The 55,083-nt window shown below is 61.9% G+C and carries 55 protein-coding genes and 2 tRNA genes (1 of these 57 only partly in view); 25 read left to right on the top strand and 32 right to left on the bottom strand.

Features of this window, described 5'->3' with window-relative positions; translation table 11 throughout:
* Together AC0SZ7_RS15105 and AC0SZ7_RS15100 are read left to right on the top strand one after the other, a co-directional pair.
* Positions 1-955, top strand: partial view of a 3-hydroxyacyl-CoA dehydrogenase gene (locus AC0SZ7_RS15105; protein ID WP_475505144.1) — the 3' portion only. Its footprint begins 281 nt before the window's first position; the window shows 955 of its 1,236 coding nt (coding positions 282-1,236); its start codon lies off the left edge, out of view; its stop codon occupies positions 953-955.
* Complete coding sequence (locus AC0SZ7_RS15100; RefSeq protein WP_475505143.1) at positions 952-1,380, top strand: acyl-CoA thioesterase; 429 nt, start codon at positions 952-954, stop codon at positions 1,378-1,380. The genes AC0SZ7_RS15105 and AC0SZ7_RS15100 overlap by 4 nt, the downstream gene beginning before the upstream one ends.
* A gap of 92 nt (positions 1,381-1,472) precedes the next feature.
* On the opposite strand, the gene AC0SZ7_RS15095 is transcribed toward AC0SZ7_RS15100, so the two are convergent.
* From AC0SZ7_RS15095 to yrfG, 3 genes are all read right to left on the bottom strand, one after another.
* The gene (locus tag AC0SZ7_RS15095) at positions 1,473-1,940 is read right to left on the bottom strand and encodes a glycine zipper domain-containing protein (protein ID WP_475505142.1); all 468 of its coding nucleotides are present in this window, start codon (positions 1,938-1,940) and stop codon (positions 1,473-1,475) included.
* 231 nt (positions 1,941-2,171) lie between these two features.
* Complete coding sequence (fdhD, locus tag AC0SZ7_RS15090; RefSeq protein ID WP_475505141.1) at positions 2,172-2,963, bottom strand: formate dehydrogenase accessory sulfurtransferase FdhD; 792 nt, start codon at positions 2,961-2,963, stop codon at positions 2,172-2,174.
* Positions 2,964-3,063: 100 nt separating this feature from the next.
* The gene (gene yrfG, locus AC0SZ7_RS15085; RefSeq protein ID WP_475505140.1) at positions 3,064-3,726 is read right to left on the bottom strand and encodes a GMP/IMP nucleotidase; all 663 of its coding nucleotides are present in this window, start codon (positions 3,724-3,726) and stop codon (positions 3,064-3,066) included.
* 91 nt (positions 3,727-3,817) lie between these two features.
* Here yrfG and nudE point away from each other — a divergent pair, with 91 nt between their 5' ends.
* Both nudE and cysQ read left to right on the top strand, forming a co-directional pair.
* Positions 3,818-4,384: an ADP compounds hydrolase NudE gene (gene nudE / locus AC0SZ7_RS15080; RefSeq protein ID WP_475505139.1), complete on the top strand. Its 567-nt coding sequence runs from the start codon at positions 3,818-3,820 to the stop codon at positions 4,382-4,384.
* On the top strand, positions 4,381-5,211 hold the full coding sequence (gene cysQ / locus AC0SZ7_RS15075) for a 3'(2'),5'-bisphosphate nucleotidase CysQ (RefSeq protein WP_475505138.1): 831 nt from the start codon (positions 4,381-4,383) through the stop codon (positions 5,209-5,211). The genes nudE and cysQ overlap by 4 nt, the downstream gene beginning before the upstream one ends.
* Positions 5,212-5,313: 102 nt before the next feature.
* On the opposite strand, the gene AC0SZ7_RS15070 is transcribed toward cysQ, so the two are convergent.
* Genes AC0SZ7_RS15070 through rfbB form a run of 7 tightly spaced genes read right to left on the bottom strand, consistent with a single transcriptional unit; the run spans position 5,314 to position 12,379 of the window.
* Positions 5,314-5,769 carry a YiiD C-terminal domain-containing protein gene (locus AC0SZ7_RS15070; protein WP_475505297.1) on the bottom strand — a complete coding sequence of 152 codons (456 nt, stop codon included), beginning with the start codon at positions 5,767-5,769 and terminating at the stop codon, positions 5,314-5,316.
* Positions 5,770-5,771: 2 nt separating this feature from the next.
* The gene (locus AC0SZ7_RS15065) at positions 5,772-7,160 is read right to left on the bottom strand and encodes a sigma-54-dependent transcriptional regulator (RefSeq protein ID WP_475505137.1); all 1,389 of its coding nucleotides are present in this window, start codon (positions 7,158-7,160) and stop codon (positions 5,772-5,774) included.
* Entirely contained in the window at positions 7,157-8,965 is a 1,809-nt protein-coding gene (locus AC0SZ7_RS15060; RefSeq protein ID WP_475505136.1) for a sensor histidine kinase, read from the bottom strand. Before AC0SZ7_RS15060 ends, AC0SZ7_RS15065 begins: the two co-directional genes overlap by 4 nt.
* Positions 8,966-9,007: 42 nt before the next feature.
* Positions 9,008-9,883: a dTDP-4-dehydrorhamnose reductase gene (gene rfbD / locus AC0SZ7_RS15055; protein ID WP_475505135.1), complete on the bottom strand. Its 876-nt coding sequence runs from the start codon at positions 9,881-9,883 to the stop codon at positions 9,008-9,010.
* On the bottom strand, positions 9,880-10,428 hold the full coding sequence (rfbC, locus tag AC0SZ7_RS15050; RefSeq protein WP_475505134.1) for a dTDP-4-dehydrorhamnose 3,5-epimerase: 549 nt from the start codon (positions 10,426-10,428) through the stop codon (positions 9,880-9,882). Before rfbC ends, rfbD begins: the two co-directional genes overlap by 4 nt.
* On the bottom strand, positions 10,425-11,300 hold the full coding sequence (gene rfbA / locus AC0SZ7_RS15045) for a glucose-1-phosphate thymidylyltransferase RfbA (protein WP_475505133.1): 876 nt from the start codon (positions 11,298-11,300) through the stop codon (positions 10,425-10,427). Before rfbA ends, rfbC begins: the two co-directional genes overlap by 4 nt.
* A complete protein-coding gene (gene rfbB / locus AC0SZ7_RS15040; RefSeq protein WP_475505132.1) occupies positions 11,297-12,379 on the bottom strand; it encodes a dTDP-glucose 4,6-dehydratase in 1,083 nt (360 codons plus the stop codon). Before rfbB ends, rfbA begins: the two co-directional genes overlap by 4 nt.
* A gap of 197 nt (positions 12,380-12,576) precedes the next feature.
* On the opposite strand from rfbB, the gene AC0SZ7_RS15035 reads away from it, so the two are divergent.
* From AC0SZ7_RS15035 to AC0SZ7_RS15020, 4 genes are all read left to right on the top strand, one after another.
* Positions 12,577-15,474, top strand: coding sequence for an aminotransferase (locus tag AC0SZ7_RS15035; RefSeq protein ID WP_475505131.1), 2,898 nt, complete (start codon positions 12,577-12,579; stop codon positions 15,472-15,474).
* A 130-nt stretch (positions 15,475-15,604) separates the two neighbouring features.
* On the top strand, positions 15,605-16,711 hold the full coding sequence (aguA, locus tag AC0SZ7_RS15030) for an agmatine deiminase (RefSeq protein ID WP_475505130.1): 1,107 nt from the start codon (positions 15,605-15,607) through the stop codon (positions 16,709-16,711).
* A 182-nt stretch (positions 16,712-16,893) separates the two neighbouring features.
* Complete coding sequence (locus tag AC0SZ7_RS15025; RefSeq protein ID WP_475505129.1) at positions 16,894-17,094, top strand: hypothetical protein; 201 nt, start codon at positions 16,894-16,896, stop codon at positions 17,092-17,094.
* 262 nt (positions 17,095-17,356) lie between these two features.
* Positions 17,357-18,631, top strand: a complete 1,275-nt coding sequence (locus AC0SZ7_RS15020; protein ID WP_475505128.1) for an OprD family porin — start codon at positions 17,357-17,359, stop codon at positions 18,629-18,631.
* A 32-nt stretch (positions 18,632-18,663) separates the two neighbouring features.
* Here the strand turns inward: AC0SZ7_RS15020 and AC0SZ7_RS15015 are convergent, their stop codons facing one another.
* Both AC0SZ7_RS15015 and AC0SZ7_RS15010 read right to left on the bottom strand, forming a co-directional pair.
* On the bottom strand, positions 18,664-19,305 hold the full coding sequence (locus AC0SZ7_RS15015) for a CatB-related O-acetyltransferase (RefSeq protein ID WP_475505127.1): 642 nt from the start codon (positions 19,303-19,305) through the stop codon (positions 18,664-18,666).
* Between the two features lie 29 nt (positions 19,306-19,334).
* Positions 19,335-20,237 (bottom strand): glycosyltransferase family 2 protein, encoded by a 903-nt coding sequence (locus AC0SZ7_RS15010; protein ID WP_475505126.1) that lies wholly within the window; start codon positions 20,235-20,237, stop codon positions 19,335-19,337.
* A gap of 256 nt (positions 20,238-20,493) precedes the next feature.
* On the opposite strand from AC0SZ7_RS15010, the gene AC0SZ7_RS15005 reads away from it, so the two are divergent.
* Positions 20,494-20,988 (top strand): hypothetical protein, encoded by a 495-nt coding sequence (locus AC0SZ7_RS15005; RefSeq protein WP_475505125.1) that lies wholly within the window; start codon positions 20,494-20,496, stop codon positions 20,986-20,988.
* Between the two features lie 76 nt (positions 20,989-21,064).
* Here AC0SZ7_RS15005 and AC0SZ7_RS15000 read toward each other — a convergent pair whose 3' ends face one another.
* Together AC0SZ7_RS15000 and AC0SZ7_RS14995 are read right to left on the bottom strand one after the other, a co-directional pair.
* Positions 21,065-21,511, bottom strand: a complete 447-nt coding sequence (locus AC0SZ7_RS15000; RefSeq protein WP_475505124.1) for a DUF3828 domain-containing protein — start codon at positions 21,509-21,511, stop codon at positions 21,065-21,067.
* Between the two features lie 110 nt (positions 21,512-21,621).
* Entirely contained in the window at positions 21,622-22,041 is a 420-nt protein-coding gene (locus tag AC0SZ7_RS14995) for a PH domain-containing protein (RefSeq protein WP_475505123.1), read from the bottom strand.
* Positions 22,042-22,178: 137 nt separating this feature from the next.
* Between AC0SZ7_RS14995 and AC0SZ7_RS14990 the strand changes: the two genes are divergently transcribed.
* The 3 genes from AC0SZ7_RS14990 to AC0SZ7_RS14980 all read left to right on the top strand — a co-directional run bounded on the left by AC0SZ7_RS14990 (position 22,179) and on the right by AC0SZ7_RS14980 (position 24,516).
* On the top strand, positions 22,179-23,390 hold the full coding sequence (locus tag AC0SZ7_RS14990) for a GGDEF domain-containing protein (RefSeq protein ID WP_475505122.1): 1,212 nt from the start codon (positions 22,179-22,181) through the stop codon (positions 23,388-23,390).
* A gap of 158 nt (positions 23,391-23,548) precedes the next feature.
* Positions 23,549-24,124, top strand: a complete 576-nt coding sequence (locus AC0SZ7_RS14985; protein ID WP_475505121.1) for a hypothetical protein — start codon at positions 23,549-23,551, stop codon at positions 24,122-24,124.
* Positions 24,121-24,516 (top strand): hypothetical protein, encoded by a 396-nt coding sequence (locus tag AC0SZ7_RS14980; protein WP_475505120.1) that lies wholly within the window; start codon positions 24,121-24,123, stop codon positions 24,514-24,516. Before AC0SZ7_RS14985 ends, AC0SZ7_RS14980 begins: the two co-directional genes overlap by 4 nt.
* Positions 24,517-24,774: 258 nt before the next feature.
* Here the strand turns inward: AC0SZ7_RS14980 and AC0SZ7_RS14975 are convergent, their stop codons facing one another.
* Positions 24,775-25,083, bottom strand: a complete 309-nt coding sequence (locus tag AC0SZ7_RS14975) for a hypothetical protein (RefSeq protein ID WP_475505119.1) — start codon at positions 25,081-25,083, stop codon at positions 24,775-24,777.
* A gap of 197 nt (positions 25,084-25,280) precedes the next feature.
* On the opposite strand from AC0SZ7_RS14975, the gene AC0SZ7_RS14970 reads away from it, so the two are divergent.
* The 3 genes from AC0SZ7_RS14970 (at position 25,281) to AC0SZ7_RS14960 (ending at position 27,560) form a co-directional block, all read left to right on the top strand.
* Positions 25,281-25,583: a helix-turn-helix domain-containing protein gene (locus AC0SZ7_RS14970; protein ID WP_475505118.1), complete on the top strand. Its 303-nt coding sequence runs from the start codon at positions 25,281-25,283 to the stop codon at positions 25,581-25,583.
* A gap of 149 nt (positions 25,584-25,732) precedes the next feature.
* Entirely contained in the window at positions 25,733-25,966 is a 234-nt protein-coding gene (locus tag AC0SZ7_RS14965) for a hypothetical protein (RefSeq protein WP_475505117.1), read from the top strand.
* Positions 25,967-26,564: 598 nt separating this feature from the next.
* Positions 26,565-27,560, top strand: coding sequence for a potassium channel family protein (locus tag AC0SZ7_RS14960; RefSeq protein WP_475505116.1), 996 nt, complete (start codon positions 26,565-26,567; stop codon positions 27,558-27,560).
* 190 nt (positions 27,561-27,750) lie between these two features.
* On the opposite strand, the gene AC0SZ7_RS14955 is transcribed toward AC0SZ7_RS14960, so the two are convergent.
* From AC0SZ7_RS14955 to AC0SZ7_RS14940, 4 genes are all read right to left on the bottom strand, one after another.
* Positions 27,751-28,137 carry a hypothetical protein gene (locus AC0SZ7_RS14955; RefSeq protein WP_475505115.1) on the bottom strand — a complete coding sequence of 129 codons (387 nt, stop codon included), beginning with the start codon at positions 28,135-28,137 and terminating at the stop codon, positions 27,751-27,753.
* A gap of 184 nt (positions 28,138-28,321) precedes the next feature.
* Positions 28,322-29,035, bottom strand: coding sequence for a hypothetical protein (locus tag AC0SZ7_RS14950; protein ID WP_475505114.1), 714 nt, complete (start codon positions 29,033-29,035; stop codon positions 28,322-28,324).
* A 114-nt stretch (positions 29,036-29,149) separates the two neighbouring features.
* Entirely contained in the window at positions 29,150-32,455 is a 3,306-nt protein-coding gene (locus tag AC0SZ7_RS14945; RefSeq protein WP_475505113.1) for a UvrD-helicase domain-containing protein, read from the bottom strand.
* 2 nt (positions 32,456-32,457) lie between these two features.
* A complete protein-coding gene (locus AC0SZ7_RS14940) occupies positions 32,458-33,420 on the bottom strand; it encodes a hypothetical protein (protein WP_475505112.1) in 963 nt (320 codons plus the stop codon).
* Between the two features lie 75 nt (positions 33,421-33,495).
* Here AC0SZ7_RS14940 and AC0SZ7_RS14935 point away from each other — a divergent pair, with 75 nt between their 5' ends.
* Positions 33,496-34,656 carry a TauD/TfdA family dioxygenase gene (locus AC0SZ7_RS14935; protein WP_475505111.1) on the top strand — a complete coding sequence of 387 codons (1,161 nt, stop codon included), beginning with the start codon at positions 33,496-33,498 and terminating at the stop codon, positions 34,654-34,656.
* Positions 34,657-35,208: 552 nt separating this feature from the next.
* On the opposite strand, the gene AC0SZ7_RS14930 is transcribed toward AC0SZ7_RS14935, so the two are convergent.
* The 6 genes from AC0SZ7_RS14930 to AC0SZ7_RS14905 all read right to left on the bottom strand — a co-directional run bounded on the left by AC0SZ7_RS14930 (position 35,209) and on the right by AC0SZ7_RS14905 (position 39,849).
* Positions 35,209-35,284 (bottom strand) — tRNA-Thr (locus AC0SZ7_RS14930).
* Between the two features lie 302 nt (positions 35,285-35,586).
* Positions 35,587-36,771, bottom strand: a complete 1,185-nt coding sequence (locus AC0SZ7_RS14925) for a methyltransferase (protein WP_475505110.1) — start codon at positions 36,769-36,771, stop codon at positions 35,587-35,589.
* Between the two features lie 104 nt (positions 36,772-36,875).
* A complete protein-coding gene (locus AC0SZ7_RS14920) occupies positions 36,876-37,565 on the bottom strand; it encodes an ABC transporter permease (RefSeq protein WP_416421972.1) in 690 nt (229 codons plus the stop codon).
* Positions 37,562-38,257 (bottom strand): ABC transporter permease, encoded by a 696-nt coding sequence (locus AC0SZ7_RS14915; protein WP_475505109.1) that lies wholly within the window; start codon positions 38,255-38,257, stop codon positions 37,562-37,564. Before AC0SZ7_RS14915 ends, AC0SZ7_RS14920 begins: the two co-directional genes overlap by 4 nt.
* A gap of 58 nt (positions 38,258-38,315) precedes the next feature.
* A complete protein-coding gene (locus tag AC0SZ7_RS14910) occupies positions 38,316-39,062 on the bottom strand; it encodes an ABC transporter substrate-binding protein (RefSeq protein ID WP_475505108.1) in 747 nt (248 codons plus the stop codon).
* 13 nt (positions 39,063-39,075) lie between these two features.
* A complete protein-coding gene (locus tag AC0SZ7_RS14905; protein WP_475505107.1) occupies positions 39,076-39,849 on the bottom strand; it encodes an ABC transporter ATP-binding protein in 774 nt (257 codons plus the stop codon).
* A gap of 594 nt (positions 39,850-40,443) precedes the next feature.
* Between AC0SZ7_RS14905 and gabP the strand changes: the two genes are divergently transcribed.
* Both gabP and AC0SZ7_RS14895 read left to right on the top strand, forming a co-directional pair.
* Positions 40,444-41,838, top strand: coding sequence for a GABA permease (gene gabP / locus AC0SZ7_RS14900; RefSeq protein WP_475505106.1), 1,395 nt, complete (start codon positions 40,444-40,446; stop codon positions 41,836-41,838).
* 186 nt (positions 41,839-42,024) lie between these two features.
* Entirely contained in the window at positions 42,025-42,501 is a 477-nt protein-coding gene (locus tag AC0SZ7_RS14895; RefSeq protein WP_475505105.1) for a WbuC family cupin fold metalloprotein, read from the top strand.
* A 27-nt stretch (positions 42,502-42,528) separates the two neighbouring features.
* Here AC0SZ7_RS14895 and AC0SZ7_RS14890 read toward each other — a convergent pair whose 3' ends face one another.
* The 7 genes from AC0SZ7_RS14890 to AC0SZ7_RS14860 all read right to left on the bottom strand — a co-directional run bounded on the left by AC0SZ7_RS14890 (position 42,529) and on the right by AC0SZ7_RS14860 (position 48,781).
* On the bottom strand, positions 42,529-43,248 hold the full coding sequence (locus tag AC0SZ7_RS14890) for a CatB-related O-acetyltransferase (protein ID WP_475505104.1): 720 nt from the start codon (positions 43,246-43,248) through the stop codon (positions 42,529-42,531).
* 177 nt (positions 43,249-43,425) lie between these two features.
* The gene (locus AC0SZ7_RS14885) at positions 43,426-43,854 is read right to left on the bottom strand and encodes a hypothetical protein (protein WP_475505103.1); all 429 of its coding nucleotides are present in this window, start codon (positions 43,852-43,854) and stop codon (positions 43,426-43,428) included.
* 85 nt (positions 43,855-43,939) lie between these two features.
* Positions 43,940-44,761 (bottom strand): acyltransferase, encoded by an 822-nt coding sequence (locus AC0SZ7_RS14880; protein ID WP_475505102.1) that lies wholly within the window; start codon positions 44,759-44,761, stop codon positions 43,940-43,942.
* A 285-nt stretch (positions 44,762-45,046) separates the two neighbouring features.
* Positions 45,047-45,122: transfer RNA gene (locus AC0SZ7_RS14875), tRNA-Phe, on the bottom strand.
* Between the two features lie 91 nt (positions 45,123-45,213).
* On the bottom strand, positions 45,214-45,486 hold the full coding sequence (locus AC0SZ7_RS14870) for an oxidative damage protection protein (RefSeq protein ID WP_008367870.1): 273 nt from the start codon (positions 45,484-45,486) through the stop codon (positions 45,214-45,216).
* The gene (gene mutY, locus AC0SZ7_RS14865; RefSeq protein ID WP_475505101.1) at positions 45,483-46,550 is read right to left on the bottom strand and encodes an A/G-specific adenine glycosylase; all 1,068 of its coding nucleotides are present in this window, start codon (positions 46,548-46,550) and stop codon (positions 45,483-45,485) included. Before mutY ends, AC0SZ7_RS14870 begins: the two co-directional genes overlap by 4 nt.
* Positions 46,547-48,781 carry an AsmA family protein gene (locus AC0SZ7_RS14860; RefSeq protein WP_475505100.1) on the bottom strand — a complete coding sequence of 745 codons (2,235 nt, stop codon included), beginning with the start codon at positions 48,779-48,781 and terminating at the stop codon, positions 46,547-46,549. Before AC0SZ7_RS14860 ends, mutY begins: the two co-directional genes overlap by 4 nt.
* A gap of 356 nt (positions 48,782-49,137) precedes the next feature.
* Here AC0SZ7_RS14860 and AC0SZ7_RS14855 point away from each other — a divergent pair, with 356 nt between their 5' ends.
* From AC0SZ7_RS14855 to AC0SZ7_RS14825, 7 genes are all read left to right on the top strand, one after another.
* The gene (locus AC0SZ7_RS14855) at positions 49,138-50,802 is read left to right on the top strand and encodes an OFA family MFS transporter (RefSeq protein WP_475505099.1); all 1,665 of its coding nucleotides are present in this window, start codon (positions 49,138-49,140) and stop codon (positions 50,800-50,802) included.
* Between the two features lie 199 nt (positions 50,803-51,001).
* Complete coding sequence (gene hisB / locus AC0SZ7_RS14850; RefSeq protein WP_008367877.1) at positions 51,002-51,595, top strand: imidazoleglycerol-phosphate dehydratase HisB; 594 nt, start codon at positions 51,002-51,004, stop codon at positions 51,593-51,595.
* Positions 51,595-52,233: an imidazole glycerol phosphate synthase subunit HisH gene (hisH, locus tag AC0SZ7_RS14845; RefSeq protein WP_416421984.1), complete on the top strand. Its 639-nt coding sequence runs from the start codon at positions 51,595-51,597 to the stop codon at positions 52,231-52,233. The genes hisB and hisH overlap by 1 nt, the downstream gene beginning before the upstream one ends.
* On the top strand, positions 52,233-52,487 hold the full coding sequence (locus AC0SZ7_RS14840) for a DUF2164 domain-containing protein (RefSeq protein ID WP_027979891.1): 255 nt from the start codon (positions 52,233-52,235) through the stop codon (positions 52,485-52,487). The genes hisH and AC0SZ7_RS14840 overlap by 1 nt, the downstream gene beginning before the upstream one ends.
* A gap of 40 nt (positions 52,488-52,527) precedes the next feature.
* On the top strand, positions 52,528-53,265 hold the full coding sequence (gene hisA / locus AC0SZ7_RS14835; protein WP_475505098.1) for a 1-(5-phosphoribosyl)-5-[(5-phosphoribosylamino)methylideneamino]imidazole-4-carboxamide isomerase: 738 nt from the start codon (positions 52,528-52,530) through the stop codon (positions 53,263-53,265).
* Between the two features lie 10 nt (positions 53,266-53,275).
* Positions 53,276-54,046: an imidazole glycerol phosphate synthase subunit HisF gene (hisF, locus tag AC0SZ7_RS14830; RefSeq protein ID WP_416421987.1), complete on the top strand. Its 771-nt coding sequence runs from the start codon at positions 53,276-53,278 to the stop codon at positions 54,044-54,046.
* Between the two features lie 152 nt (positions 54,047-54,198).
* A complete protein-coding gene (locus AC0SZ7_RS14825) occupies positions 54,199-54,954 on the top strand; it encodes a substrate-binding periplasmic protein (RefSeq protein ID WP_475505097.1) in 756 nt (251 codons plus the stop codon).
* The last annotated feature ends 129 nt before the right edge of the window (positions 54,955-55,083 follow it).

Here is a 55,083-nt window from a genome sequence, read left to right as displayed (position 1 = left end):
GGTTTACGAAAACCTTGAACTCAAGCAGCAGATCTTCCGCGAACTGGACCGCGTGCTGAAGCCCGGCGCTATTCTGGCCAGCAACACCTCGGCGCTGGACATCGACGCCATTGCCTCCGCCACCAGCCGCCCCGCGCAGGTTCTGGGCCTGCACTTCTTCAGCCCCGCGCACATCATGAAACTGCTGGAAGTGGTGCGCGGCGCCAAGACCGCGCCCGAGGTACTGCAGGCCGGCCTGGCCCTGGGCGACCGCATGGGCAAGGTCAGCGTGGTGTCGGGCAACTGCCACGGCTTCATTGGCAACCGCATGTTGCACCCCTATGCCAAAGAGGCGCGGATGATGCTGCTCGAAGGCTCGCTGCCGTTCGAGGTGGACACCGCGCTGCAGGGCTTCGGCTTCGCCATGGGGCCGTTCCGCATGTACGACGTGGTGGGCATTGACCTGGAGTGGCGGGCACGCCAGCTATCTGGCCAGGGCATGAATGAGCCCGAGGTGCAGGTGGACAACCGCCTGTGCGAGATGGGCCGTTTTGGCCAGAAAAGCGGCGACGGCTATTACCATTACGAGCAGGACAGCCGCCAGGCCGAGCATGATGACGAAGTTGACGCCCTGGTCATCGGCGTCAGCCACGGCATGGGCTATGACCGCCGCGCCATCGGTGCCGAAGAGATCGTCGACCGGTGCGTGCTGGCCCTGGTCAACGAAGGCGCGAAAATCCTGCAGGAGGGCATCGCCCAGTCTGCCCACGATATCGACCTTGTGTACCTCAACGGCTACGGCTTCCCCAAGGAAGGTGGCGGCCCCATGGCCTGGGCCGACAAGCAGGGCCTGGCCGAGATAGAACGGCGTCTGCTGGAGTTCAAGGGGCGTTTCGGCGAGCATTGGCAACCGGCTGAACTGATCAGCCGGCTGGCCCGCGAGGGCGGTACTTTTGCACAGGCGACCCACGCATGAATGAAGCAATGCCCCAGCGCGAGGATTACCGGCACTTCCAGCCGATCACCACGCGGTGGCACGACAACGATGTGTATGGGCACGTCAACAACGTCACCTACTACAGCTTTTTCGACACGGCAGTGAACACCTACCTGATCGAACAGGGCGGCCTGGATATTCACGACGGCGGGGTGGTGGGTTTTGTGGTGAGCTCGTCCTGCGACTACTTCGCCTCCATTGCCTTCCCCGAGCGCATCGAGATCGGTTTGCGCGTGGGCAAGCTGGGCAACAGTTCGGTGCAGTACGAGTTGGCGGTGTTCAAGGCCGGCGAGGCGGACGCCTGCGCGGCGGGGCGTTTCGTGCATGTGTTCGTGGACCGCGCCAGCAACCAGCCGGTGCCTATACCGCCGGCGCTGCGCGACGCCCGGCACCGCCGGGCCTGACCCCTTGGGGGGAGCGGGCTTGCCAGCGAGCTGTTGACGCCCGAAAGCTCGCTGGCAAGCCAGCTCCCACAAAAAACAGCTGCTACGACCGCTTAGCGGTGGCGCCAGTGACGGCGGTCGTGGTGGTCCCAACGGCGGTCGTGGCCACGGTAGTGGCGACGGTCGTCATAACCGCGGCCACGGCTGTGGGCCTCGCGGTTGCTTTCATTGCCCATGTAGTTGCCCAGCGCGCCGCCGGCGCCACCGCCTGCCGCTGCGCCGATCAGGCCGCCGGTGCTGCCGCCTACGCTGCGGCCCAGCACGTTGCCGCCTGCCGCGCCCAGGCCACCACCGATGGCGGCTTCGCCACGGCTGTGCTTGTTGGCGCCCACGGCCGCGCCACCGGCGCCGCCCAGGCCTGCGCCAATGGCAGCACCGGTGCTGCCACCCAGTTGCTGGCCGACGGCTGCGCCCAGAACCCCACCCAATGCGCCACCAATACCTGCTTCTGCGGTGCCGCCGGCGGAGGCGAAGCCGCTGACCAGGCTCAGGGACAACAAGAGAATCGAGGTGTACTTCATAGACAAAGTCTCAGTGGGATGACGGCGCGATCCTGAGGCTCTGTAAGAAAGCTGACAACATGAAACCGACGAATAACACGACTTGTACACAATTTAACAAGTCATTGTTTTCATGATGAAACTTTATGAATTTTGCTCGGTCATATGTACTTCGGGGAGGCCTTTTCAGCAGTGAAAAGGCCTTTTTTGTTGGCTTTTGCTACATGACATACCTGAAGCATACCGCAGTGTTCAGGCCTTCGAAACGCTGTAAACCCGCGGGCCGCTTTTCTGCGGAAGGTGAATCAGGTTCAAGTTGTGCCGCCGGGCCCACTGCACTGCAAGCCCCGTGGGTGACGACAGGCTTACCAGGGTCTGGATGCCCGCGCGCAATACCTTCTGAATCAATTCCAGGCTGCAGCGGCTGGTGACAATCGCCATGCCGCCAGCGGTGGCAATGTCCTGGCGCACCAGCGCACCTATCAGCTTGTCCAGTGCGTTATGGCGGCCAATGTCCTCACGGCCCATCAACAGCTTGCCTTCGGCATTCATGAACAGTGCCGCGTGCACGGCGCCGCAGTGCTGGCCCAGGGGCTGGAACTCGCTGATGCGCTGGCGCAGGCCGTCCAGCCAGTGCGCAGGCGGCAGGGCGCCGCCGCCCAGCACTGCAAGCTCGGGCAGCGCCTGCTCCACCGCCTCCACGCCGCACAGGCCGCAACCACTGGTGCCGGCCAACTGGCGGCGCTGGTCCTTGAGGTTCCAGAAGGCCCGGCTGGAAATTTCCACCTCGGCCTGCTGCGCCGAGCCACAGCCGCTCAGCTTGAGGTCGTAGATGTCGCCCACCGAACTGATGATGCCGCTGCCGATGCTGAAGCCGACGATGAAGTCTTCAAGGTCGGTGGGGCTGACCAGCATCACTGCCTGGCTGATGCCGTTGTAGGCGATGGCCAGGGCCACTTCCTCGGCCAGCGCGGTGCTGGCTTCTTCACGCAGGTCGAGGCTGTGGTAGCTGTAGGTCAGGCTGGCCGATTGCTGGGTGTCCATGGAAGCGTACCGCTTGAGTGTGTGGGGAAAGCCTAGGCCTGGGCGTCGGTGGCGTCTAATTGTTAACGGCAATGCGGTGATCGATCAGGTCGATGGGCGGTTACAGCCCTTTCAGCAATTCGCGGTAGTCGTCCACTGCGGCAAATTCCTCGGTGTCTTTGTGGCCCTTGCGGCTGTCCGGTTCGCGTACCGCCAGCAGGTGGCCGATGCCAAAGGTGCGGGCGCTGCGCAGGATGGGCAAGGTGTCGTCGATGAACAGGCTGCGCGCTGGGTCGAAGCCGATGTCATCCTTCAGTGCGCTCCAGAAATTCTGGCTCTCCTTGGGGAAGCCGTAATCATGAGAGCTGATCAGCCGCTCGAAATACGGCGCCAGCGCCACGCGCTCAAACTTCACCGACAGCGAGTCGCGGTGCGCGTTGGTGATCAGGATCACGCGCTTGCCGGCCTGGCGCACCGCCGCCAGGAAGGTGTCGGCGTAGGGGCGCATGGCAATCAGGTGCGCGGTTTCCAGCTTCAGCTCGCGCACCGGCAGGCGCAATTCGCTGCTCCAGAAATCCAGGCAATACCAGTTCAGGGTGCCGGCGTTCTTTTCGAACAGCGGGCGCATTTCCAGCTCGGCCATGGCACGGCTCACGCCGTGGGTTTCGGCGTAGCGCTGGGGCAGGTGCTCCAGCCAGAAGTGGTTGTCGTAATGCAGGTCCAGCAAGGTGCCGTCCATGTCCAGGAGGACGGTGTCGATATCGCGCCAGGTTATGGAATGCATACGAAAGATTCTCAAGCAGTGAATGGACAAGAATGGCATTTGCCGCGCCAAGCCACGGTATAGTAACCCGTTCACGCCAAGGAGCCGCCCCATGCGCCAGAAACCCACCGTACTCGCCCGCGAAATAGTCGCCAGTAGCCGTTTGTTCCGGGTAGAGGAGGTGCAACTGCGTTTCTCCAACGGCGTGGAGCGTACCTATGAGCGGCTGGTTGGCCGCGGCAATGGCTACGGCGCCGTGATGATCGTGGCCATGGTCGACGCCGAGCACGCAGTGTTGGTGGAAGAGTATTGCGGTGGCACCGATGCCTACGAGCTGTCGCTGCCCAAGGGCCTGATCGAGCCGGGCGAAGACGTCCTGGCCGCCGCCAACCGCGAACTCAAGGAAGAGGCGGGTTTTGGCGCGCGCCACCTGGAGCACCTCACCGAGCTGTCGTTGTCGCCGGGCTACATGAGCCAGAAAATCCAGGTGGTGCTGGCCACCGATCTCTACGAGGAACAATTGGAGGGCGATGAGCCCGAGCCCATGCGCGTTGACCAGGTCAACCTGCGCGAGCTGTCCACCCTCGCCACCCACCCACAGTTTTCCGAGGGCCGCGCACTGGCTGCGCTGTACCTGGCCCGTGACCTGCTGATCCAGCGTGGAGCCCTGACCCTATGACTTTCCCCCACCCACTGTTGCCCGGCGTCATTGCCCTGGCCCACCAGGCCGGCGAGGCGATTCTGCCGTTCTGGCGCGCCAACGTGGCAGTCACGGCCAAGGCCGATGAGTCGCCGGTGACGGCGGCCGACCTGGCGGCGCACCACGTCATCGTCGCGGGGCTGACGGCACTGGATGCCTCGATCCCGATTCTGTCGGAAGAAGATTGCGGCATCTCCCTGGCCGAGCGCCAGGGCTGGACGCAATGGTGGTTGGTTGACCCGCTGGACGGCACCAAGGAATTCATCGCCGGCAGTGAAGAATTCACCGTCAACATCGCCTTGATCGAGCAGGGGCGCGTGGTGTTTGGCGTGGTCTCCACGCCCACCAACGGCAGCTGCTACTACGGCGGTGCCGGCTTGGGCGCCTGGCGTGCCCGCGCTGGCGAGGCGCCGCAGCCGATTCAGGTGCGCACCCAGCCGCCGGCGGGCGAGGCGTTTACCGTGGTGGCCAGCCGTCGGCACTCCAGCCCCGAGCAAGAGCGGCTGTTGGCGGGCCTTTCATCGAGCTTGGGCGAACTGGCGCTGGCCAATGTCGGCAGTTCGTTGAAGTTCTGCCTGCTGGCCGAAGGTGCGGCTGATTGCTACCCGCGCCTGGCGCCGACCTCGCAGTGGGACACGGCTGCCGCCCAAGGCGTGCTGGAAGGCGCGGGTGGCGAGGTGCTGGACGTCGAAGGCCTGCCGTTCACCTACCCGGCGCGCGAGTCGCTGCTCAATACCTTCTTCCTGGCCTTGCCCGCCGCCGCGCCGTGGCGCGACACCCTGCTGCGGCTCTGCAGAGTCGCGTAGCGGCTACGCTTCTGTGGGAGCTGGCTTGCCAGCGAGCTTTTGAGGCCCGAAAAACTCGCTGGCAAGCCAGCTCCCACAAAGGCAATTGCGGCTTCGGGACCGTCACCGGTGCAACACGTACTGCCCGGTGAACTGCACCGCGGGTTGATTGCTGCCCTGGTTCACTACGAAGGTGCGCAGCTCCAGGCGCGCGCGCCCGTGGCGGTGCCAGGTGGCCACGAAGCGTTTCCAGGTCTTTTCATCCGGCGCCTCGCACACCGCCTCGGCATCGCCCGTCACCGGCAGCGGGTAGCTGATCTGGCCTTCCTGGATCACGATATGCCCGCCCTCGATGCCCGCTTCGCGCAACCGCAGGTGCAGCCAGCCCCAGCCGGCCAGCACCGCGCCGCAATACAGGCTGCCGCCAAACATGGTGCTCTTGTGGTTGACGTTCGGCGCCAGCGGCAGGTGCAGGCGCAGGGTTGCGTGCTGCCAGCTGCGTACCTCCAGGCCCATTTCGCGGGTCAGGGGAATGTCGCTGTGCAGCACGGCTTGCAGTTCAGTGCAGTCCTGGTTCATGTTCATGCCTCGCCTTCATCGCCGGCGGCGAAGTTCAGGCCATGCTTGCGCAGTTTGTCGTGCAGGGTCTTGCGCGGAATGCCCAGGGCTTCGGCCAGGCTGCGCAGCGAGCCATGGGGCCGGGCCATTTCCGAAGCAATCAAGGCCCGCTCGAAGTTCTCCACCTGCTCGCTGAGGTTGCCGGTCATGGCCCCCTGGTGTGCAGCAGGCGCGGCGGCAGCGCTGTTGTCCAGCTCCAGGTCCAGCCCCAGGGCGAAGCGTTCGGCGGCGTTCTGCAGCTCGCGCACGTTGCCGGGCCAGCTGTGGCGCAGCAGCAAGGCGCGCTCGCCAGGCAGCAGCTGGTTGGGCAACAGGCCATGGCGTTCGCTGGCCGCGGTGGCGAAGTGCTCGAACAGCACCAGCGCATCCTCGCCGCGCTCGCGCAGGGCGGGAATGCGCAGCGAGGCCACGTTCAGGCGGTAATACAGGTCGGCGCGGAAGCGCCCCTGGTCGGCGGCCTGGCGCAGGTCTTCCTTGGTGGCGGCGATGATGCGGATATCCAGCGGGATCAGCTGGTTGCCGCCCAGGCGTTCCACCACGCGCTCCTGCAGCAGGCGCAGCAGCTTGACCTGCACGTCCAGGCTCATGCTTTCGATTTCATCGAGGAACAGCGTGCCGCCATTGGCGAACTCGAACTTGCCGATGCGGCGTTTCTGCGCGCCGGTGAAAGCCCCCGGTTCGTGGCCGAACAGCTCGCTTTCCACCACCGACTCGGCCAGCGCCCCGGCGTTGATAGCCACGAACGGGCCGTTGCGGCGGCTGGACAGGTCGTGCAGGGCGCGCGCCACCACTTCCTTGCCCGCGCCGGTCTCGCCCAGAATCAGCACGTCGGCCTTGGTGGCCGCCAGCGCGCCGATCTGCTCGCGCAGGCGCAGCATGGAAGGCGATTGCCCCAGCAGCCGCGCGCTCAAGGCGTGGCGGTCGCTGAGGGCCAGGCGCAGGCTGCGGTTGTCCAGCACCAGGCGGCGCAGGGCCAGGGCACGGCGCACGCTGTCCAGCAAAGCGTCGCTGGCGAAGGGCTTTTCGAGGAAGTCGTAGGCGCCGGCGCGCATTGCCTGTACCGCCAGCGGCACGTCGCCGTGGCCGGTGATCAGCAGCACCGGCAGTTCCGCGTCCTGGGCGTGCAACTGCTGCAGCAGCTGCAGGCCATCGAGGCCTGGCATGCGGATGTCACTGACGATCACCCCGGGCCAGTCCCGTTCGATACGCTCGGCCAGGCCGTTGGCGTCGCCCAGCGACAAAATCTTCAAGCCGGCCAGGTCCAGGGTCTGGCTCAGGGCCTGGCGCAGATGAGGGTCATCGTCCACCAGCACCACCTGGGTCTGGCTGTCGATGGCGGGGGCCGTGGTCATGCGGAAGGATCCTCTGGCGGTTGTAGATTGACGCCCGGTGGCGCGCTGCGCAGGCGCACGGTCAGCAGTGCGCCGCCCTGCGGGTGGTTGGCCAGCAGCAGTTCGCCACCCAGCGCACGCATCAGCGTATCGCAGATGGCCAGCCCCAGGCCAAGGCCCTGGGTGCGGGTCTTGGTGGTAAAGAACGGCTCGCGGGCACGGGCCATGGACTCACGGGTGAAGCCTGGGCCGTTGTCGCGAATCAGCAGCTCGACACCATCGGCGGTCTGCTCGGCGCTTATCCACAGGCAGCGCGGCGTGGCTTTCTCGGTCAGGGCATCGAGGGCGTTGGCCAGCAGGTTGCTCAGCACCTGGCGCAGCCGTGTTTCGCCCGCCTGCACCCACAACGGTGCATCCGGCAGGTCGCGGAACAGCTCCACCGCCATGGCGCGCCTGCGCTTGGCCAGTAGCGCCAGCGCATCGTCCAGCGCCGGCTGCAGGGCCACACTTTCCAGGGCGTGGCGGTCGCGGCGGGCGAAGGCGCGCAGGTGGGCGATGATCGAGGCCATGCGCCCGGTCAGCTCGCCGATCAGCTTGAGGTTGCCGCGGGCGTCTTCGGTGCGCTGGTGGTCCAGCAGCACCTCGGCGTTCTCGGCGTAGCTGCGGATGGCCGCCAGCGGTTGGTTCAATTCGTGGCTGATGCTCGCTGACATGGTCCCCAGCACCGACAGCTTGCCGGCCTGCACCACCTCGTCCTGCACCCGCACCAGCTCCTGCTGGGCCTGTTCGCGTTCCAGCACCTCCTGGCGCAGGCGGCTATTGAGCGCTTCCAGGTCGCGGGTACGCTCGCTTACACGCACTTCCAGCTCGCCCCGGGCCTTGGCCTCGAAGGCAATGCGGTCGAGGTAATTGCGCCGCCGCTGCATCATCAGCCCCAGCAGTAACATCAGCACCAGCAGCGCCGCGCCGCCAATCGCCAGCACCGTGCGCACGGGGCGGTCCACCAGCGCCCGCGGGGCGAGAATGCTGGCGTTCCAGCCGGTCTCGGCGATGGCGTGGGTCTGCATCAGCCAGCTTTTATCTGGCAGGCTCAGGGGCTGTGGCTCCTGGGTGGGGTAGGGCTGGATCGAGGCGATGGCCTGGTGTTCTTCCTCGGTCAGGGGCCGGGTGGCACGGAAGCGCCATTCCGGGTTTGACGTCAGGATGACCACGCCATGCTGGTCGGTCAGCATCAGCTGTTCGGGGGTGTTGCCCCACAGGTTTTCCGTGTGGTCGAGGTCGACCTTTACCACCAGCGCGCCCACCACCTTGTCGCCTTCGTGCACGGCGGCGGCAAAGAAATAGCCACGCTTGCCCGAGGTGGTGCCCATGCCGAAGAAGCGCCCCAGGCGCCCGGCGATGGCGTCGCTGTAATAGGGCCGGAAGGCAAAGTTGCGGCCCACGAAGCTGTCTTTTTTCTGCCAGTTGGAGGCCGCCAGGGTGTTGCCGCTGGGGTCCAGCAGGTACATCACCTCGGCGCCGGTCTGCTCGCTGATGTCCTTCAGCAGGCGGTTGGCGTGCTCCACCACCTGCGGGTTGCCGGGGTCTGCCAGGGTGGCGCGCAGCGACGGCAGGTCGCCCAGAATTTGCGGCAGGGTTTCGTAGCGGTGCAGGGTGCCCAGCAGGTTGGCCACGTACAGGTCGAGGGTTTGCCGGTTCTGGCTCGCCAGTTCGCTGCGGTAATAGCGTTCGGCAAGGTGTTGCAGCGGCCACAGCAGTGGCGCCAGGCACAGGGCCAACAGGGCGAGGCTGCGCCAACGGGGGCGGCGGGGTAGCGAGGGAGTCATGTCAGGAGAAAATGCGCCGGAGGGTGTCCGGCGCATTATGCGTCATGCCAGGGGGGCCAGGCACTCAATCAGCGCTTCGCGCCAGTTGGGCAGCTGCAGGTTCCACTGTTGTTCCAGGCGGCTGCAGTCCAGGCGCGAGTTCAGCGGGCGTACCGCAGGCGTCGGGTAGGCGCTGGACGGAATGGGCTCCAGCACCGCGCACGGCTTGTCCTGCGCCAGCAGGTGCTTGCCGATCTCCTGGGCGAAGCCGAACCACGAGGTCTCGCCCTTGGCGGTCAGGTGGTAGGTGCCCCATGGCCCGGCCTGGTCATTGAGCCAATGCTCGATCAGGGTGTGGGTGGTGCCGGCGATGGTGCCCGCCCAGGTGGGCGCGCCAATCTGGTCCGCCACCACGCGCAGCTCGGGCTTTTCCTGCAGCAGGCGCTGCATGGTCAGCAGGAAGTTGCGGCCGTGCAGGGAATACACCCAGCTGGTGCGCAGGATCAGGTGCTTGCCGCCCACGAAACGAATGGCCTTCTCGCCTTCCAGCTTGCTGCGCCCGTAGACGCCCAGCGGGTTGGTTTCGTCGTCCTCGTTGTAGGCACCTTCCTTGCGACCATCGAACACGTAGTCGGTGGAGTAGTGAATCAACGGGATATCCAGCGCGGCGGCTTCCTCGGCGAAGATGCGCGGCGCGGTGGCGTTGATGGCGAAGGCCAGATCCTCTTCCGTTTCCGCCTGGTCCACCGCCGTGTGCGCGGCGGCGTTGATAATCAGGGTAGGGCGCAGCGTGCGCACCACCTCGCGGATACCTTCGGGCTGCGCCAGGTCCAGCTTGTCGCGGCCCAGCACGTGCAGCTCGCCCAGGTGGCCCAGGCGTTGCTGCAGTTCACGCGACACCTGGCCGAACTGGCCACTGATGAGGATCTTCTGGGTCATGGGAACAGGTCAGCCTCTTGCAGGGATTTGCCTTGCTGGTCCTTGGCCGACAGTTGCGGGACGGTGCCTTCCAGCTCCCAGTCGATGGCGAGCGTTTCGTCGTCCCAGCGGATGCAGCGTTCGGCGGAAGGGGTGTAGTAGTCGGTGGTCTTGTACAGGAACTCGGCGTAGTCGCTGAGCACCACGAACCCATGGGCGAAGCCCTTGGGGATCCACAGTTGGCGGTTGTTCTGCGCGCTCAGGCGCACCGCCACCCACTTGCCGAAGGTAGGCGAGCTGCGACGGATGTCCACGGCCAGGTCCAGGACCTCGCCGGCGGTGACCCGCACGAGTTTGCCCTGGGCGTTTTCGATCTGGTAGTGCAGGCCGCGCAACACGCCTTTCTGCGAGCGCGAGTGGTTGTCCTGCACGAAGGCGTCGGTGACGCCGGTGGCCTGTTCGAAAGCCTTGGCGTTGAAGCTTTCGTAGAAAAAGCCGCGCTCGTCACCAAATACCTTGGGCTCGATGATCAAGACCTCGGGTATTTCGCTGGCGATCACATTCATCTGGTTTCCCCTGCAATGCTGAACAGATATTGGCCGTAGCCGGTCTTGCCGAACGCCTTGGCGCGAACCAGCAGCTGTTCGCGGTCGATCCAGCCGTTCTGGTAGGCGATTTCTTCCAGGCAGGCCACTTTCAGGCCCTGGCGGTGCTCGATGGTCTGCACGTACTGGGAGGCTTCCAGCAGGCTGTCGTGGGTACCGGTGTCCAGCCAGGCGAAGCCGCGGCCGAAGCGCTCCACGCGCAGGTCGCCGCGCTCCAGGTAGGCGTTGTTGACGTCAGTGATTTCCAGCTCGCCGCGTGGCGAGGGTTTCACGTCCTTGGCAATCTGCACCACGTCGTTGTCGTAGAAGTACAGGCCGGTGACCGCGTAGCTGGACTTGGGCTGCGCCGGCTTCTCTTCGATGGACAGCGCCTTGCCGTCCTCGTCGAAGTCGATGACACCGAAGCGTTCCGGGTCTTTCACCCAGTAGCCGAACACCGTCGCGCCCTTGGGGTTGCTGGCAGCGCGCTGCAGCTGCTCGCTGAAGTGCTGGCCGTGGAAGATGTTGTCGCCCAGGATCAGGCACACCGGGTCTTTGCCGATGAACTCTTCGCCAATCAGGAAGGCCTGGGCCAGGCCGTCCGGGGATGGCTGCTCGGCGTAGCTGATGTTGACGCCGAACTGGCTGCCGTCGCCCAGCAGCTCCCGGTATTGGGGCAGGTCCTGCGGGGTGGAGATCAGCAGGATCTCGCGGATGCCCGCCAGCATCAGCACCGAGATCGGGTAGTAGATCATCGGTTTGTCATAGATGGGCAGCAGTTGCTTGGACACACCCAGGGTGATGGGGTGCAGACGCGTGCCGGAGCCCCCGGCCAGTACGATACCCTTGCTCATGCGATCAGATCCTTTGGTTCGGTGGAGCCCAGGCGTTCGCCCTGATAACTGCCGTCCTGCACGCGACGGCACCATTCCTGGTTGTCCAGGTACCATTGCACGGTCTTGCGCAGGCCGGTCTGGAAGGTTTCATCGGGCACCCAGCCCAGCTCGCGCTCGATCTTGCTGGCGTCGATGGCGTAGCGCAGGTCGTGGCCCGGGCGGTCCTTGACGAAGGTGATCAGCTCGGCGTACTGGCTGATGCCGGCAGGGTGCTGCGGCGCCAGTTCGTCCAGCAGCGCGCAGATGCTGCGCACCACGTCGATGTTCTGCTGCTCGTTATGGCCGCCAATGTTGTAGGTCTCGCCGACCTTGCCCTCGGTTACCACCTTGAACAAGGCGCGGGCGTGGTCTTCCACGTACAGCCAGTCGCGTACCTGCTTGCCATCGCCGTACACCGGCAACGGCTTGCCTTTCAGCGCGTTGAGAATGACCAGCGGGATGAGTTTTTCCGGGAAGTGGAACGGCCCGTAGTTGTTGGAGCAGTTGGTGACCAGCACCGGCAGCCCGTAGGTGCGCTGCCAGGCCCGGACCAGGTGGTCGGAGGCTGCCTTGCTGGCCGAGTAGGGCGAGCTTGGGGCGTACGGGGTGGTCTCGGTGAACAGGTCGTCGACGCCGTGCAGGTCGCCGTACACCTCGTCGGTGGAGATATGGTGGAAGCGGAAGGCTTCTTTCTCGGCCGCAGGCAGCTTGGACCAGTAGGCGCGGGTGGCCTCCAGCAGGCTGTAGGTGCCGACAATGTTGGTGTGGATGAAGTCCGACGGGCCGTCAATGGAACGGTCGACATGGGATTCGGCCGCCAGGTGCATGATTGCATGGGGCTCGAAGCGCGCCAGCACGGCACTCACCGTGGCCTGGTCGGCGATGTCGGCCTGGACGAATTCATACCGGCTGTTGCTGGCAATGCTGGTCAGGGACTCCAGGTTGCCGGCGTACGTCAGTTTGTCGAGGTTGAGCACTTCGTGCCCAGTGTTTTCAATCAGATGGCGAACGAGGGCCGAGCCAATGAAACCGGCACCTCCGGTGATGAGAATTCGCATGTCGATCTGCCTTCTTCCATAAACTGACATTGAGCGGTTGCAGCATAGCTTGTGGGCAAGGATTGCCCGGTGCAAGCGTGATTCATCGACAAATAATCACAAATGCCCATGAACCATCAATTTTCTCATGACGCTTGCGAAACACGAGGCGCGGTGGCGATATAAGCGCCTGAAAACTACAACAAGAGGTTTCCGCGATGTCGCTTGCCACGTTGATTCATCGGTCCAGCCAGCCCAGCCCCACCGTCAGCGCCGCCCAGGCGCAGGCGCTGTTGCGCGAGCACTACGGCCTGCACGGTGCGTTGACGCCCTTGGGCAGCCAGCAGGACCTCAACTTCCTGGTTGATACCGATGATGGACGCTTTGTACTGAAGATCTGTCACGGCGACTACGCAACCTGCGAACTGCAGGCCCAGCACGCCGCGCTGGCGCACCTGGCAGCCATGGGGTTGCCGGTGCCAGCGGTGCGCGCGGCGCTTGATGGCCGTGACCTGTTCAGCGCCTCGGTCGATGGGCGGTCATTGCAGGTACGCCTGCTTGAGTACATTGATGGCCAGCCATTGACCCGCGTTACGCATTTAAGTGCCGGGCTGCGGGCTGAAATGGGCGATTTATGTGCGCGGGTCGACCAGGCCCTGGCGGCCTTCGACCACCCGGGCCTGGCCCGCACGCTGCAGTGGGACCCACGCCACGCCCACGCGCTGATTGCCGAGCTGCTGCCGGCGGTGGCCGACCCCGACCGCCGCGACCAGGTGGCCGAAGCGGCGGCGCAGGCCGAGCAGCGCCTGCTGGCGGTGGCCGATGAATTGCCGACCCAGGCCGTGCACCTGGACATCACCGACGACAACAGCGTGTGGCAGCGCGACGCTCACCGTGCCTGGCAGCTGGCCGGGCTGATCGACTTCGGCGACCTGATCCGCACCTGGCGCGTGGCCGACCTCAGCGTGACCTGCTCGGCGTTGCTGCACCATGTAGAGGGCGACCCATTCGCCATCCTGCCCGCCATCAAGGCCTACCACGCGCGCAACCCGCTGGCCCGCGCCGAGTGGCTGGCGCTATGGCCCATGGTGGTGGCGCGCGCGGCGGTGCTGGTGCTCAGCAGCGAGCAGCAATTGCGCGTGGCCCCCGGCAATGCCTACGTCGCCGACAACATCGCCCATGAATGGCAGATTTTCGACGCCGCCACTTCGGTGCCCTTCGACCTCATGGAAGCCGCCATCCTCCAGGCCGTGGGGCTGGAACCGAGCACGCCAGACCTGGGCGATTGCGCGCCGCTGCTGCCCGGCATCGAGGCCGCCGCCTTCCAGCGCGTGGACCTGGGCGTGCTCAGCGAGCACTTCTGCGAAGGTAACTGGGAGCTGCCGGGTGCCGACGAACGGTTGCTGATGGCGTACCCACAGGCAAGCGCCCTGTACGGCCAATACCGCTTGTCGCGCACCCGCATCGACAGCGCCCAGGAGCCTGATACCTGCGCCCTGCATGTGGAATTGAACGTGCCAGCCGGCACTGCGGTGCAGGCGCCGTTCGCCGGTTTGCTGCGGCGCACCGCCGATGCCGGGCTGTGGCTGGTGGGCGCGGGCACAAGCCTGCACCTGTGGGGCGTGGACAGCGACCTGGCGGCCGACACACCACTGGCGCGCGGCCAGGCGTTGGGCCGCACCAACGGCATCCTGCTGGTGCAACTGTGCACGGCCGAGGAACTCAGCCCGCCGCTGTTCGCCGTGCCGTCACGCGCCCAGGCCTGGCTGGCGCTGTGCCCCTCGCCCCGGCCATTGCTGGGCTTTGATTGCGATGCCCCGCCCATGGCCGACGCCCAGGCCCTGCTGGCGCGCCGTGACGCCAGCTTCGCCCGTTCGCAGAAGCACTATTACCAGGCGCCGCCGCAGATCGAGCGCGGCTGGCGCAACCACCTGATCGACCTGCAGGGGCGGTCCTACCTCGACATGCTCAACAACGTCGCAGTGCTGGGCCACGGCCACCCGCGCATGGCCAAAGTGGTGGCGCGGCAGTGGTCGCTGCTCAACACCAACTCGCGCTTCCACTACGCAGCCATTGCCGAATTCTCCGAGCGCCTGCTGGCGCTGGCCCCCGCCGGCTTCGACCGGGTGTTCCTGGTGAACAGCGGCACCGAGGCCAACGACCTGGCCATCCGCCTGGCCTGGGCCGCCAGTGGCGGGCGCGACATGCTCAGCGTGCTGGAGGCCTACCACGGCTGGTCGGTGGCCACCGACGCGATCTCCACCTCCATTGCCGACAACCCGCAAGCCTTGAGCACGCGCCCCGATTGGGTGCACCCGGTGACGGCGCCCAACACCTACCGTGGAGCCTTCCGCGGCGCCGACAGCGCTGCCGGTTATGTGCAGAACGTCGACGAAACCCTGGCCCGGCTGGCGGCCCAGCAGCGCCAGGTGGCCGGCTTCATCTGCGAACCGGTGTATGGCAATGCTGGCGGCATCGCCCTGCCGGCCGGTTATCTGCAACAGGTGTATGCCAAGGTACGGGCGTTGGGCGGCGTGTGCATCGCCGACGAGGTGCAGGTCGGCTACGGCCGCTTGGGCGAACATTTTTGGGGCTTCGAACAGCAGGGCGTGGTGCCCGACATCATTACCATGGCCAAGGGCATGGGCAACGGCCACCCGCTGGGCGCAGTCATCACCCGCCGGGAAATCGCCGAAGCGCTGGAAGCCGAGGGTTATTTCTTCTCCTCGGCAGGCGGCAGCCCGGTCAGTTGCCAGGTGGGCATGGCGGTATTGGATGTAATGGCCGAGGAAGGCCTGTGGGAAAACGCTCGGCTGGTAGGTGGGCATTTCAAGGCGCGGCTTGAAGCCTTGATCGAGCGCCACCCGCTGGTGGGCGCCGTGCACGGCTCGGGCTTCTATCTAGGAGTGGAATTGGTGCGCAACCGCGAAACGCTGGAGCCGGCCACCGAGGAAACCGCCGTGCTGTGCGAGCGCCTGCGCGAACTGGGTATTTTCATGCAGCCTACTGGCGATTACCTGAACATTCTCAAGATCAAGCCGCCAATGGTCACCACCCGCCAGAGCGTGGATTTCTTCGTGGATTGCGTGGACAAGGTGCTGTCGGAAGACCTTTGATCCAGATTAATATCGATTACAGATCGACGGGAATTGATAATCTTCCAACTCAACTGAATATCCGCTATCGTTATTCAGATATTTATCGATCTACTGCAAGCCCTCGATGGGTACCAGGAGCCTGACCGCCATGACCACGCTAACCACCACCCCACGTGCCGACGGCTTCCACATGCCTGCCGAATGGGCCCCGCAAACCCAGGTATGGATGGTGTGGCCCGAGCGCCCCGACAACTGGCGCCTGGGCGGCAAGCCGGTGCAGGCTGCCCACGTGGCGCTGGCCAAGGCCATCGCCCGCTTCGAGCCGGTGACGGTTGGCGTGTCTGCCGCGCAGTACGACAACGCCCGGGCACGCCTGGACGTGCCGAACATTCGCGTGGTTGAAATCAGCAACGACGACGCCTGGGTGCGTGACACCGGCCCTACCTTCGTCATCAACGACCAGGGCGAAGTGCGCGGCGTGGACTGGGGCTTCAACGCCTGGGGCGGTTTCGACGGCGGCCTGTACGCGCCGTGGAACCGTGACGAGCAGTTGGCCAGCAAAGTGCTGGAAATGGAACGCTGCAACCGTTACCACACCGAAGACTTCGTGCTGGAGGGCGGCTCTATCCACGTGGACGGCGAAGGCACCCTGGTAACCACTGAAGAGTGCCTGCTGAACCGCAACCGCAACCCGCACCTCACCCGCGAAGAAATCGAAGGCGTGCTGCGCGACCACCTGGCCGTGGACACCATCGTCTGGCTGCCCGACGGCCTGTTCAACGACGAAACCGACGGCCACGTCGACAACTTCTGCTGTTACGTGCGCCCGGGTGAAGTGTTACTGGCCTGGACCGATGATTCCAATGACCCCAACTACAGCCGCTGCCGCGCAGCCATGAACGTGCTGGAGAACACCAAGGACGCCAAGGGCCGCACCTTTGTGGTGCACAAGATGCCGATTCCCGGCCCTTTGTATGCAACTGAAGACGAATGCGCTGGCGTCGATCCAGTGGCCGGCACCCAGGAACGCAACCCTTCGGTGCGCTTGGCTGGCTCCTACGTGAACTTCCTGATCGTCAACGGCGGCATCATCGCGCCAGGCTTCGACGACCCCAAAGATGACGAAGCCAAGGCCATCTTGCAGGGCATCTTCCCCGAACATGAAGTGATCATGGTGCCGGGCCGTGAGTTGCTGTTGGGCGGTGGCAATATTCACTGCCTCACCCAGCAACAGCCGGCTCCTTTTAAAGGCTGATCGAAGAGTCAAATGAAGAACCCGTCATGTGACGGGTTTTTTGTATCCGCCTGGAAATGTTGATCTGCCGTGGCACAGGTTTTGTATCGAATACAACGGCTTAAATGCCAGTACGTGTCACTCGTACTGTCATAAAGCGTGGGTAAGTTTGCCGCTCACGGATCCGGGAAAAAGGTGTCGATATGAACGCAAGCAGTGAGCCGGCTTCGCATCCATCGTCAATCACTGCAGAGTCCCTGCAGCGGGTGGCGCAGTGGTTGAAATGCAATGGCAGTATCAAGTTACAACAGGCGGACCCTCTTCAGGCGCTCAGCGAACGTTACCCGGCAGGCCTGCTCAGCCAGGCAGAACTCGAAGCGTTGCTGGGCTCCTTCCACCACTAGTTGCAAAGTCGTCACGACGACGCAGTGCCATGAGGCATGGAGCCTCCCCCTCCTGTTGCAAATCTGGTTATAACCTCCGAACTTCTTGTAAATTGACACGTGCGCTGGCCCCCCCTAGGATTCCGCCCAACGCCTGTGGCTAACAGCCACCTGTCCAGTATTCGATAAGGCCCGCGTTGCATTCGTGCACGCGGGCCTTTGCGTCTAGCGTCGGGGAAAACTTACTGGGCGGGGCGTCTTAACCAGCAATAAGGAAAACAAGATGTTGAACAAAAGTATCGGTCTGATCGCCCTTGGCCTGATCGGCAGCACCCAGGCAATGGCCAGCGATCAAGACGATGCAAAAGGCTTTGTCGAAGACAGCCACCTGTCGGTGCTGGTGCGCAACGCCTATATCAACCGTGACTACAAAAACGGTAACGCGGACAAGTCCGAGTGGGGCCAGGCTTTCATCGGCACCTTCACCTCCGGCTTCACCCAGGGCACCGTGGGCGTGGGCGTCGACGCCTTCGGCCTGTACGCCAAGAACCTGGAACAGTCCGACAGCCGCAGCGGCGCTGGCGGTATCGACTTCTTCCGTCGCGGTGATGATGGCTCGCCTGCCAGCGACCTGGCTCGCGCCGGCGCTGCAGTGAAATTCCGCGTCTCCAACACCGTGCTGAAATACGGCGACCAGATGCCGTCGCTGCCGGTGCTGAGCTATGACAACAGCCGCCTGCTGCCGGAAAGCTTCACCGGTACCCTGATCACCTCCAAGGAGATCAAGGGCCTGGAGCTGAACGTGGGTCACTTCACCGAAGAAGCGCAGAAGAGCGCCGAAGGTCGTGACAGCGGCGAGCTGAAAAGCCTGAACGTCTACGGCGGCAGCTACGCCTTCAACGACAACTTCAAGGCGTCGCTGTACGGCACTACCATCGAAAACGTGATGAAGAAGCAGTACCTGGGCATGACCTACGTATTGCCGATCCAGAAGGACCAGTCGCTGACGCTGGACTTCAACGGCTACAAGTCGGAGCTGGACAGCCAGTGGGCGGCCGATAACAAGACCGGTCGCGACAACACCATCTGGAGCCTGGCGGCCACCTACGCCGTGGGCCCGCACTCGTTCATGGTCGCGCACCAGAGCAGCACCGGCAGCACTGGCTACAACTACGGCGGCTACCAGCGTAAAGGCGGTGTCGGCGACGGTGGTACTTCCATCTACCTGACCAACTCGTACTGGTCGGACTTCAACGGTGAAGACGAGCGTTCGTGGCAGCTGGCCTACGGCCTGGACTTCGGCGCCTACGGCGTGCCGGGCCTGACCTACAAGTTCGCCTACGTGCGCGGCGACAACATCACCGCAGGCGACGCCACCGGCGGCACCGAGCGTGAAATCTTCAACCAGCTGCAATACGTGGTGCAGCAAGGCCCGGCGAAGGACCTGACCGTTCGCGTGCGCAGCTCTATCCTGCGCGTGTCTGACAACGTCAGCGCCTACAACGTTAGCGGTAACGAAGTACGCGTGTTCGTTGACTACCCAATCAATATCTTCTGATTGGCTAACAACGCATCACCAACAGGCCCCGCTTAAAGCGGGGCTTGTTGTTTCCGGGCCAGGCGGTTGTCGCTGTAGGCCAGGAAGGCCTCGATGTCGTTGCTGCACAGGTAGCGCGCCGCCTGCTTCACCTCTTCCAGCGGCCAGTCCCACCAGGCGCTTGCCAGCAAGCGTTCACGGACGGGTGCTTCGAAGCGCCAGCGGATGAACTTGCACGGGTTGCCGCCCACCACCGCGTAAGGCGGCACGTCGCGGGCCACCACGGCGCCTGCTGCCACCACCGCGCCGTGGCCGACGGTCACCCCGGAAAGAATGGTTACCCCGCGGCAAATCCAGCAATCGCTGCCTATTACCACGTCGCCCTTGGAAGGCTTGTACTCGCCGGCGCTTTCCAGCCCCGGCAGGAACGCGGGAAAGGGGAAGCTGCTGACCCAGTCGGTGCGGTGCCCGCCGCCCAGCAGCACCGTCACTTCTTCGGCAATGGAAGAATACGCGCCCACCTTGAACGTGGTGTCGTTGCCGAACTTCACCACTTCAGGTTCGCCATACGAACCCACGCCAATGGAATAGCGCGGGTAGCGGCGCTTCAAGCGTTCATTGCCCTGCAGTATCGGCTCCAGGGCGCGGATGCGCTTGCGCTCTTTGTTGGCTTTGAGCTTCTTGAAAAACTTCATCGCGTACTCGCTCGGTCAATGGCACCTGGTCAGCGCTTGCTGCGGCTGAACACCAGCCGTTTCAAGCGCCGCAGCGTTATCCTGTTCCATTGCTTCAAGGGGATGCTCAGCAGCAACCCCCAGGCTTCGCGCTTGTTCGCCACCACGGCGTATTTCAGTGCCTTGTTGATGGTTACCGTGCGCCCCTGCTGGTACCCCGGGTGCGCGGAGTAGGGGGCCAGTGCCTTCAGGTCAGCCTCCAGCAACACCCGGTAGCGCCGGGACAGGTTGTGCGGGTGGCGCCGGTAGCGGGTCACGTGCACGGGCAGTTGGTGCACCTCGTAGCCTGCGCTGGCGAGCCGCAGGGTCATCTGGAAATCCTGCACCTTGATGTCGGGGTCGTAGAAGCCGGCCGCCTTCAGCGCGGCCATGCGGTACAGCGACACCGGCGCGCCCATCACGATGGCGCCACTGACAATCTCGTCGAGGCTCAGGCGCCGCAGCGGCATGCTGCGCTGGCGCTTGGTGTCGTTGCCCTGGCTGTCCATGTAGATGATCAGCGCGCCCACGCAACCCACCTCCGGGTGGGCATTCAGGTATTCGGCGCGCACCCGCACCGACTCGGGCAGCATGATGTCGTCAAGGTCGGGGGTGGCCACATACACCCCCTGCGCATGGCTAAGCCCCGTGTTCAAGGCGGCGCTGACGCCCTGGTTGGGCTGGGTGTAAAGCTGGAAGTCGTAGGTTTGCTGCAGCTGCCTGAGCATGGCCAGGCTGTTGTCGGTCGAGCCATCGTCGACCACTATCACCTCGAAATTGGGGTAGTCCTGGGCAAAGATGCTCTTCAGGGAGGCTTCGAGGTATTTCTCCGCGTTATAACAAGGCGCGATTATGGACACCAGTGCGGCGTCAGGCTGGGCAGCAACACCTTGAGCAGTGGGGGAGGCGGTCATCAGTTGCCGTTCTTCCATTACATCGAAAAATTTGCGCGTTACACAGCGTCGTGGGCCGTTGCGTCCTGCCCCCGTTTTCACGGGGTTGGCCCTGCGTCTGTTGCCTGTATTCCGTGCGCCTGGGGTACTATCGGATCCTCATTCGCACAGGACGTTCCGCGCCATGCTGCATTCGCAACTTCGATTCGGGCCGGTGACGCTGGCTTTACTCGCCAGCCTGATGATAGGCACCGCCAATTCGGCCGGTGCAGGGGAAATGATTGCCCTAAGCGCAGCCCAGCAGGAAATGGTAGACGGTATGGTGAAACTCGACGGCCAAATCGAGTATCAAAATATTGCTTTCGGCTTTGGGGTGACGCCCGGTGAGCCCACGGCCTACCAGGGCAGCGGTACCGATGACGGCGTGCTGATCCCCTTGGGCGGGGACCGCGAGATCACGGTCAACGCCGGTTACGATGCGGCCATGCTGGGCAGCACCAAGGCGTTGATGGACAGTGAATTGTCGGAAGTGGAGCCGGGCGGCGTGCAGCGCGAACCGGTGGTGCTGGACGCCCAGCCAGCCGAACAGGCGCGTTGGAGCGACAGCCAGGCCGTGCGCCGGGTGATCGTGGAATACCGCAGCACCGGCCCCGATGACGGCATCAACTACACCCTGCGCCTACGCACCGACGCCCAGCACCAGCAGGCTGACGACCAGGCGTTCGACGCAGTGGTGAAATCGTTCAAGCACTACCAGCTCCAGGACGACTGAGCCCCTGTGGGAGCTGGCTTGCCAGCGAGCTGTTGAGGCCCCCAGAAGCGGCAAGCCAGCTCCCACAAACGTGGGGTCACTGCTCCGTAGGAATAATCTCCACCGCCGTGATCTTCCAGCTGTCCTTGTCCTTGCCCAGCGTTACCTTCAGCACCTGGCTGTTGTCCTGGGTAGTGCCCAGCACCACGTTTTCCTGCGCGGTCGCGCCCTTGGTGGCGGTCTCGGTCACCTGGATGTGGGTCAGCCAGGTGTCATCGTAGTCCTGGGACTTGATGAAATAGTCCTCGTCCAGCCCGTCTTCGCTCTTGGCCTGCTTGTCGATCGACTTGATCAGGCTGTCGGCCACGTACTGCTGCATCTGTTGCGGGTTGTCATCCAGCGGCACTTTGTCGTCGCTGAGCCTTTTCAGGTACCAGGCGTAAAAGTTCTGGGTGGTTTGCTGGGCCGACGCAGGGGCATCGGCCATGGCGATGGAAAGGTGGCAACCAGCCAGAACACACAACAGGGAAAGCAGACGCTTCATGATCAGTTACCCAACAGAATGAGTGAGGGGTTGACGCAGCACAGGCGTACAAAACAGCACGCATAGTACAGAGACCAGGCAGGGCAGGGCCAGTTGCAGCGCGCTCTACTTCAACGCACCGGGTTGCTTACGCCCTCGATTTGCCGCTTCACCTGCAACGGGTCGTCAATGCCCTTCAACACCAGGTCACTGATACCGCGCCCGGTAATGCGCACCGTGCCAAAGCCCAGCAGGCGGCCCATCACCGTCTGGTCGAGGTCCACCGTCTCGATCGACGACAGCTTCATCTCATCGGTAGTGCGGCTGATAATCCCGCGCTTGTGGATAACCCGCTTGTTGGTCACGCCGTTCTCCTGGCAGCGCAGGCTCAGCCACTTGTAAATGGCCACCGGCGACAGAATGCCCACGGTGAGCACCGCCAGCAGCACCCAGAACCACACATTCACCCAGCTCAGCCAGTGCAGCTTGAAAATGGCCTCGACCTTCTCGCCGGCCGACAGGGAACTCTCGATATAGGTTTTGCTCGCCACAGGTAACTCCTTGCAATTGATGCGCAGGACTCTACCACCCCCAGCCGCAGAAACGGCAAGCACACCCGTCGGACAGACGGTTGCCGGCCAGTAACCTGTGCCATGATGGCTCCAGGCCTTCTTCAGGGTAACAAAGCGTGGACGCTGATAGCGCACAGCCCCCACAAACCGATGTGTCCGCAGACGAGCGCTTCCAGGGCCTGACCCGCCTGGCGCAACGGCATTTCGCCGTCAACTGCGCCATGCTGCTGCAGCTGCGCGACGGCCAGCCCGTGCTGCGCGCCAGCAGCGGTACGGCAGCGCACGGCGACGCCGAAGTGCCGCGCAGCAGCACGCCCATCCTCGACGCCGCCGGCCAGCCCCTGGGTGAATTCATTTTGCTGGGCCGCCAGCAACTGCACCCCGGCGAACAACAACTGCTGCACGACCTGGTGCAACTGGCCGCCGCCGCGTTGCAGGCTGAACAACAGGAAGCCGCCACCCAGCAGCAACTGGCCCGCCTGGCCCTGGCCATCGACAACAGCGGCACCGGCGTATGGGACCGCGACGTCGCCAACAACCTGATCCACTACTCCGCCGGTTGGAAAGCCCTGCTGGGCTACGAGCCCCACGAACTCACCCCCCACCTGCGCGACAGCTACAACCGCGTGCACCCCGACGACCTGCCCTTCGTGCAGGCCACCATCCAGGCGCACTTCCAGCAGCGCACCAGCGCCTACGAAGTGGAGCACCGCATCCGCTGCAAGGACGGCACCTACAAATGGATCAACAGCCGCGGCAAAGTCGTCGCCCGCGACGCTGCCGGCAACCCCCTGCGCATGATCGGCACCACCACCGACATCACCGAGCGCAAGCGCCTGGAAGCCGACCTGCAGGCCCACGCCAGCATCGACTTCCTCACCCAGCTGCCCAACCGCCGCCACTTCATGCAACAACTCAACGCCCAGCAAAACAACGCCTGCGTACTGATGCTCGACCTCGACCACTTCAAACACATCAACGACCGCTGGGGCCACGCCACCGGCGACCTGGCGCTAAAACACTTCGCCAGCATCCTCAGCGCCCAACTGCGCAAGACCGACGCCGCCGGCCGCATCGGCGGCGAAGAATTCGCCGTGCTGCTACGCGGCACCCACAGCCGCGAAGCCTGCGCCTTCGCCGTGCGCTTGCAGGAAATGCTGGCGGTGACGCCCTTGATGCATGGCGGGCAAGTGATAGGGTTGACAGTGAGCATCGGCGTCAGCGACCTGCGCGAAGGCGATGGCGGGGCAGAGGCCGCGATGGGCCGCAGCGACCGGGCCCTGTACCGCGCCAAGGCCAGCGGCCGCAACCGCGTAGTCGCCGAATAACCCGTAGCCGCTGCCGCCAGGCTGCGCTGGCCCTCGAACGCCCACAAACCCACCATTCACCCGCTTCGGAAATTTCCTACTTTTTCCGCGCATCCCCTTACGGATCATCGCGACAAAGCCCAACAGCTTTCGTCCATGACCCCACCGGAATCGCCCCAATGCGCATCGAATTCGACCTACTACTGTCCCCTGCCGAAATCACTGAAATCGCCCAGATCATCGGCACTCCCACCTCCTCCCTCCCCACCGCCATGGCCGGCTACGCCGCCTCGGCCCTGCAAGAGTACCTGGCCATGATGCGCGGCCAGAAAGCACTCAATCGTGTTGCCGAGATCCGTGAACACCGCTTGGTGCTATTGGTGGAAAACGTATTCGGCACCATGCCGGACGAACAAACCATCAGCCGCATCTTCCAGACCACCGCAGCAGGAAGCGCCACCCTGCTGCGCTCTGCCATGTCCACCTACCAATACCGGCTACGCGACCCCATCGACCGCACCTTGAAAGCAGACCTGGAGCGCGCGGTAGCCGAAACAGTAACCGGCCCCTACCTGGTAACCATGAACAGCACCAGCATGATCGAGCAACTGAACAAAAGGCTGGCCGCCATCGACGGCTCCCTGGCGTCCGTCAGCAAAAAGCGCGGCAGCGTTTCAACCTACGAAATCACCAAATGCTCCTACGAACACCTGTGCACCGTACTCGGCGCCACCCCGGCGGTGTACGTCCCATGAGCGACGCCATCGCAGCGGCCAGCCTGCTCATGGCCGTGGTCGCCATCCTCTACGGCGCCTGGTACCAGGAAATCAACCACGCCACGCAACTGGCCGTGCCCACCCATGACCGCCACGCGCCCTTGGCCGTGGTCGAAGCGGCCCTGTTTGGCCGGTGCCTGCCGTTGGCGGCGATGGGCTTGATGGTGGTGCTGGTGTTCCTGCCGGACGTGCTGGGTATTGTTTGGCATGCAATTGGAGTGGCGCGGGAGAAGGGGCTGGCGGCGTATGCGCTGTACGACTCCGTGCGGGTAGCGTTCTGTTTGGTCGTGGTAGTAGGGGGAGCGGTGGCGGGGCATTTGTGCTGGATGACGGGGGTGTTGGTGAGGTTGAGGCGGCGGCTCAAGGCGTGATGTTTTGGGTGGTTATCCACAGCCCGTTTGGCCGTCATTTTCGATGTGGGAGCGGGCTCTGCCCGCGAAAAGAACGCCACAGTTGTGCAGGAAAAACTATTAACATCAATGAGTTATACATGTGGATAACTTGGTTATGTTTCGTCTTTAGGGCGCTTTGTGTTGTTGGTAAAAATATCCACAACACGCACTCGGGGATTTTCCACAGGCGTCTAGCCCACCCACCGATACCAAGTTATCCACAGCCCAATCGCTGACCTAAAACACCTGCCGAGCGTCCTCAAGCGCCACACCCAACCGCTCCCGCAGGGGTTCAATCAGGCAACGAACTTCGTCCGCCGGCAGCTGATCCGTATGCGCTGAATCCAGCAGTTTGGCCATCAACGCCATCCCATCATGCACGTCGGCCGCACCCTGAAATGCCCCCCTCAACGCCTCTACTTCAAGGATCACGATACCCAGCATCGTCTGCCAATCCTGAAGCAACTCATCCTCCACCGGGTCGCCAGAACCGATGAACTGCTGAAGCTCGTTCTGCAGCTTGCGTAGGTACTTATCGATATTCACAGCAGCTAATCCTTGCGGAAGCCCGGCATCAAACCACCTCGCTTCTCGCCTAAAAAGGCAATGACGCAGCCCTCCATCATGACTGCGCCCAGGCGTCCTTTCCCTCAAGAAAGCACAGATTCTGCCGAATACTAAGGAAGTCTTAGTATGCGGTCAACGTGAATCTAAGAATCTCTTAGCCTTTACGCGGCTAAAAAATGAGCACGTTCAGCAAGCGGTTGAAGGAAGCACGGAAGGCGGCAGGGATCTCCCAGGAGCAATTGGGCATCGAGGCAGGGATCGAGCCTGCGTCGGCTAGCGCGCGGATGAATCAGTACGAGAAGGACAAGCATGTGCCGAACCCGGAGATGGTTAGGCAGATTGCTGCGGTGTTGAGGTTGCCGGCTTCGTATTTTTATAGCGAGGATGATGATGAGGCGCGGTTGTTGGTGGCGTTTTATCGGATGTCGGGGGAGGAGCGGGCTAGGGTGATGGGGGTGGTGGTTGGGGAGGGTGAGTAGGCTACGGCTCGAGCGGCCTTTTTTCACTGGACTCTTAGTGGAGCCCAGGAATCGAAATAGCTCATATCTGCTCTTGGCGGATGGGCTGGCGGGAAAATTTGCGCAGCTCTGCTAGCTTCAATGCCAATCAACCAGCTTGGGGAAAACGGATGTCCAATGTTGAAGTGTACCTGCCAACGGTAGACGGCTCTGCATACTGGCCGGTATCGAAGGGCGACTCATGCAGGGAAGCAGTACACGTTCTGTTCACTGATGATTTTGCTGCGCCGCCCCATAGGCTTGTGGTTGAGATCACTACCGAGTCGGGGAAAAAGGTGAAGGTAAGCATTCCCTACTCGGATACCGGTGAGGCAAGCGTGCAGATTGATGGTGAATCGGTTTAACGGGATGCAATTATGGGCGGGGAAGGAACGGAGGGGATTTTCCTTTAGGTACCAAGAGTCGAAAGTATTAATAGCTATGTGATTTATAATGTCTTATTTTTATTCTCGGTTATCTATCTCTAAAAACATCCTTTGGGATACGCTCGATCTTTGATAGAGGCAAGCAAAGCCTCATTACGACCGAGTGACCACGAGGCATAGCAGCCTGTCATGCTGACAAGGGGGACACTCCACAGCTCTGCTCAGCGACAGCTAGCGGCTCAAAGCTGTGGTTGCTAAAAGGTAGCTATCGCGAAGAGCAATCGCTCTAAGGTATTTAAGAAATCTGGTAAAATCCTCCGATCTATACCCTGCAGCCTTGCAGCGATGCCAGTACTGTAGCTGTCCTCTTGTTTAGGACCCTGGTTGAAAGCTTATGGGTGGTCCAGTTAGCATGCTGGCGAAAGAACTTATTAAGTTTGTATATGACCTCAGTGTCAGTGAAGATGGCATGGCGTAAGACCGTCTCGGTCATTAGTAAGAGAATTTTATTCACCAGTTTTCGCCTGTTTGTAGCTAATTTTTACAATGTAGTCCAGAGGCTAAATTTAGACCAAAGATGAAAAGCAAAAAATTACTTGATGTAACCTCATACGCGCCATTTGCTTATGGGTTGATTTACCTGGCAAATATTTTTATATTTGGCTTGATTTATAGGCTTATATTTGTTGGTGACTTTAAAGGCGATCCAATAAATTATGTGCAAGCGTTGTATTTTAGTGTCGTTACAGTCACTACATTAGGGTTTGGTGATCTGACTCCGAGGCTTGATGCAGCTCCGCTTCTTCTTGTAGTAACCGCCCAAGTTGTTTTGGGTGTTATTACGATTGGTTTGTTTTTGAATTCCATATCTCACAAGCTGAGTGAGCGAAAAGATTTTGCCCAAAAAGCATTTGAAGAAGAAGCGGAAAGTAATGCTCTGAAAAAACTATTAACAATTTTGAGGCCAGCGGTTGTTAGCTATATGGAGGTTCTTTCTGAAACTTATAAGGTGACAACGACCCAAGTTACAGGTGGGTTCGTCAAGCTAGTCCCCGGAAAACTATTCTCACAAGAATACTATGATCAAATCGCTCGGCAGGATTTCTTCTCAAGCGAGACTAGATATGGTGAAGGTGTAATTACCTGGGGTGATTTTGTTGAGCAAGAGAATGATAAGTTTTCCGGCAGCATAGACGATTTTCTAAATAAGTTTGCCATTTCACTGCCCATTGATTTAATTGAGTTGCTTGTTGGTTTGAAAGGTCATCGCTTTCTATATCATTGCAGGCAAGCCAAGCAAATTATCCAGTTCGAGATTGCCCAAGGGGTTAGGACTCCTCGCGTCAACTTGTTGACTATTGAACATAGTAGCGTTGAAATGCCTGAAAAGCCAAGTTCAATTAGAGACTTCCACGAGAAGCTACTAAAGCTAATCACGCAGCTAGACGAAAACACATCGGGAGAACGCATTGTTATGACTGTGGATTTGAGGCAAGGCGTTACAGCTCCTCCCATTGGTTCCGCTATTGCCGATATTGTTAAGTTTGGACCATTTGAGCCGCAAAAAAATTAACAGTCGCGTCGATTTGGATGCTCGCAAGCCCGCGCCAATTACACAGATATATGGTCGTTTACGCCAGTTTAAAAGGTCTAAGGTCGACCAAAGCGTTCATTAAGTTGTAGAACTCAGTCGCCATTAAGTAGGTTGTAGGCGCTATGTTAAAAATTTCGTAAGCCGAGGAGCCCTTCTATCAGGTAAAGACCTAAAAAGGCAACGGTCTTTCTGGATCGTGGTTCTTAATTTCCAACGTGTTTACGTTCAACAATTTTGCCGATTTCCCGTTTGAATGAGTATAGAGAGCGTCTTTGTTAAATACGCTAGCCCGGTGAGTCAGCTCATATCCTTCACTGACTAATTGATTCCTTACCGCGACAAGCTCTGCGCCGCCGTATGTATAGTCCAGCTTGTACCCTCCCATTGTTCCTTCAGTTTCGAATTGCTTGGTTGAGCCGAGTTCCTCACAAAAGTCGTTGGCATCCTTTTGTGATTCCCTCAACTCGAACAGCGCCATCTCTAGCAGATGGTGCAGATGCACGTCAGATTTCGCCTCGACAACGAGAGTTAACGTCCTCGCTTCACTTTGTTTCATACATGCTCCTAGACGTATGCGCAAGAGGCGCAAAGTGGAATATTTGGAAAATCAATGTGGAACGGACCGAAAATTGGACTGAACAGGGGGGCCGGTTTTTTATTTCGTCTTTTCACTTTCCTATGAGCGGCACAATACATCTGTCCCCATTTAGAATATTCCCGAGGCTGATGACTGCTCGAATTTATGGTGCTGGCCTCTCGGCCTGCCAAAAATTGCAGCTGAAGTTGTTCAACCCCCCACTGTAGGGACTAGGTCTCACCGCGAACACCTTAGGCACAGCATTACCGTCGCCACCTTCGCGGAAGAACTCCCTCATAGAGAAGAGGGCCTGAGCCTTCAGGCGCTCCCATTCTCGGTACAAGGTGTCTTCTACATCCCTCGCTGCTTGGGCCGCGCTGGGTTTGCGCTTGGGCAGCGGCAACGTGTAGCTGGGCTGAGGGGAGAAATCGTAGACGAACGTCAGGTGCCCGTACTTCCAGTCTGCAGACGGCGACGCTCGCCAGCGAAACGACACTTGCACTGATAGCCGCTTACTGAGATGGACAGGCGGCCTGAGCTGATCATCAATGAAGAACAGCTCACCCTCTTTACGCTCAGTTTCGAGCCGCTCCTTCATCTGCTGCAAAGCGTGAATGAGGTCATTGCCAGCATACAGCGCATCCTGCCGAGAGCGTTCGCGCTTGGCATGGGCCTTGGCCTTGCTGTACTCAGTAATCGCTTGCTGGAACCGATGGAGTTTGTTATCCACATAGGGCCCACAGTTGCTGAGGCCGAGGCCATGAATCGGCCCTATGCGCTCTTCATCCAGGCACTTGCGTACTGCGGCCCGAAGCGCCGTTTCGTCCACGTCGCTGATTGCAGCTTGCTGATTACTCGGCAGGTTAATGTAGGTCATACCCAAAACTGTCCTTGTGTAATGGCGGCCAAGCTACCTCCTCATCTCAGCGCGCAGATTTCCGCACCGCTGAGAGATAGCCCATTGCGATACAGCGCTGGAGCTTGAGGTCATTCAGGGGATGCTGGCACAGATGCTCAGATAGGCGCAGCGCCCACAATGCTGCCCCCTGGAAGCAGATCGATCACCTGCAGCAAAACGATGAGCCATCTTGTATACGGACGTGCTTGCGACCTGCCTGGAAGGGCCATCCATCATGTGCTGGTCAGTGATAATGGAGTAGATCTTCGCACTCGGCCTTCGAGAGCCATTGATATCAAGCATCATGGGGCGTAGGTGACTAAGAGTGTACTGGATCCCCGTCTGAGCTCGAATCCAGTGCAGCTGCCCTTTATCGACGAGCATCCAAGGGAGCTCAATGCGCACACCGTTGACGACAGAAACCATCCCTTCTTCGACGGCACCGCCAACGCTATTAACCACCACCAGCCCACGCTTGGCGGCGGCAATCGCATCATCCATCAAGCCAGGGTCTTCTGCACTATCTGGAAGTCCGTGTAACGCCCATGTGGCTTGGAATACCGTGTTGGGGTCAGAGCCGTCCCTCGCCACGGCCAACAGCATGTCCATAATCGCCCAACGAGCACGGATCGAGACGTCGATTTCCTGCTCGGCAGTGAGCGCTAGCTCATAGCGATAGTGGTACTGGAGGGGACAACTCATGTAGGCCTGGAACGCCTCATAGCTCACAGTGGGTACCACGGTGCTGCTAGCCAATGGCAGCGGCATGATGGGTGCAGGCGGTGCCTTCATCCCCGAGCGCTTAACCAGACTTGTGACAGCAGCGCGATTGAGCGGAACTGGACGTGGCCACCCGCTGATCTCATAAAGATACAAGTAATCACGGGCCCGAGACAGAGCGACGTAGAGCAGGTTATTGCGCTCCACCCGTTCTTCGAACATGAACTCTTTTCCGGTGCTATTCAGCACTTCAGGGGGGATGAGATCCAACCCCCGCAAATCGTATGCGAAGGGCCGATTGGCGCCGTAGGACGCGTCGTCAACGTCGGTGACGTGAACTGCAGGGTATTCAAGTCCCTTGCTGGAGTGCACAGTCATGACTCTCACCGCATCCAGGACTCGCGCTTCAGGCGGTAAGCCACGATCCCCCAGCTTTTCTCCGATCCTGCGGCGCAGCTCCTCACGAAGCAGGAACTGGGAAAGCCGTGCCTGGCGGATATCGCCGTCACCATTGCGTACGGCGTAGACGAACAGCCATGTTGCCAAGCGCTGAGTATGGGCCTGTATGGTCTGATCAGCAGGGCTTGGGAGACCGTAGCGCTGATCGAGCAGTACTTTGGAGACAAAATCCCATGGCCTTGAATTCCGCTTGAGCCCCTCCAACAGCTGCGCCAAATTTGACTTGGCTTGCTGGCCAGCGGGCGAGAGGCCTGGCGTATGCAGCCATAGCCACCGGCCTCGCTGCATGCTCAATCCCGCGCCTTTGCGGGTCAGGAATATCAAGTGCTCAATGTCTTGGGGCGGCATTCGAAACGCTGGCTCAGAGATCAGCCCGACCAGTGAGCGCGGCTGTCGCATACACAGCAGTTCCATCAGGCATAGCAGCTTCTTGATCTCAGGGCGCTGGCAGACATCGCCGATGTGCAGCACTGGCACATTCAGGTTTTCAAGCGCTTCAACAATTTGCTCAACGTTTGCCGATTTACGGCTGATCACGACTTGATCCCTATACGGGACACCCCTCTGCACCAGCCCATCAATGCGCTGAGCGATCGTGACGGCTTGGGAGGACTTGGAGTCGCATTCATACAGGGTAGGTATGACCCCGATCGAGGGACGAAACGCTGTGACTGGCTCCAGAGGCATCAGGTCGTTGAGTGCATGATGGATGCCTGCGCAGGAAAATAGCTCCAGGATCTCAGGGGTGCTTCGCCGGTTCAGATCGAGAGCGTAACGGCGCACCGTTGCCCCTGGAACGGTGCTCAAGAACGTGGTGTCGAAGTGCATCAAGCTACGGATCGACGCGCCTCGCCAATGGTGAATGGCCTGACGCACATCACCGACGACCCAGAAAGATTGAGCATTCAGCGCCAATTGGCGAAGGAGGTCGGCCATCACCTCGGTGACATCCTGATACTCGTCCACTAGCACGTGCGAGAAATGATCGATGTACTGAACAACGCTTGTTCGATCCCGCTTGGCCTGGGATGCAGGGAGGGCAATGAGATCAACGTAGTCGACCAAATGCGCAGCCCGCATTGCTGTTTCGTAGGCTTCAAACAAGGTGGCGATGTCTTCGCGCTCATTGGCTACATCCGGCTCGCAGGGCGGCAGTGCAGCCAGGCGTGCGCGGTAGTCGGCAACGGTGAGACATTCTTCCTTAAGTCGTTTGATATGGCCCAGAACGCCAGGTAGCCAATCGTACGGGTTCTGTAGCCTCAGATAATACTTGAGCCGCACCTTGGGCAGCGTGCTCACCATCAGGCGGACTTGCATCAGCGGATCTGCGAGCCGAACGTCGGACTCCAGGCCGAAAATCTGATGGTATTTGCGAAGGAATTCGAGCCCAAATGCATGGAAAGTCCCGGCCCACACGTCGGCGGCTCCGGCGATGCCAGATATCTTCAAGCGCTCAACCAATTCATGAGCAGCCTTGTTCGTGAAGGTCAGCACCAAGATTTGACTGGGAGGGGTACCGCGCTCGACCAGGTGTTTGATGCGATGGATCAGTGTCGTAGTTTTGCCAGTACCCGGCCCGGCAACAACGTTGACGAAGGTTTCGGACGCGGTAGCAGCATCGTGCTGTCCCTGCGTCATAAGCGGAAGAGGAGGAGGTGGAGCAGGAGGCAGTATGGGGAGCAAAATGCCGTCGAATAGCTGAAGGCGAACGATCTCCAGCGGTACCTCCAGAGTGGCCGCGATGACCGTGGCACCACTACCGCTCTGGAATAGCTGGCTTGCGACACCACGGGGTAGCAGAAGCTCACGGGCAAACACATTGGCTTGAAGCTCCAAGCGCTCACGAGCACCGTATGCTTCCACCGCCACCGTAGCCTGACTCCCATAGGAATCCGTCATGCTGGTCAGATGAGCGACCGTCTGTGCAGGACGATCGCCGTCGAGGTACCAGTGACCCAACTCATGAGCGATAAGATAGGCCGTTTCTCCTGGAGATACGTCGTTGCGGATGTAGATGGTTTGAATTTCTCGCTTGAGCACCCCGCTGCCGCCACCCAACTCTGGGTGCCCGAAAGGTAAGCGCTCAATTGCAATTTCGAGCGTGTCCTCAACATGAGCCAGGAGCTCAGAGGAGCTGACTCGACCTAGAGATGCGGCCAGTCCGACCAAGGCTTCTCGGGTTTCGAATGCTTGCCGACGTGCCCGGTCGAATGGATTCACACTTAGCCCTCTAGGTTCAGGAGACGCTCTTGCTCCTCAGCCGGCAGCTGAAGCTCTTTGACTGCAACACCCCACGCCTTGCGTTCCGCTTGCACTGTAGGTTTTCCGTCAGTCGCTTTGAACGCTGGAACACATTGGGTATCGAACCGACGCTCCAAGGCTACCGACACAACTTCCAAAGGCTTGTTCAAAACGACGGCCAGCTTCGCCAGGACTCGTGCAGGCGCCAGTACCGAACCACCAAGGATCATGTTAGTCAGGCCGCGTTGCTCACCTAGATCGATCTGAGGAGCGAGAGCACGAGCTTTGACCCCACTGACCTGCTCGATAGCCTTGACAGCCTCTATGACAGCCTCATCACCAGTATTCGAACCTGTCGTTGCTTCGCGCACAGCGGCAGCGTGAGGACAATGGCTCAACGCGTTGGCGAGAAGGAAGTTGGTGAATGATGACACCGAGCGCTCATATTCGCCTGCGCGTAAACGCGCTCTCATCACCAGGCGCCTGTCAGCCCGAATGATCCAACTCTCCGAATCGGCACCTGCGTAATCATTGGCAGTGCGCTCGTAATCAGTCAGCAGCTCCGAAGGATCTACTGTCCTTGATTCTTTATCGAACCGGGTCAGCCCGTCCTGCACCAGATCTCGCGCAGCGATCGACAGCGATACCCCACGGCGTTTTGCTACGCCTCTTACCAACTCGTGAAGCGAGACTTTGGTAGTTAAACCAATTTGCAAGCGGGCTTGGGTTCGTTCATCAGTATTTTTGGTAGTGGCGGTAGGTTGCATGGTCGTCTCCAAAGTCTGCTTAACCGCAGGCGCTGTGCGTGAGACACATGGCATCGCTGACCGTTCGTCAGCAGGAAATTGAGGAATGAGTTCGACTAGCACGGACATTAAGCCAAGCAGCAGGTGCGGCTCGTCCTTACCAGTGACCACTACAGGATGGCCATTAGCCAGGGTCATCTCGCACTCAATCCCCTGGGAGGTCTCCCGCAGGTGCATGAATGGCTTAAGGCAGGCTAGGAAACTAGCGCACCCTTGGAGATAATCGGCAGGCTGAAGCTTGGGCATTTTCATAGACTGATTTGGTCGCTGCTGGGATCGTGCGTGAGAATCACGCTGGCGTACATCACTTTTATATCACTCGCGGGTGTAGGGATACAATTGATCCAGGCAATCTTTTCAGAAGCAGTGCGTGTCGCCGTCAACGAATGGCGAGCGAAAGTGACCTTTGAGCAAGTGCTTGAGTACTTGGCGCGCCCTACCGATCTGGGGCGTGAGCTTAAGCCTGCGATCGAGCGAGAGCTCCATAGCCGGGGAAGTAGCTGTGCAGATGTGCAAGCCTTTGCATGGGCACAGCCATGCCTGACGCTGGAGGGTATCTTCCAGCCAGATGACCTACCCGATACCCCTATTGATTTTTGCCCGGTGCCTGAAGCAGAAGGCACGGTCATTGCGAGAGTTACTGCGATCGCGTGCCTTGCGGCTATCAATTCCGCCACGGTTTCCTACGGCTCCGAGAACGGAGGCGACCTGTTCGTGAACCTGGTAGTGTTCCCGCCTGGCCGAGGTAAATTCACAACCAAATCGGCGGACAAGATGAGCGGGCACACGGATGGCGTGACCTTCCCGTTGCGGGGGTACCGCGACCCTCTGAATGACCGCATTGCACCCTCTCCAGACTTTGTGTGCTTGTCGGCACTGCGTAACCCGAAGCAAGTTCCGACTACTGTGATGCCTCTCGATCACCTCATGGCGCGCCTGAGCCAAGAGCATATCGATGAGCTCCAGAAGCCCCAGTACATCATCGGTTCACAGCTGACTTTCCGCGATGGAATGGTCGACATCCTGGGCGACGAGCTCGATGTCGATGATGCGCAGCTCCTCTTCCAAATGAATGGGAGCTGGTGGATCCGCTTCAGCCACAGTACCACCCAGATTGCTGACATCGGCCACAAATCCGCGCAGGAGGCGATGGACGCTCTGAAGCATGCATGCGCTGACTGCGCGATCGCTGTACCTTTGCAGCCAGGTGATATCGCCTTGGTGAACAATCGCATTGCCCTACATGGGCGCAGTGAGCCTGGAAGTGAATACGGTGGGCGAACACGCTGGCTGCTGCGTACCTACGGGCTAGACATCACGGATATCAATCCTAGCCAGTGGCATGACGGCAGCGCTTTCATGCTGTATCCGTAGGTGAGCCGAGGGTATTTGGGTCAGCCCTGCGTAAGCGTCCGCCCAGTTCACATTATGCGAGTCAGGCCGGCCCCACTGATACTTGACTTGCCACCGGGCCTCACGATAACGGCTTTCCTCTACTCGTTGGAGTGACCTGTGAAAATCTGCAGCTCGACCTTACAAATCGAGCTGAATCGAAAAACCGTCTTCTTGGGAGGCGGTTTTTTTTGGTCGGCGTTTTTTGCTTCTCGAAGCAGGGCGCGAAGCGACGAAGGCGTGTTTGAGGTCGACTCCGGCGACGATGCTTAGGGACTGTATGAAAAGCATGTAAGGGTGGGTTCTGGTGTGTGAGCTGGCTTGCCAGCGAGCTTTTCGGGCCTCAAAAGCTCGCTGGCAAGCCAGCTCCCACAGTGTTCCACGCACGCTCCACACATTTCATACAGAGCCGAGGGCCAGCGCAGCCTGGCGGCAGCGGCTACGGTGGTGGCCTTTGGGGCAGCGCCAGCGATGCCTTTTCGCGCACAAACAAAAAAGGCCCACCTTGCGGTGAGCCTTCTTCGATACTGCGTATGGTGCCGGCACCAGGAATCGAACCCGGGACCTACTGATTACAAGTCAGTTGCTCTACCATCTGAGCTATACCGGCATGTGAGGGCGCTGATTATAGCGACTCGTCGGGCCGAGGCAACCCCCAATTTGCACTATTTTCATGGCAACCGCTGCCACCGCCAAAAACGCTTATGCACAATCCCCCGGTGAACAGACCAAACGCCCCCTAGCGCGGTGCCGATTTTGCACTCTTTGCGCAAATGGCTGTTTTTGCTGCGGAATAAATGATGAACAAAAAATGACCAGTTGGAAAAAATCGTTGGATCCAGCGATTTTCTTAGCTTGCTGTGGATTCTGTCCACAGAGTTATCCACAGGTTGTGTGTTGGTTTTGAAACGATTATGGGCGTTCTGCCAGCAGCATTACGTTGCGGGGGGTGAGCTGGGGTGTGCAGAAAACGCCCAGGCTTACCTGGTAGCCGTTTTCCTGCAAATAAAGGGCGCGGTCCAGGGCTAGCCACACTTCCAATGGGCGGCGGAACAGGTTGCGGACCAGCTCCAGGTTGCGCACCTGGGCCAGGCGTTGCCAGCCGTTGGCTTCGGCGGTTGGCCAGGGGATGTCCACAGGCAATGGCACGCCTTTCAGTGCTGCCAGTTCGCGGCAGTAGTCAGGGAATGGCTTGGCTAGCCAGGCGCTGGGCAGTGAGGGGGTGGGCAGGTAGGTGTTGGTGCCGCTTGCCTGGCGTTGCAGCAGGTCGAAGGCCAGGCGCCAGGCCATGGACTGGTCGCGCTGGCGGCGTACGCGGGCGCCGGCGGTGACGGTTTCGCTGAGGGGCAGGCCGAGGTCGTCGCGGCTCAGGCGCAGGGCGCTGGTGGCTGCGGCGTTGGACAGCGGCTGGTAGTGCTCGGCGGCGGTGCGGTTGTAGCAGCAGGGGGCGATGGCCAGTTGCGGGCAGCCGTCGGCGGCGGCGCGCTGCAGCAGGCGTACGTGCAGGTCGCCGCAGGCGTGCAGGGCTACGGCGGCTTTGTCCACCGGCAGGTGGCAGTCGGCGGCCATGACGTTTTGCAGGCGGTGGTGGGCGTTGAGCTGGTGGTGCCGGCTCAGGGCCTGGCCGGCGTCGACCAGGGCGGGGTCGTATTCGTAGCAGGTGAGGCTTTGTGCGGGCTGCAGCAGGCGGCGGCCCAGGTGGCCTTTGCCGGCGCACCAGTCCAGCCAGCCGTGGGTGGGCCGGTGGAAGGTGAGGGCGTCGGCGAAGGCTTCGATTTGTTGCCATTTGCGCCCGGGTACGTCGACGTTGAGGCGCGGGTGGCAGGGTTGCAGGGCGCCGGTGGGCAGCGTGGGCAGTGCGCTGAGGGCGGCGGCCTGGGCGGCTATGGCGGGGTAGGGCGCGGGGGCTTCGAGCAGTTGCGGGTGGTTGTGCTCAGCTTCGGCCTGTTCCAGGGTGCGGCTGCGTAGCCGGCTGGCCAGCTGCGGGTGGGCGGTTTCCCACGGCATTGTGAGCTGGGTGAAGGGCTTGGGGCGCCAGAGGGGCTGGTGGGCCAGCAGGAAGGCGTCCAGGGCCTGGAAGCGGGTGGCAAGGTTCATGGGGTGTAACCCTCGTAGCAGCTGCCGCCAGGCGGCGTCTTCGGTGGTGGGGCCGGACGCGGCCTTGCGGCCGCTGCTACGGGGTGGTGTTGTTCCCGCGAATTTCAGCGGCCCTGGCAGGCGTCCACGCGCAGCCAGCGCTCCAGCCCTTTGAAGCCTTGCACCAGCACGAACGAGATCAGCAGGTACAGTACGCCGGCGGCGAAGAAGATTTCCACCGGCAGGTAGGTGCGGGCAATGATGGTACGCGCCATGCCGGTCAGGTCCAGCAGGGTGACGGTGCTGGCCAGGGCGCTGGCCTTGAGCATCAGGATCACTTCGTTGCTGTAGGCCGGCAGGCCGATGCGCACGGCGCGCGGCAGCATGATGAACAGCAGCGCCTTGGTGCGCGACATGCCCAGGGCGCGCGCGGCTTCGATCTCGCCCTTGGGGATGGCCTGGATGGCGCCCCGCAGGATCTCGGCGATGTAGGCGGCGGTGTGCAGGGTCATGGTGGCGGCGGCGCACCAGAACGGGTCACGCAGGTACGGCCACAAGGCGCTGTGGCGCACGGCGTCGAACTGCGCGGCGCCGTAGTACACCAGGAACAGCTGCACCAGCAGCGGCGTGCCACGGAAGAAGAAGATGTAGCCGTAGGGCAGGGCGCTGACGTACCACTTGCGCGAGCTGCGGGCGATGCCCAGCGGTACGGCCAGTATCAGCCCGGCCAGCACGGCAATGGCTACCAGCTCCAGGGTCACGGTGGCGCCCTGGGTGAGCTTGGGCAGCCACTTGATGATTACTTCCCAGTTCATTGCGCGGCCCTCGTGAAGCCGCGTGCGGCGTATTTTTCCATGAAGTGCATGCCGACCATGGCCAGCACGGTCAGGCCCAGGTACATCACCGCGGCCACCATGTAGAAGTTGAACGCCAGCTTGGTGTCGGTGACGGCGTTCTGGGCGTTGCGCATGATTTCTTCAAGGCCGATGACGGAGACCAGCGCGGTGTCCTTCATCAGGATCATGAACAGGTTGCCCAGGCCCGGCAGGGCGATGCGCCACATTTGCGGCAGTATCAGCCGGGTGAAGATGCGCAGCTTGGACAGGCCCAGGGCCTGGCCGGCTTCGCGGTGGCCCTTGGGGATGGCGATGATGGCGCCGCGGAACACTTCCGTGGCGTACGAGCCAAAGCACAGGCCCAGGGCGATGACGCCGGCGGCGAAGGGGCTGAGGGTAAGGTCGGGCATGCCCAGCCAGCCGCCCAGCGCGGCCATCATGTTGACGGTGCCGAAGTACAGCAGCAGTACCCACAGCAGTTCGGGCACGCCGCGCACGATGGTGGAATAGGTGCCGCCCAGCGCTTGCAGCGACTTGTAGGGCGAGGTCTTGGCGAGCGCGCCGAGCAGGCCCAGGACCAGGCCCAGGCACAGGGCCGACAGCGCGAGTTTGACAGTCATCAGCGCGCCAGCCGCCAGGGCCGGGCCGAATCCGTGGAGATCAATGTTCATGGGCAGGCTTTTTTGAGGACCAGCCGCCGCGCACGGGGCGCGGCGGTAGTCGGGCAGGTCATTCGATGCTGAACGGGAAGTACTTGTCGTTGATCTTCTTGTAGGTGCCGTCGGCCTTGATTTCTTTCAGGGCGGCGTTCAGCTTCTCACGCAGGGCGTCGCCTTTACGTACGGCGATACCGATCTTGTCGCTTTGCTCAACAGGCTCGCCCTTGAACTCGTAGTCCTTGCCGGCCGCCGATTTCAGCCACTCGTAGTTGGCGTACTTGTCGGCCAGGATGCCGTCCAGGCGGCCCGAGGTCAGGTCCAGGTAAGCGTTTTCCTGGGTGTCGTACAGTTTCACCTGCACGTCCGGCATGTTGTCTTCCAGCCAGGTGCCCGACAGGGTGGAGCGCTGGGTGCCGATGATCTTGTCTTTCAGCGCGTCCTTGTCCACCTGGAAGTCGACGTTCTTGGCGGCGATGAACTGCAGCTTGTTGGTGTAGTACGGGTCGGTGAAGTCGACGGCCTGCTTGCGCTCGTCGGTGATGGACATGGACGAGATCAGGAAGTCGAATTTCTTCGCGTTCAGGGCCGGGATGATGCCGTCCCAGTCGGAGGTGACGATTTCACACTCCACTTTCATCTTGGCGCACAGGGCCTTGCCGATGTCGGCGTCGAAGCCGACGACGTTGCCGCTGGCGTCCTTACTGTTGAACGGAGGGTAGGCGGCTTCGATGCCCATCTTCAGGGTGTCGGCCATCACGTTGGCGCTCATCGCCAGGCTGGCGGCAACGGCCAGGATCAATTTTTTGTAAGTCTGCATGCGTGATGCTCCGTTAACGGTTGCTGGACATGAATTGTTTGCAGCGTGCCGACACTGGGTTGTCGAATACTTGATCAGGTGTGCCTTGTTCTTCCACCAGCCCCTGGTGCAGGAACACCACTTCGCTGGACACCTGGCGGGCAAAGCTCATTTCGTGGGTGACCAGCAGCATGGTACGGCCTTCTTCGGCCAGGTTGCGGATCACGCTCAGTACTTCCTGGACCATTTCGGGGTCCAGCGCCGAGGTGGGCTCGTCGAACAGGATCACTTTAGGCTGCATGGCCAGGGTGCGCGCGATGGCTGCGCGCTGTTGCTGGCCGCCCGACAGCTGGTTGGGGTACACGTGGCGCTTGTCGGCGATGCCGACCTTGGCCAGCAGCGCTTCGGCCACTTCAATGGCCTCGGCCTTGCTTTGGCCCAGCACGCGGCGCGGCGCCTCGATGATGTTGTCGAGCACGGTCATGTGCGGCCAGAGGTTGAAGTTCTGGAACACGAAGCCGATTTCGCTGCGCATGCGGTTGATTTGGCGGTTGTCGGCGGCCACCAGCTCGCCGTTGCGCGCCGCCTTCAGTTTCAGCTCTTCACCGGCCACGAAGATTTGCCCCTCGTGCGGGTTCTCCAGCAGGTTGGTGCAGCGCAGCAGGGTCGACTTGCCCGAGCCGGACGAGCCCAGGATCGAGATCACGGCGCCTTCCTGGGCGCTCAGCGAAACGCCCTTGAGCACCTCAAGCTGTCCGTAACGTTTGTGCAGGTTGCGGATTTCCAGCGCGGGCGTGGCCTGGGCCATGTGCGGTCCTCATCTATACGGTTGCGTTCCCGCCCTGAAGCGGTGCGCCAAACTAGCATGGCGCCGCCGTTATGGCAGTGGGCACGGGCACGGGGTGTCGCATGGCTGTAGCGGCATGTCGCCGACCAACGCCCATGGGGCCCGCGCGCAAGCGGGTGCGCGTGAAAAAAGGCGCGATGGTGCCAGTTTTGGCCGCCAATGGAAAGTAACCATTCATTAAACCGACCGGTGTGCACTGTGCCCAGTCACGTCCGTTGGTTGCACGTTTTTGTCGCTAAAACCCGTGCCAGGTTGCACCTTTGGTTGCACTTAAATTGTGCATCGGTGTTACCGAAGTCAGTTTTTGGTGCGACATTTCGTCCTGTTATTGTGTAGGCCGGTAACCCTTGGTTACAGGTGTGACGAAATGTCATTTTGATCAAGGGCTTGACCAATAGGGCTCAAAAGGCCGTCCTAGCGCTTTGGCATCAATCGTGAAAGGTTTTGGCGCAATATTTGCGTAAAAAATCCTCAACGGCATGTTGCATTCCCACAACACGGGTAGGTGTAACGCCAATTGCTGGACCGAACGCTATTCTTTGCATAGGTAGTTTTATGAGCAATAAGCACAACCACAACGACCTCGGGTCGGGGCTCAAACAGCGTCACGTGACCATGCTGTCCATCGCCGGTGTTATCGGCGCCGGCTTGTTCGTGGGTTCCGGCCATGCCATCGCCGAAGCCGGCCCTGCCGTGCTGCTGGCGTACGCCGCAGCCGGTACGCTGGTAGTCCTGGTGATGCGCATGCTGGCCGAAATGGCCATCGCGCAACCGGACACTGGCTCGTTCTCTACTTACGCTGACCGTGCCATCGGCCACTGGGCCGGTTTCACCATCGGCTGGCTGTACTGGTGGTTCTGGGTACTGGTGATTCCGCTGGAGGCCAACGCCGCCGCCGGCATCCTGCATGCCTGGTTCCCGGACATTGCCGTATGGGTGTTCACCCTGGTGATTACCCTGGTGCTGACCGGTACCAACCTGCTCAACGTGAAGAACTACGGTGAATTCGAGTTCTGGTTCGCGCTGATCAAGGTTATCGCCATCATCGGCTTCATCGTTCTTGGCGCTGCTGCCGTGTTCGGCCTGGTGCCGGGCAGCCAGGTCAGCGGTGTCAGCCACATCGTCGACACCGTGGGCTTCATGCCCAACGGCCTGGGCGCCGTGGTTGCAGCCATGCTGACCACCATGTTCTCGTTCATGGGTACCGAGATCGTCACCATCGCGGCTGCCGAATCGAAGGACCCGGGCAAGCAGATCACCAAGGCCACCAACTCGGTGATCTGGCGGATCTTCCTGTTCTACCTCGTGTCGATCTTCCTGGTCGTGGCCCTGGTGCCATGGAACAACCCGGCGCTGCCGGCCATTGGTTCGTACCAGACCGTGCTGAACCTGATTGGCGTGCCTAACGCCAAGATGATCGTTGACGTGGTGGTACTGGTTGCCGTGACCAGCTGCCTGAACTCGGCGCTGTACACCTCCTCGCGCATGCTCTACTCGCTGAGCAAGCGTGGCGACGCGCCGAAGATGGCCCAGCGCACCAGCAAGGGCGGCACTCCGTACTGGGCCGTGCTGCTGTCCACCGCTGCGGCCTTCCTGGCTGTGTTCGCCAACTACGTTGCCCCGGCTGAAGTGTTCGACTTCCTGCTGGCCAGCTCCGGCGCCATCGCCCTGCTGGTGTACCTGGTGATTGCCGTGTCGCAACTGCGCATGCGCAAACAGCGTGAGCAGAAAGGCGAGAAGGTCGAGTTCAAGATGTGGGCGTTCCCGGTGCTGACCTGGCTGGTGATTGCGTTCATCATCGCGGTACTGACCATCATGGCTATCCGTGTTGACCACCGCGTGGAGATCCTGGCCACTGGCCTGCTGACCGTTGCCGTGGTTGCGGCTGGGCTGCTGGTTGACCGTCGTCGCAAGGCCCTGCCGCAAGGCCAGGCTGCGTTCGGCAAGTGATTGTGGTTGCGCCCTGACGCGGCCTGCGGCCGCTGCTACAGGTGGCCCGTAGGCCGCGTCCAGGGCCGCCAAAAACCTGAAAGCCGCTGTCAGCGATGACAGCGGCTTTTTTGTGGGCGGCGTTCAGGAGAATTTCACCAACCCGCAGGCATACTGGGCCTTTCAACTCGAACCGTGCCCAGCCCCATGAAGCAGATCACCACCGCGCTCCTCGACGAACTCACCGCCCGCGCCCAGCAGGCGCCACGCCTGCGCGCGCACCACAACATGCACCCGCAGTTGGCCGACCCCACCCAGCGCCTGGCCGTGGCCATGGAGCCGGGCACCTACGTGCGTGCCCACCGCCACCCGCACACCTTCGAGCTGCTGCATTCGTTGCGTGGGCGTTTCGTGGTGCTGCACTTCAACGACGCCGGCCAGGTGACCGACCGCGTAGTGCTGGGCGAAGAGGTAAAAATGGTCGAGACCCCGGCCGGGGTCTGGCATGCGGTGCTGTCGCTGGATGAAGGCGCGGTGATCTTCGAGGTGAAGGATGGCGTGTACACGCCTATCCCCGAGGAAGACTACATGCCCTGGACCGTCGCCGAGGGCGCGCCAGGCATGGAAGCGATTATCGCCTGGTACGCCACCGCCCAAATCGGCGACAGCTTCCCAGGCCTGTAACCCGCACCCATACCCACGCGCGTGTGGCTAGCGCTGCACCCGCAGCGGCGACGTGCTGACCTGTACCGTGGCGTCGCTGAACGGCTTGGGTGGCAGCTTGGCCAGCGCGGCCAGGAACGCTTGCGGGTCTTCGGTGGGCAGCTGCGCCAGCTCGCTCTGGTCGTGCTCCCACCAGCGGCTGGCCAGCAGTTGCTCGCGCAGCGGCTCTTCGAAGCGGTAGCGGATCATTTTCGCCGGTGAGCCGGCAACCACGGTGTAGGGCGGTACGTCGCGGGTCACCAGGGACTGGGCGCCGATCACCGCGCCGGTGCCGATGGTGATGCCTTCCATGATGATCACGTCGCGGCCAATCCACACGTCGTGGCCAATGGTGGTGGGCGTCACGTCCCAGTGCGCAGGCAGCGAGGGCATGGCTTCCAGGCGGCTGTCGATCAGCGCGACGTTGGTGGACAGCCAGTGCATGGGATGCTGCTTGCGGTTCTGGCCGATGACGCAGTTGGTGCCGATGGAGCAGTAGCGGCCGATGCTGCTGACGTCGCGCAGTTCGGTGTTGCTGACGATGTCGGTGAAGGCGCCGATGCGCAGGTCTTTCGAAAACACCTTCACGGTGTGCAGCTTTACGTGGCGTTCCAGGGTGAGCTTGACCTTGCCGCGCAGGCCGCGCGTGCCGCAGTCAACACGGCAGCGGTGCTGGCGCAGGGCGCGTTTGAGGGTGTGGTCGAGCCAGATCCGTTTCAGCATGTTCATTGTTGTATGGGTTCTGTTACTTGGCAGAACGCGAATACTGAAGTGCCGGCGCGCGCCACGCAAGCGCACAACCGTAACCGGGTGCGGGGGTAAATTCTGTGGGAGCTGGCTTGCCAGCGAGCTGTTGAGGCCCGAAAAGCTCGCTGGCAAGCCAGCTCCCACAAGCGCGTGGGGGTATCAGGCAGCCTGCGGCTGGATGTGCAGGTTGCCGTCGATGTCCTTCACCAGGCCGCTGGCCAGGAACAGCGGCACCAGGCGCTTGTGCAGCTCGGGCTCGACGAAGCCCTTGATGGCGGCAAGGTCCAGGATGGCGCCGTTGCCCAGCTCGGTCTTGGTGTACGACAGCCAGGCCTTCTTCAGAACCAGCAACACGTCGCTGCCGGCGGTCAGTGCGTAGCGGCGGTTCAGTACCTGCCCCTCAAGGGTGAAGGTGTGCTGGAATTCATAGCCGGTTTCATCGCCATTGCTGGTCAGGCAACGCACGCAGGTGCACGTGCCGTCGCCAAAGGCGGCGCGCAGGTAGCCGTTGAATTCGGTGACGGGCTTGAGCGACAGGCGCTTGTCTACTTCAAACAGGTCCCCGGTCATTTTTTCCTGGGTGCTCATGGTCAATTCCTCGGCGGTCGGTTTCACAGCGGTGCACCATACCAGCCGAGGGGTGGCAACGCTCCCCCCTGTTCATGCCATGTGTCTAATGCATCAGGGTGAACAGGCCCTTGCCGCCTACCTTGTAGTTGAGGTCGTGGGGGCGCTCGCCCATGGGCTTGGCGCCGCTGCCGCCGACAATCTTGTACGGCGCGATGTTCTTCGCCACCAAGGTGTTGGCCGTCACCACGGCGCCGCGGCCGATGCGCACGCTGTGGCCGATCAGCGCGCGGGTGGCGATCCAGGCGTAGTCATCGATGTGGATGGGCCCCGACACCGACCAGAACTCCGGCGCGGTGAGGTCGTGGGTGCCGGCAATAATCAGCACGTGCGAGGCAATGGCCACGTGGTCGCCGATGATCAGCCCGGCGCGCGCGTCGATCTGGCAATGCCAGGCGATAACGCTGTCGTTGCCGATGACCAGGTTTTCCACGCCCAACACTTCGGTGTTGCGCCAGATGGTCGAGCCCTTGCCGATTTTCGCCCCGCCCAGGCGCAGCCAGGCCAGGCGCACGTTGTGGCTGGGGATCTTGTTGATGATGATGTTGTAGGTTTGCTCCCACACGCGCAGCCAACGGTCTTTCAGCGTTGCCCAGTTCTTGCCGTAGCGTGGCACCAGGGTGGTGGGGATATCCTGGCGCAGGCGCTGGTACAGGCGCTTGGCGAGCGGGTCGGGAATGGCAGTCTCGATATTCACCGAGCAGATGCTGTAGCGGGCCTGGTCGCCCTCGCCCTCGGCGAACAGCATGTTGTTGCTCATGCCCCACTGGTACACCGTTTTCAGGCCGTCCAGGGTCACGCCCAGTTCTTCGGCCAGTGACGGCAGGCGATCGGGCAGGTCGGTAGAGTGAAATATGCGATGTTTCATGCCTGACAGTCCTTTGGGCGCCCACCGGGGATCGAGATGAGGCCAGTGGGTCGGGCCTCATGTAGCGGCCAACGCGCAAAGGTACTGGCAATTGGCCAAACAGCCGCAATATTAGCCCACAAAGGCGGGTACTGCCGTCCACCGTGCGTCGGCATTTTTCAAGGCTGATACGGTGAGGGGGCTGTTGTAGAGGGGCGGACAAGAAATCGCAGGCAACAAAAAACCCGCACTAGGCGGGTTTCTCGTGGCTTTCAGGTACTGCGTACACCACCTGAAAGCGAAAGGTGGTGCCCAGAGACGGAGTCGAACCGCCGACACGAGGATTTTCAATCCTCTGCTCTACCGACTGAGCTATCTGGGCAACGGGGCGCATTAAAAGGCTTTTTCGACCTTGCGTCAAGCACGATCGCAAAAAATTTTTAATTAATTCCTCCGCTTACGTTTTTCCGGGCTCATTCGCTCGGTGGCACGTAGCCTTCGGCCTGGGCGTAGTCTTCGCCGCTGAAGAACTTGTCCATTTCGCCCTGCAGGTATTTGCGGTCTTCGGCGTTCATCATGTTCAGGCGCTTTTCGTTGATCAGCAGCGTCTGGTGCTTCTGCCAGTCGGCCCAGGCCTTCTGCGAAACGTGTTCGAAGATGTCCTGGCCCTTGGCGCCCGGGTAGGGTGGGCGCTCAAGGCCTGGCAACTCTTCTTTGTACTTGCGGCACATTACGGTGCGGGTCATGACAACTCTCCTGCATTCAAGGCATCGGCCGCGCGTTTGAGCAGCTTCTTCACCGGGGCGGCAAGGCCCAGGCGCGGCGGGGTGGCGAGGTTATACCAGAGCCAGTCGGCCTCGGCCACGTGGTGGGCTGACTCTTCGACGTGTACCAGCCACGGCGCGATGGCCAGCTGGAAGTGGCTGAAGGTGTGCGTCAGCGGCTCCAGGGCCTTGGGTGGGGCCATCACCAGGGCATGCTGCGCGGTGAGGTGCTCGATGTCCTCGTAGCGGTCCAGCTCGGGCAGGCTCCACAAACCGCCCCACAGGCCGCTGGACGGCCGGCGGTAAAGCAGGATGGCGCCTTCGCGGTTCATCAGCAGGGGCATCAGCGTGTGTTTCAGCGGCACGGCTTTCTTCGGCTTGGGCACCGGGTAGCGAATTTCCAGGCCCAGCATGTGCGCCTGGCAGCCCTTTTCCAGCGGGCACAGCAGGCAGCTGGGCTTGGTGCGGGTGCACAGCGTGGCGCCCAGGTCCATCATCGCCTGGGTGTAGTTGTTCACCCGGGTATGCGGGGTGTAGCGCTCGGCGTTGGCCCACAACTGCTTGGCCACCTTGGGCTCGCCCGGGTAGCCTTCCTGGGCGGTGTAGCGCGCCAGTACGCGCTTCACGTTGCCGTCCAGGATAGGCGCGCGCAGGCCCATGCTGATGCTGGCGATGGCGCCGGCGGTGGACAGGCCGATGCCGGGCAGGTCGGTCAGCTTCTCGACGTCACGGGGGAATTCGCCGCCGTACTGCTCGACGACGATTTTCGCGGTTTTCTGCAGGTTGCGGGCGCGGGTGTAGTAGCCCAGCCCGGTCCACAGGTGCAGCACTTCGTCTTCAGGCGCCTCGGCCAACGCTTCCACGGTGGGCAGGGAAGCCATGAAGCGGTCGAAGTAGTTCAGCACGGTGCTGACCTGGGTTTGCTGCAACATGATCTCCGACACCCACACCCGGTAGGGGGTGATGCCCTGTTGCCAGGGCAGGTCGTGACGGCCGTTGCGGTCGAACCATTCCAGTATTGCGGTGGAAAATTGCTCTGGGTTCATCGTTTGAACAGACCTTTCAGCGTGTTTTTCAGCTCGGGGCTGACCTTGTCGCCGAATTTTTCTTCCAGTTTTTCGGTGATCCTGTCGCCGGCAACCTTGGCAGCTACCTTGCCCATGCCTTCGCGGTCGATACGGCAGGCCTTGGCCCCCAGTTCGATCGGACCGCGGCAGCGCAGTGGCCATTCAATGCCGGCGAAACGTTCGTTGACCTGGCAGGCGGGGTCGGGCATGTCGCTCTTGTCGCCATCCACCACCACGCCCACCTTGTAGTCCATGCCCAGCACGCGCAGGTCGATATCGCCGTCGCCGTTCACGGTAATGCCCGGTATGCGCACCTTCAGGTCCTGGTTGCTGGCCACGCCATTGCGCACCACCACGCTGCCTTTCAGTTCCTGGAAGGGCGTGTCCTTGCCGCGCGGGGTGCTGCTCAGGTCCTTGCGGTTGAGCGTGGCGATGCCCTGGCACACCTGCTGTTCCAGGTTGGCATTCACCAGCACGCCGTCGGTGAGGGCGAAGCTGGCGGTGCCGTTGAGGCTGTCGATCAGCGCCTTCTGGCTGTTGCCGGTGCCGGTGAGGTTGCTGTTCAGGGTCATCAGGCCGCGCACCGGGGCGGCGGCGCCGTCCTTGCCCTTGATAAAGTGCTCCACCGGCACTTTGTTCAGTTGCGTCTGCAGCGCCACCAGCGGTTTGTCGGGGCGCACGTCGAGGGTGCCCTTGGTGCTGAAGGTGCCGTCGTACAGGCCGCCGGACAGGTTTTCCAGGGTGATCAGGCCATCCTGGCCCTGAACTTTCAGGCTGGCGTCGTCGATGGGCCACTGGTGCAGGGTGAGCTGGCCGAAGCTAAGGTCGGCTGCCAGCGCAAGCTTGCGCAGGCGCTCCACGGGCAACAGGGTGTCGTTGCTCCAGGCGCCCTGGGTGGGTGCGCTGGGCAGCGGGGTGTCGCCGCCACCGCCAATGGCCGTGGCTTCGGTGGTCTTCACCTCGGCATCGCGTGCGGCGCCGGCGCTGGAAGCCTCGGCGCTTCTGGGCTTCATGTAGCGGTCGGCGTCGAATTTATCGCCCTTGAGCTGCACGGTGACGGCCTGCCGGGCGAAGTCGGTCACCGCCAGGCTGCCCACCAGGCTGCTGCCATCGAGCTTCACGGCCAGGCTATTGAGCGCCAGGCTGTTGCTGGTGCCCTCCAGGCGGCTGACCATTTCGAATTGGGTCAGGCTGCCGTCGGCCATGGCTGGCAGCGGCTGGTTGAGGCCGTCCATGAAGGCGCGCAGGTCCATCTGGGCGATGGAAATGCCACCGGTAACCTTGGGCTCGGTGCCCAGGTCGCGGGCATTCAGCTCACCCAGCGCGCGCAGCTGGTTGAACGACAGTTTCAGGTTGCTCCAGTCGGCCACGTTGGCGCCCAGGTCGACGTTGAGGTTGCCCTGCGCCGAGTAGGTCACGGTCTTGCCTTGCAGCGGGTCGCCGCTGGCTTCGCCGGCAAGCTTCATGTCGCTGAACTGGTAACGCTTGAGCGCGCGCTCCATGCGCAGCTCGCCGCTGAGTTCGGTGCGCGCGCGCAGGTTCGGCTGGTTGGTGCCCAGGAAGGCGGTCAGCTTCACCGGGATATCGATGCCGTCGTGCACCGGGCCGGTGCTCAGCTGGATGCTTTCGGCGGTCAGCTCGCGGCCGGTCTTGGCATCGCTGTAGTGCACCTGCGCGTTGTTCACGGTGAGGCTGTCGATGTCCAGCTTCACCGGGCGCTCGGCCTTGTCCGGGCTGCCCTGCGGCTCGGCTGCGGGGCTGGTGATATTGGGGTTCAGCACCTCGCCTGGGGCCGGCTGCTTGGGCAGCGGCTTGCCGATGTCCTGCCAGTTGCCGTGGCCGCTTTCGTCGCGGGTCAGGGTCAGGCTCAGGCCTTCGACGCGCACGTCGCTCATCTGCACTTCACGGCGCAGCAGCGGCAGCACGCGCACCGACAGGCCCAGCATCTGCAGGTCGGCGAACGGCGTGGTGGGGTGCTGCAAGGTCGCAATGCTGGCGTCGTGCAGCTCCAGGCCCAGCCACGGGAACAGGCTCCAGCCGATATCGCCATTGAGGGTCAGCTCGACGTGGGCCTTGTCGCGGGCCAGCTTGCGGATCTCGTCTTTGTAGTCGTTGGGATCGAAGAAGTGGGTCACGGCGAAACCGAGAGCCACAATGATCAGCAACAGCCCGAGAACACACAGCCCCAGGATTTTGCCGAACGCTTTCATGGGCGAGTCCTTGTAGTTTCGAATTCAAATTTAGCCCGCGAGTATAGCGCCACGGGCCAGCTGGCAGGGCAACACGGCCTGCAACTCGGGTTTTGCCGCGGAATCGACCTGTTTCAGAATATTTCTACACCGGATTTGCTGAACGGGCGGTGCAGATTCGACGCAAAAAGCGATATCAGATTGCTTCTACTGTAACCCTGCGGTGGTAATCTTTCGCCGTTCGCCGGTCAGGTTGCGGCTTTATGTCGCGAAAAGCCTGCAGCTGCCGATAAAACGACCGCATGCCTGCGTGCTTCAAGGTCGTGGGCGGCCAAGAGGGCCGTCGAACCATAAAAAATCCAAGGGGGAACAACACAATGAGCAGCACCATCACTTCGGGAGGCGTCGCCAGCGAGCAGCCGGCGTTCTTCTCCAAGGAGCGCATTATCGCCAAGCCGGGGTTCAACCGCTGGCTGGTACCACCGGCCGCGCTGGCCATTCACCTGTGCATCGGCATGGCCTACGGCTTCTCGGTGTTCTGGCTGCCACTGTCCAAGGCCATCGGCATTACCGCGGCCACTGCGTGCCCGGCCGACATGGGTTTCTTCGACCAGGTGTTCTCGTCCACCTGTGACTGGCCGATCTCGATGCTGGGCTGGATCTACACCCTGTTCTTCATCTTCCTGGGCTGCTCGGCGGCCATCTGGGGCGGCTGGCTGGAACACGCGGGCCCGCGCAAGGCCGGTACCGTGTCGGCATTGTGCTGGTGCGGCGGCCTGCTGATTTCGGCGCTGGGCGTGTACACGCACCAGATCGCGCTGATGTGGCTGGGCTCCGGGGTTATCGGCGGCATCGGCCTGGGGCTGGGCTATATCTCGCCGGTCTCGACCCTGATCAAGTGGTTCCCGGACAAGCGCGGCATGGCCACCGGCATGGCGATCATGGGCTTTGGCGGCGGTGCCATGGTGGGTGCGCCATTGGCCACCGCCCTGATGAGCCACTTCGCTACCCCCGACAGCGTCGGCGTGTGGCAGAGCTTCGTGGCCATGGCGGTGATCTATTTCGTGTTCATGCTCGGTGGTGCGTTGCTGTACCGCGTGCCACCTACCGGTTGGAAGCCCGAAGGCTGGACCGCGCCGGTGAAGAAGGCCAGCAACGCGATGATCACCCACCGCCACGTGCACGTCAGCGTTGCGTGGAAAACCCCGCAATTCGCCCTGGTGTGGCTGGTGCTGTGCCTTAACGTGTCGGCCGGTATCGGCATTCTCGGCATGGCTTCGCCACTGCTGCAGGAAGTGTTCGGCGGCAAGCTGCTGGGCCTGGACCTGACCTTCAGCCAGCTCAGCCCAGCGCAACTGGCGCAGATTGGCGCCATTGCCGCCGGCTTCACCGGGCTGCTCAGCCTGTTCAACATCGGTGGCCGCTTCTTCTGGGCGTCGTGCTCGGACTTCATCGGCCGCAAGAACACCTACTTCGTGTTCTTCGCCCTGGGCTTTGCGCTGTACGGCCTGGTGCCGAACCTGGGCCACCTGGGCAACGTTGCCCTGTTCGTGGCGGCGTTCTGCGTGGTGCTGTCCATGTACGGCGGCGGTTTCGCCACTGTGCCTGCGTACCTGGCCGACCTGTTCGGCACGCAAATGGTCGGCGCCATCCACGGCCGCCTGCTGACTGCCTGGGCTGCTGCCGGCGTGCTGGGCCCGGTGCTGGTGAACTACCTGCGCGAGTACCAGTTGAGCATCGGCGTGGAACGCGCCGCCGCCTACGACATCACCCTGTACATCCTCGCCGGCCTGCTGGTGCTGGGTTTCCTCTGCAACGCGCTGGTGCGCCCGGTGGCCGACAAGCACTTCATGACCGAAGCGCAGCTGGCGGCCGAACAGGCGCTGGGCCATGACAAGGGCGCCGACGCCAGCACCGTGCTGGAATGGAAAGCGGCCCCGGGCAGCAAGCCGCTGGCCGTGCTGGCCTGGCTGGTGGTGGGTATTCCGCTGGCGTGGGGCGTGGTCGTGACCCTGCAGAAAACTGCGGTGCTGTTCCACTGATACACCATCAGGCCCCTTGAAGGGGGCCTGAACCTGTGGGAGCTGGCTTGCCAGCGAGCTTTTTAAGGCTGAAAAGCTCGCTGGCAAGCCAGCTCCCACAAACGCACCGGTCAGTTCATGTCAGCCTTTTGTTTCTGTTTGCCGCCCGCCCGGCCTATAATGTCTGCCTTTTTCGCCCAATGATTTTGCGGAGCTGGTGATGGCCGAACGTAAGGCGTCCGTCGAGCGCAACACTCTGGAAACCCAGATCAAAGCCTCGATCAACCTGGATGGCACCGGAAAGGCCCGATTTGATATCGGGGTTCCCTTCCTTGAACACATGCTCGATCAGATCGCCCGTCACGGGCTGATCGACCTGGATATCGAGTGCAAGGGCGACCTGCATATCGACGACCACCATACCGTCGAGGACGTGGGTATCACCCTGGGCCAGGCGTTCAACCAGGCCATCGGCGACAAGAAAGGCATCTTCCGCTACGGCCACGCCTACGTGCCGTTGGACGAAGCGCTGTCGCGCGTGGTCATCGACTTCTCCGGCCGCCCAGGCCTGCAGATGCACGTGCCCTACACCCGCGCCTCCGTCGGCGGCTTCGACGTTGACCTGTTCCAGGAATTCTTCCAGGGCTTCGTCAACCACGCCAACGTCACCCTGCACATCGACAACCTGCGTGGGCACAACACCCACCACCAGATCGAGACCGTGTTCAAGGCGTTCGGCCGCGCACTGCGCATGGCCATCACCCTGGACGAGCGCATGGCCGGGCAAATGCCTTCCACCAAAGGTTGCCTGTAATGCAGACGGTAGCGGTTATCGACTATGGCATGGGCAACCTGCACTCGGTGGCCAAGGCCCTGGAGCACGTGGGTGCCGGCAAGGTCCTGATCACCAGCGACGCCGCGGTCATCCGCGAAGCCGACCGCGTGGTGTTCCCCGGCGTGGGCGCGATTCGCGACTGCATGGCCGAGATCAAGCGCCTGGGCTTCGACGCCCTGGTGCGTGAAGTCAGCCTGGACCGTCCGTTCCTGGGTATCTGCGTGGGCATGCAGGCCCTGCTGGACCACAGCGAAGAGAACGACGGCGTCGACTGCATCGGCCTGTTCCCCGGCAACGTGAAGTTCTTCGGCAAGGACCTGCACGAAGACGGCGCGCACCTGAAAGTGCCGCACATGGGCTGGAACGAAGTCACCCAGAGCGTCGACCACCCGCTGTGGCACAACATTCCGGACCTGGCGCGCTTCTACTTCGTGCACAGCTACTACATTGCCGCCGCCAAGGCCGGCCAGGTAGTGGGCCGTGGGCACTACGGCGTCGACTTCGCCGCAGCGCTGGCCGAAGGGTCGCGCTTTGCCGTGCAGTTCCACCCCGAGAAGAGCCACACCCATGGCCTGCAGCTGCTGCAGAACTTCGCCGCATGGGATGGCCGCTGGTAATGAGCAAGAAGAAACCGCCGATCCTCACGCTCACCCCCGAGCAGGAAAGCCAGGCCACCACGAAGATCAAGCGCTTCATGGAGGACCGTTTCGAGCTGGACCTGGGGTCGTTCGAGGCGGCGGAGATTCTTGAGCTGTTTACCCGCGAAATTGCTCCGCACTATTACAACAGGGCGATTTTCGATGTTCAGGCGCACCTCAAGGAGCGTTTCGAGAGCATTGAAAGCGACCTGTGGGCGCTCGAGAAAAACTGATCTCGAGCATCGCTGAAAAATCGAATTGAAGGTTTGCCAGATGCTGATTATCCCCGCTATCGATCTTAAAGACGGTGCCTGCGTACGTCTGCGCCAGGGCCGCATGGAAGATTCCACGGTGTTCTCCGATGACCCGGTGAGCATGGCTGCCAAGTGGGTGGAGGGCGGTTGCCGCCGTCTGCATCTGGTCGACCTGAACGGCGCCTTCGAAGGCCAGCCGGTGAACGGTGAAGTGGTTACCGCCATCGCCAAGCGCTACCCCAACCTGCCGATCCAGATCGGCGGCGGCATCCGCTCGCTGGAAACCATCGAGCACTACGTGAAAGCCGGCGTCAGCTACGTGATCATCGGCACCAAGGCGGTGAAAGAGCCGGAGTTCGTGGCCGAGGCCTGCAAGGCCTTCCCGGGCAAGGTCATCGTCGGCCTGGACGCCAAGGACGGCTTCGTCGCCACCGACGGCTGGGCTGAAGTGAGCACCGTGCAGGTCATCGACCTGGCCAAGCGCTTCGAAGCCGACGGCGTCAGCGCCATCGTCTACACCGACATCGCCAAGGACGGGATGATGCAGGGCTGCAACGTGCCGTTCACCGCTGCCCTGGCTGCGGCCACGCGCATTCCGGTGATCGCCTCGGGTGGCATCCACAACCTGGGCGACATCAAGGCCCTGCTGGACGCCAAGGCGCCGGGCATCATCGGTGCAATCACCGGCCGCGCCATCTACGAAGGCACCCTGGACGTCGCCGAAGCCCAGGCTTTCTGCGACTCCTACAAAGGCTGAGGAACAGACCATGGCGCTGGCCAAACGCATCATCCCTTGCCTCGACGTGGACAACGGCCGCGTGGTGAAGGGCGTGAAGTTCGAGAACATCCGCGACGCCGGTGACCCGGTGGAAATCGCCCGTCGCTACGACGAGCAGGGCGCGGACGAAATCACCTTCCTGGACATCACCGCCAGCGTCGACGGCCGTGATACCACCCTGCATACCGTGGAACGCATGGCCAGCCAGGTGTTCATCCCGCTGACCGTGGGCGGTGGCGTGCGCACCGTGCAGGACATCCGCAACCTGCTCAACGCCGGTGCCGACAAGGTGTCCATCAACACGGCGGCGGTGTTCAACCCCGAATTCGTGGGTGAAGCCGCGCAGCACTTCGGTTCGCAGTGCATCGTGGTGGCCATCGACGCCAAGAAAGTCTCCGGCCCGGGCGAAACCCCGCGCTGGGAGATCTTCACCCACGGCGGCCGCAAACCTACCGGGCTGGACGCGGTAGAGTGGGCGATGAAGATGGAAGGCCTGGGCGCCGGCGAGATCCTGCTGACCAGCATGGACCAGGACGGCATGAAGAACGGCTTCGACCTGGGCGTCACCCGTGCCATCAGCGACGCGCTGGGCATTCCGGTGATCGCCTCGGGCGGCGTCGGCAACCTGCAGCACCTGGCCGACGGCGTGCTTGAAGGCCACGCCAGCGCCGTGCTGGCGGCCAGCATCTTCCACTTCGGCGAATACACCGTGCCGGAAGCGAAGGCGTTCATGGCCAAGCAGGGCATCGTCGTCCGCTGATACAAAGCCTGTGGGAGCGGGCTGGCCAGCGAGCTTTTGGGGTCTCAAACAGCTCGCGGGCAAGCCAGCTCCCACAGGTTTAATGATTTGCGGGTAATGGCTAATTGCCTTAGTGTTGCATTCGACAGCCATGGATCCGGGGCTCGACTCTCATGAAGCGTTTTGCATTCGCCTTGCTCGCCTGTGTCAGCCTGTCGTTTGCCCTGGGCGCCCGCGCCGAGGTGCCAGCCGACTACTCCATGGTGCTGCTGACCGAGAACTTCCCGCCGTACAACATGGCCGCCAACGGCAAGAACTTCGCCCGCGAAGAGAACATCCAGGGCATCGCCGCCGACGTGGTGCGCGAGATGTTCAAGCGCGCCGCCATCCCCTACAGCATGACCCTGCGTTTCCCCTGGGACCGCATCTACAAGCTGGCCATGCAAAGCCCCGGCTACGGCGTGTTCGTGACCGCGCGCCTGCCCGAGCGCGAGCAGGCGTTCAAGTGGGTGGGCCCCATAGGCCCCGATGACTGGATTCTGCTGGCGCGTGCCGACAGCAAGCTCAAGCTCGACAGCCTGGCCCAGGCGCGCCGGCTGAAGATAGGCGCGTACAAGGGCGACGCTATCGCCGAGACCCTGACCCGCGAAGGCATGCACCCGGTGATCGCCCTGCGCGACCAGGACAACGCCCAGAAGCTGGTGGATGGCGAGATCGACGTGTGGGCCACCGGTGACCCCGCAGGCCGCTACCTGGCGCGCCTGCAGGGCGTCAGCGGGCTCAAGACCGTGCTGCGCTTCAACAGCGCCCAGCTTTACCTGGCGTTGAACAAAGGCACCCCGGACGAGGTGGTGGCCCGCTTGCAGCAGGCGCTGGACCAGATGCGCGCCGAAGGCAACATCGACGACATCATGGCCCGTTACCTTTGACCCCCACCGCCCCGCGACATGCGTCCCATGACGCAGCCTGGCGGCAGCTGCTACATCCTGTGGGAGCGGGGGGGGCCCCCCGCGGGGGGGGGGGGAAAAAAACACGGGGCCGCCCGCCCCCCCCACCAA

It is taken from the genome of Pseudomonas sp. JC1203, from assembly GCF_056175065.1.
This window is presented reverse-complemented; position numbering and strand designations above follow the sequence as displayed.

Bases quoted from the DNA above. Each gene is read 5' to 3' on its own strand.
- AC0SZ7_RS15100 (WP_475505143.1), top strand. From the start codon at position 952: ATGAATGAAGCAATGCCCCAGCGCGAGGATTACCGGCACTTCCAGCCG.
- AC0SZ7_RS15095 (WP_475505142.1), bottom strand. From the start codon at position 1,940: ATGAAGTACACCTCGATTCTCTTGTTGTCCCTGAGCCTGGTCAGCGGC.
- fdhD (WP_475505141.1), bottom strand. From the start codon at position 2,963: ATGGACACCCAGCAATCGGCCAGCCTGACCTACAGCTACCACAGCCTC.
- yrfG (WP_475505140.1), bottom strand. From the start codon at position 3,726: ATGCATTCCATAACCTGGCGCGATATCGACACCGTCCTCCTGGACATG.
- nudE (WP_475505139.1), top strand. From the start codon at position 3,818: ATGCGCCAGAAACCCACCGTACTCGCCCGCGAAATAGTCGCCAGTAGC.
- cysQ (WP_475505138.1), top strand. From the start codon at position 4,381: ATGACTTTCCCCCACCCACTGTTGCCCGGCGTCATTGCCCTGGCCCAC.
- AC0SZ7_RS15070 (WP_475505297.1), bottom strand. From the start codon at position 5,769: ATGAACCAGGACTGCACTGAACTGCAAGCCGTGCTGCACAGCGACATT.
- AC0SZ7_RS15065 (WP_475505137.1), bottom strand. From the start codon at position 7,160: ATGACCACGGCCCCCGCCATCGACAGCCAGACCCAGGTGGTGCTGGTG.
- AC0SZ7_RS15060 (WP_475505136.1), bottom strand. From the start codon at position 8,965: ATGACTCCCTCGCTACCCCGCCGCCCCCGTTGGCGCAGCCTCGCCCTG.
- rfbD (WP_475505135.1), bottom strand. From the start codon at position 9,883: ATGACCCAGAAGATCCTCATCAGTGGCCAGTTCGGCCAGGTGTCGCGT.
- rfbC (WP_475505134.1), bottom strand. From the start codon at position 10,428: ATGAATGTGATCGCCAGCGAAATACCCGAGGTCTTGATCATCGAGCCC.
- rfbA (WP_475505133.1), bottom strand. From the start codon at position 11,300: ATGAGCAAGGGTATCGTACTGGCCGGGGGCTCCGGCACGCGTCTGCAC.
- rfbB (WP_475505132.1), bottom strand. From the start codon at position 12,379: ATGCGAATTCTCATCACCGGAGGTGCCGGTTTCATTGGCTCGGCCCTC.
- AC0SZ7_RS15035 (WP_475505131.1), top strand. From the start codon at position 12,577: ATGTCGCTTGCCACGTTGATTCATCGGTCCAGCCAGCCCAGCCCCACC.
- aguA (WP_475505130.1), top strand. From the start codon at position 15,605: ATGACCACGCTAACCACCACCCCACGTGCCGACGGCTTCCACATGCCT.
- AC0SZ7_RS15025 (WP_475505129.1), top strand. From the start codon at position 16,894: ATGAACGCAAGCAGTGAGCCGGCTTCGCATCCATCGTCAATCACTGCA.
- AC0SZ7_RS15020 (WP_475505128.1), top strand. From the start codon at position 17,357: ATGTTGAACAAAAGTATCGGTCTGATCGCCCTTGGCCTGATCGGCAGC.
- AC0SZ7_RS15015 (WP_475505127.1), bottom strand. From the start codon at position 19,305: ATGAAGTTTTTCAAGAAGCTCAAAGCCAACAAAGAGCGCAAGCGCATC.
- AC0SZ7_RS15010 (WP_475505126.1), bottom strand. From the start codon at position 20,237: ATGACCGCCTCCCCCACTGCTCAAGGTGTTGCTGCCCAGCCTGACGCC.
- AC0SZ7_RS15005 (WP_475505125.1), top strand. From the start codon at position 20,494: ATGATTGCCCTAAGCGCAGCCCAGCAGGAAATGGTAGACGGTATGGTG.
- AC0SZ7_RS15000 (WP_475505124.1), bottom strand. From the start codon at position 21,511: ATGAAGCGTCTGCTTTCCCTGTTGTGTGTTCTGGCTGGTTGCCACCTT.
- AC0SZ7_RS14985 (WP_475505121.1), top strand. From the start codon at position 23,549: ATGCGCATCGAATTCGACCTACTACTGTCCCCTGCCGAAATCACTGAA.
- AC0SZ7_RS14980 (WP_475505120.1), top strand. From the start codon at position 24,121: ATGAGCGACGCCATCGCAGCGGCCAGCCTGCTCATGGCCGTGGTCGCC.
- AC0SZ7_RS14970 (WP_475505118.1), top strand. From the start codon at position 25,281: ATGAGCACGTTCAGCAAGCGGTTGAAGGAAGCACGGAAGGCGGCAGGG.
- AC0SZ7_RS14965 (WP_475505117.1), top strand. From the start codon at position 25,733: ATGTCCAATGTTGAAGTGTACCTGCCAACGGTAGACGGCTCTGCATAC.
- AC0SZ7_RS14960 (WP_475505116.1), top strand. From the start codon at position 26,565: ATGAAAAGCAAAAAATTACTTGATGTAACCTCATACGCGCCATTTGCT.
- AC0SZ7_RS14955 (WP_475505115.1), bottom strand. From the start codon at position 28,137: ATGAAACAAAGTGAAGCGAGGACGTTAACTCTCGTTGTCGAGGCGAAA.
- AC0SZ7_RS14950 (WP_475505114.1), bottom strand. From the start codon at position 29,035: ATGACCTACATTAACCTGCCGAGTAATCAGCAAGCTGCAATCAGCGAC.
- AC0SZ7_RS14940 (WP_475505112.1), bottom strand. From the start codon at position 33,420: ATGACCCTGGCTAATGGCCATCCTGTAGTGGTCACTGGTAAGGACGAG.
- AC0SZ7_RS14925 (WP_475505110.1), bottom strand. From the start codon at position 36,771: ATGAACCTTGCCACCCGCTTCCAGGCCCTGGACGCCTTCCTGCTGGCC.
- AC0SZ7_RS14920 (WP_416421972.1), bottom strand. From the start codon at position 37,565: ATGAACTGGGAAGTAATCATCAAGTGGCTGCCCAAGCTCACCCAGGGC.
- AC0SZ7_RS14915 (WP_475505109.1), bottom strand. From the start codon at position 38,257: ATGAACATTGATCTCCACGGATTCGGCCCGGCCCTGGCGGCTGGCGCG.
- AC0SZ7_RS14910 (WP_475505108.1), bottom strand. From the start codon at position 39,062: ATGCAGACTTACAAAAAATTGATCCTGGCCGTTGCCGCCAGCCTGGCG.
- AC0SZ7_RS14905 (WP_475505107.1), bottom strand. From the start codon at position 39,849: ATGGCCCAGGCCACGCCCGCGCTGGAAATCCGCAACCTGCACAAACGT.
- gabP (WP_475505106.1), top strand. From the start codon at position 40,444: ATGAGCAATAAGCACAACCACAACGACCTCGGGTCGGGGCTCAAACAG.
- AC0SZ7_RS14895 (WP_475505105.1), top strand. From the start codon at position 42,025: ATGAAGCAGATCACCACCGCGCTCCTCGACGAACTCACCGCCCGCGCC.
- AC0SZ7_RS14890 (WP_475505104.1), bottom strand. From the start codon at position 43,248: ATGAACATGCTGAAACGGATCTGGCTCGACCACACCCTCAAACGCGCC.
- AC0SZ7_RS14885 (WP_475505103.1), bottom strand. From the start codon at position 43,854: ATGAGCACCCAGGAAAAAATGACCGGGGACCTGTTTGAAGTAGACAAG.
- AC0SZ7_RS14880 (WP_475505102.1), bottom strand. From the start codon at position 44,761: ATGAAACATCGCATATTTCACTCTACCGACCTGCCCGATCGCCTGCCG.
- AC0SZ7_RS14870 (WP_008367870.1), bottom strand. From the start codon at position 45,486: ATGACCCGCACCGTAATGTGCCGCAAGTACAAAGAAGAGTTGCCAGGC.
- mutY (WP_475505101.1), bottom strand. From the start codon at position 46,550: ATGAACCCAGAGCAATTTTCCACCGCAATACTGGAATGGTTCGACCGC.
- AC0SZ7_RS14860 (WP_475505100.1), bottom strand. From the start codon at position 48,781: ATGAAAGCGTTCGGCAAAATCCTGGGGCTGTGTGTTCTCGGGCTGTTG.
- AC0SZ7_RS14855 (WP_475505099.1), top strand. From the start codon at position 49,138: ATGAGCAGCACCATCACTTCGGGAGGCGTCGCCAGCGAGCAGCCGGCG.
- hisB (WP_008367877.1), top strand. From the start codon at position 51,002: ATGGCCGAACGTAAGGCGTCCGTCGAGCGCAACACTCTGGAAACCCAG.
- hisH (WP_416421984.1), top strand. From the start codon at position 51,595: ATGCAGACGGTAGCGGTTATCGACTATGGCATGGGCAACCTGCACTCG.
- AC0SZ7_RS14840 (WP_027979891.1), top strand. From the start codon at position 52,233: ATGAGCAAGAAGAAACCGCCGATCCTCACGCTCACCCCCGAGCAGGAA.
- hisA (WP_475505098.1), top strand. From the start codon at position 52,528: ATGCTGATTATCCCCGCTATCGATCTTAAAGACGGTGCCTGCGTACGT.
- hisF (WP_416421987.1), top strand. From the start codon at position 53,276: ATGGCGCTGGCCAAACGCATCATCCCTTGCCTCGACGTGGACAACGGC.
- AC0SZ7_RS14825 (WP_475505097.1), top strand. From the start codon at position 54,199: ATGAAGCGTTTTGCATTCGCCTTGCTCGCCTGTGTCAGCCTGTCGTTT.